Raw genomic sequence first — 56,612 nt, 5'->3', positions numbered from 1 at the left:
AGATTCACTTGCGGGGCAGAGAGTACTACGAAAAGCTCATGACTACTTATGGTAATCACGCTTATATCACCATGGCTAGACTAAACATTCCTAACCGTTTGCAAGAACTGCGTCACCAACTCGACAAAAGCTTGGCTGAACAAAGTACTTTTACTAGCACAACTAGACAAAGCAAGGTGACAACTAACCAAAAAACCATTGAACGAATTCAAACAGAACGTGCTTTTTTAGAGGAAGTACTCTCTCAGGGCAAAGAAGATGTCCCTCTCGCTGCAACTCTAACCTTGATGTTTGGTGACACCTCTGAGAACTTATACGCTGGCATGGATGAAACCTTTAGCCCCTACCAAGCCTCTATATTCACTTGGTATCATACCGCTAAAGAAGCATTTGAAAGAGGGTCTCGGTGGCATAACCTTGGGGGCATAGAAAATCAGCTCGATGGTGGACTATACCATTTTAAAGCTCGATTAAATCCTACCATTGAAGAATTTGCTGGTGAATTTAATATTCCAACAGGGATTTTATCTAAAGGTGCTATTTGGATGTATAACTTAAGAAAAGAGATGAGGAACAAACACTAATGGGTTTTGTAACACTGAATCAACAAGAGTTTGATGCATTTGCGCAAACTATTGAGCGACGTTATTTTGAACAATCATCAAGCATGAGTGAGTTGTTAACAAAAAGAGGTTACCAAACAGAATTGTTAGGCTACCAAGATGATCAAGGACAATTACAGGTTGCTGCACTTCTTTTTAGTGCACCTGTTTTTGGTGGAAAACATTGTGCTATTCACTACGGTCCCATCTACCATAATCCAGTATATCTTTCCCCTTTTTTAACAGCTTTAAAAGCCTATGCCAAAAAAGCAAAAGCCATCGAGCTTGTGGTTAAACCCTACACCAACTTTGATCGTTTGGATGACCACGGCAATCAAGAAAGTTTAGCAGATGACACTCTGATTAACCTCTTCAAAGAACTAGGCTTCCAGCACACAAAGCCTAAGTCAGGCTTTGGTGAATACGATTGGATTTACGTCAAAGACTTAACTGGGATTACCGAGTCAAATTTATTAGCTTCTTTTAGCAAAAAAGGAAAAGCCTTAGTTAAAAAAGCCAATACCTTTGGCATCAAGATAAAGGCTCTCAACCGAGATGAGCTTAATTTATTCAAAAAAGTAACTGCTTCTACCTCTGAGCGTCGCAACTATGACGATAAACCGCTCGAATATTACGAATATTTATTTGATAGCTTTAAAGAACAAGCAACATTTTTAGTCGCTACGCTAAACTTTAAAGATTATTATGCGAATTTGGAAAAAGACCAAAATCAACTGAAACAGAAATTAGATAAGCTAGAAGCTGACGTAATTCGTAACCCAAATTCAGAAAAGAAAAAAAATCAACTCAAAGAATTTTCAAGTCAATATCAAACCTTTGAAGTCCGAAAAAAAGAAGCAAGGACCTTTATTGAAAAGTATAATGACCAAGATGTCATTCTCGCTGGCTCTCTGTTTATTTTCACTCCACAAGAAGTGGTGTATTTCTTTAGCGGTTCTTATGTCGAGTTTAATAAATTTTATGCCCCTGCGGTATTGCAAGAGCATATCATGACTGAAGCCATCAAACGTGGCATAACCAGATACAACCTTTTGGGAATTTCTGGCTTCTTTGATGGTTCTGATGGGGTTCTAGGCTTTAAGCAAAATTTCAACGGCCATATCGAACGCCTTTGTGGCACCTTCACTTACCATCCCAATCCTCTTAAATACAAGCTCATCGAAGGAACTAAAAAATTACTCGGTCGCTATTAGCCCAGTCCTACCCAATAACAGGTATTTAGCTATTCAAAGCTAAATACCTGTTACTTTTTTTATGAAGCTTTTCTGTTGACATTGATACTAATTAGTAATATTATATTCTTGTAAACCTTCCTAATTTGTATTTGCTTTCAAAGGAGAATTCTTATGACAATTACTAATGGCTACAAACAATCTGATCGCGAAGAATCACTAGCAATCCTTAACCTTCCTAGCTTAGAAGAGAAGGCCAAGGAAATTATCCCAACTGGTGGATTTGGCTACATCACTGAAGGCTCTGAGTACGAATGGACACTACAGGAAAATACCAAAGCGTTTGATCACGTTCAAATTATTCCCCGTGTTTTGACATCTGTTTCGTCACCTTCAACAGAAACCACATTATTGGATATTCCACTGTCAATGCCAATTATCTCAGCTCCTACTGCTGCCCAAGGACTAGCTCACGCTCGAGGCGAATTAGCTACTGCTGAAGGCATGGCTGCTGCCGGCACCATCATGAGTCAAAGCACTTATGGTAATGCTACCATTGCTGATATTGCACAAGCAGGTCAAGGAGCACCACAATTCTTCCAACTTTACATGAGTAAAGACTGGAACATCAACAAAGCTTGGTTGGACGAAGCTGTCAAATCTGGCGTTAAGGCAATCGTTATGACTGTTGACTCTATGCTCGGTGGCTATAGAGAAGCTGATATTGTTAACAACTTCCAATTCCCGATTCCAATGGGGAATTTGGAAAAAGTAGCCGCTGGTGATAGCCAAGGGCAGGGCATTGCAGCGATTTATGCCGCAGCAGCCCAGGTGATTTTACCAGAAGATGTCAAAAAAGTAGCTGATTACACAGGACTTCCTGTGTTTGTCAAAGGCATTCAAAGTCCTGAAGACGCTGAAATAGCTATTCAAGCTGGCGCTGCGGGCATTTGGGTATCAAATCATGGTGGCCGTCAACTGAATGGTGGTCCAGCATCCTTTGATGTCTTAAGAGCAATCGCTGATAAGGTAAATAAACGTGTCCCTGTGGTCTTTGATAGTGGTGTTCGTCGTGGTTCTCATGTCTTCAAGGCATTGGCAAACGGTGCTGACATTATTGCTATTGGCCGACCTATTTTATACGGACTAGCACTAGGTGGGGCAAAAGGTACTCAAAGTGTTGTTGAACACCTAAATAAAGAGTTAAAAATTGTCATGCAATTAGCTGGCACTCAAACCATCGAAGAAATCAAACAAGCACCATTAATTCGACAAAATCCGATTAATGATTCCTTAGCAACTAAAGCATAAAAATATCATAGCCTCAGCGTTAGCAGTCAACGCTTGGGGCTTTTTTGATAGCTTTAAAGCACAAAAAAAACACGCTTAGCCAATGGCTAAGCGTGTTTCAAAAAAGATAGTTTGTTAAACGGAGCTTATTTCACAAAGTCTAATAAAGCAAGGAAGCTTTCTGCTTCTAGAGAAGCACCACCAACAAGAGCACCATCAACGTCTGGACAAGCCATGTAAGCATTAACGTTCTCAGGTTTTACAGAACCACCGTATTGTACACGTACTTTATCGGCAACTTCTTGACCAAAATCAGCAGCAACAACGTCACGAACAGCTTTACACATGTTTTGTGCGTCATCTTGAGTAGCTGATTTACCAGTTCCGATAGCCCAAATTGGCTCATATGCTAAAACAAGTGATGCAACTTGCTCAGCTGATAATCCAGCAAGAGCAGCTGAAACTTGAGCGCCAACAAATTCTACAGCCTTGCCAGCTTCATAAGTTTCAAGAGACTCACCACAACAAATAATTGGTGTTAAACCATTTGCAAAAATTGCTTTTGCTTTTTTGTTAATGTCTTCGTCTGTTTCGTGGAAGTAATCACGACGTTCTGAGTGACCAATAACGACATAATCTGTTCCCATTTCAGCTAAAACTTTTGGAGATGTTTCTCCAGTAAAGGCACCTGAATTTTCAAAATAACAGTTTTGAGCAGCAACTTTCAATTCTGAACCTTTTGCAGCTTCAATAGCTGTTACCAAATCAACTGCTGGTGCTGCTACTGCAACATCAACAAGATCATTTGAAGGTAATTTGCTTGCTACTGCCTCAACAAAAGCTTTTGCTTCTTGAGGGTTTTTGTTCATTTTCCAGTTACCGGCAATAATTGGTTTACGTGACATTTCACATACCTCTTCTTTCTTATTTACAACTACTATTTTAGCACATTTTAAATCTTATTAAAAGAAATTGACGGCATTTCAGGAATATTTTCACAAGAAGTGTCCATTTTTCTGAAAACGCTTTAATCAACTAAACCTCCTAACGACTAAGATGATTATCATTTAATATCAAAAAAGAGTCCCCTTAAAGGGGACTCTTCACAATTTTAGTTGTCTGACTTTAATTGTTATTCTGGGAACTTAATTAAAATTAAGCTTCGATTTCTGAAACGATACCTGAACCAACAGTACGTCCACCCTCACGGATAGAGAATGTAGTACCTTGTTCTACGGCGATTGGGTGGATCAATTCAACGTTGATAGCCACGTTATCACCAGGCATAACCATTTCTGTACCTGCTGGAAGTTCGATTGAACCTGTTACGTCAGTAGTACGGAAGTAGAATTGTGGGCGATAGTTGTTGAAGAATGGAGTGTGACGTCCACCTTCTTCTTTAGAAAGGATATATACTTCACCTTTAAATTTAGTGTGTGGGTTGATTGAACCTGGTTTAGCAACAACTTGTCCACGTTCGATTTCGTCACGTTGAACACCACGAAGAAGGATACCTACGTTGTCTCCTGCAAGACCTTCGTCAAGTTGTTTACGGAACATTTCAACACCAGTAACAACTGCTTTTTTGATTTCTTCTTTGATACCAACGATTTCGATTTCGTCGTTGACACGAACAGTACCACGGTCGATACGTCCTGAAGCAACAGTACCACGTCCTGTGATTGAGAACACGTCCTCAACTGGAAGAAGCAATGGTTTGTCAGTGTCACGTTCTGGTTCTGGGATGTATTCGTCAACTGTTGACATCAATTCCATGATGATATCTTCGTATTTTTCATCGCCTTCAAGAGCTTTAAGAGCTGAACCTTGGATAACTGGAAGGTCATCACCTGGGAAGTCGTATTCTGAAAGAAGGTCACGAATTTCCATTTCAACAAGTTCAAGCAATTCTTCATCGTCAACAAGGTCAACTTTGTTCATGAAGACGATAAGGTGTTTAACACCAACCTGACGTGAAAGAAGGATGTGCTCACGAGTTTGTGGCATTGGTCCATCAGTTGATGCAACTACAAGGATAGCTCCGTCCATTTGAGCGGCACCAGTGATCATGTTTTTAACATAGTCCGCGTGTCCTGGGGCATCGATGTGGGCATAGTGACGAGTTTCAGTTTCGTACTCAACGTGTGCAGTGTTGATTGTGATTCCGCGTTCGCGCTCTTCTGGAGCAGCGTCGATAGAAGCATAATCTTTAGGTTGGTTAACTGAAGTAGGTAAGCGACGAGCAAGTACTGTTGTAATTGCAGCTGTCAAAGTTGTTTTACCATGGTCAACGTGTCCAATTGTACCAATGTTAACGTGGGGTTTACTACGATCGTATTTTTCTTTTGCCATTTTGGGAAAAGCCTCCAATAAAATATATTTTATAGATAGACTGTAGGCAATACAGTCTAACTTTACCTTACTATTGTAGCAAATTCTAAGGATAATGCAAGCATTTTATGTTCTTGACAGATGTCTTATTTTGAGAAGACACCTAAGTTCTTGTCATTTTCCAACATAAAACTCTCTCAGACAGACGAGTAGCCTCTTTCACATCTCGAGTGAAAGAGGCTACCTGTGGGCTATTTGTTTTAAAATGGTCTCTAAAATGCCTATTAATAAGCAGAGTTTTCTAAAACTTCTTCACCATATCCTCCGGCTTGAGGCAGTGGTAAATTCGTTGAATTTGGAGCTCTTAATATTCTAACAGGTCTTGCTCCAGCTTCTTTTGCAGCATGGATATCATCATCGCTATCACCATAGTGGATGCGTGAGCCATTTTTCTTAATGTAATAAGATTTGTCATATCGATAAGGTTTAATCGCTTTACTGCCTGTATAGTTTACAGCAATCGGCTTGTCCAAAGAAAAATCTTTAGCTAAGGTCTTAGCTGTCTTATCAATTTCTCCTTTTTTGTACATTGAGCCTCTGGTGCGTCCTGTGATAAAGACAATCTTGTCGCCACGTTTTTGGTGCATGGCAATGAGCTTTTTGGCATATTCTTTAGGAATAGAGTCTCTATCTCCTCGCTTAGCAACAAAATCCCAGAACTTTTGCTTATGAAGATAGTCAGAAGACCCTGGTGTCATATAGTTTTTACCGTATTGAAAATATTGGCTACTAAACAAGAGCGTATCATCAATATCAAAACTCACTGTTATCGGTTCTTGACCTTCCAAACTTTTTTGAATGTCTTCGACAGTGATTAATGTTACCGATGCTTGATTTGAAAGAGCAGTAATTCCTTCTTGTGTGTAGGCTACTTTTGGTCCACCTGCTTCAACTGCTACTGTTGACATGCCAAATAAACCAACTACCAAGAGACTACTTGCTAATATTTTTTTCATGCTAAAACCTCCATAAAACCATTATATAATAGCATCTGATTTTGGTAAAGCGTTTTCAAATCGTAGATGCTATTTTTTGTTGAGACACCTCTCAAAAATTTCAATTAATATTTTGTATGTGTGCATACAAAAAATCTCCTTTCGGAGATGTTTATTGAAATTGATTGATATTAATCACGTTAGTCGCTTCTTTGCGAGCGTCTTTTCGATAGGAAAGCTCTGCTTCTTTCAAAATATCTTGTTTTTTCTCGTTAGCATCAATATTTAAGACAAACCCAATAGCTACTGACAAGACCAAGAGACTGTTCCCTCCTTGAGATAGGAAAGGAAAGGTAACACCTGTTGATGGAATCAATCCTGAAATCCCCCCAATGTTTACGAACACTTGCATCAACATCATCCCACCAACGCCTAATGCCATCATCGCATTAAACGGATTTTTAGCTTTAATGCCAACATTCATAATTCTTAAAATCAGGAAAAAGACAAGTGCTAAAATCAAGCCTGCTCCAATCATCCCCAACTCTTCGATTACAATCGAAAAAACAAAGTCAGTCTGCGCTTCTGGAAGATAGCCCCGCTTTTCAATCGAATTTCCCAAGCCTAATCCAAACCAACCGCCATTACTCATAGCATAATACGAATTGGCTAACTGATGCCCTGAATCCGTAAGGTCATGAAAGGGGTTAAAAAAGGCACTGAAGCGTTTTGCAACGTATCCAAAAACAGGCACTTTAGCTACTTTCTCAACACCTATCAGTGCAATAGAGCCCAAAAATAGGGAGGATAAACTTGTAATCAAAAACAAAATAGCTGAGAACCAACGATAGCCGATTCCGCTAATCGAAAACATCAAAATCCCTGTCAAAACAATGATAGCGGCATTGCCCAAGTCAGGCTGCATAGCCACTAACATCACCATTACTAACGAATAAACACGCCAATCTTTTAAATCAGACCACTGTCTAGGCCACCACATCCCTCGTGTCAAAGCTTGGTAGTCATAGGTTGCAATGCTTTCTTGGCGCTTCGAAAAAGTGTAAGCCAAGTACCAGACCATTATGATTTTGAGGTATTCTGCAGGCTGAATACTCAATTTTCCAATAAAAATCCAGCCGTGGGCACCCTTGGTGGCTACGGTGAAAAATCGTGCAATAAACAGCAGCACAATTTCTCCCAACATGACTAGCGTCAGCACTTGTGAGTTTTTCAAAAAGTTAAGTTTTAACTTGTAAATAAAACCAATCGCTACAAGACTCACCATCCAAAAAGCACCTTGGTTCATAACAGACAAAAACGGATTGGCATGATTTTGAATGAGACTCACACTAGTCGTTGAATACACCACAATTAAACCGATAACAGATAGAATAAGATAAGGCAATAAAATAGAATAATTTAGCAAATGCCTTTTGTGAATTTTCATAGTTTCCCCTATAGTTTTCTTGAATAATCTTTTAGCATTATATCACCTTTCTTTAGCAAAACAAAGCGAAAAAGCAACCCTAATGGGTTGCTTTTTTTGCCAATATTAACCAGAATTACGGAGTCCAGTTGCAATCCCATTAATCGTGGTATGGATCAACTTTTCGTAATCCTCATCAAGCTGGTCACTTCTGAGGCGTTTGATCAATTCGATTTGAATGTAGTTTAACACGTTAAAGTAAGGCAGACGGAAATCCAAACTGTATTTTAGCGATGGGTTGTCTTCTAATAACTCATCGTGTTGTTCAATGGCTAAAATAACATCTTTGGTCAGTTGCCACTCGTCTAAAATGGTGTGATAAACGTCTCTGACTTCTTGGCTTTCGGCTAACTGAGCATAGTGAAAAGCAATGTTCATGTTAGATTTGGAGAGAACCATATCAACGTTTGACAATAAGGAGTGGAAAAATGGCCACTTCTCATACATATGCTGTAGCTTAGCCAAATTACCCTCATCTTGATCAATAAAATGTTTAAAGGCTGAGCCAACACCATACCACCCTGGTAGCATGATTCGGTTTTGTGACCATGAAAAGACCCAAGGAATTGCTCGTAAACCTGTAATATCGGTGATTGTCTTACGAGCTGCTGGTCTGGAACCAATATTTAGACTAGACACTTCTTTTATCGGACTAGCCTCAAAAAAGTAATCATAAAAATAAGGATTCTCAAAAACCAATTGGCGATAAACCTGATTGCTGTCTTCCACAATGCCATCCATGATTTGTCTAAACCCGTCAATATCACCTGGATTAGTCAACATGCGGGTCACCATACGGTTAACCGAAGCTGAAATCAGCATTTCAAGATTGTAGTAAGCAACGTCTTTGTTGCCGTATTTATTTTCAATGATTTCACCCTGCTCCGTTAAACGAATACGGTCTTTAATTGAGCCAAATGGTTGGGAGCTAATAGCATCGTAAGATGGTCCGCCTCCACGACCAACCGTTCCTCCACGACCATGGAAAAAGGTGACTTTAACCCCATGTTGTTCCCCAATTTCGGTCAACTCGTTTTGAGCCTTGTATAAGGTCCATCCAGAAGCGAGATAACCACCATCTTTATTACTATCTGAGTAGCCCAGCATAATTTCTTGGTAATCATCGTTGGCTGAAATCCAACGCTTAACAATGTCGTAGCTCAAGTACTGGGTCATGATAGCTCTTGAATTATCCAAGTCCTCAATGGTTTCAAACAAGGGAACAATTTGAATTCTTGCCTTGTCTTGATCAACCAGTCCAACCTCTTTGAGCATAATTGCTAGCTCAAACATATCAGACACACTCTCGGTATGTGAGATAATATGCTGTTTAATAACTTCTTCACCCAACTTGTCTTTGAGATCACGCGCCGCTGCATAAATAGCCAGTTCTTTTTCTAAAAGCTCCGATTTTTCAACACGCGATGACGACAAGGTGCGTGGGTCCTCAGTCAATTCTTTTAGAAGGATTTGACATTTTTCTTCCTCTGATAGAGCGCTATAATCATCAACGATGTTAGCGCCTTTGAGCAACTCTGCAACACAAGCTTCTTGAACGCTTGAGTCTTGTCTCATATCGATACTGGCTAAAAAGAAACCAAAAATGTCAATAGCTTGGATAACCTCTGTAAGGTCACCTTCAACTAAGGCTTGGTCACCACTGTTTATTAGAGATGCTTCAATCAATTGGAGGTCGGCTTTTAGCTCAGCAGCCGTCTGATAAGGCGGAATCCGATTTTCTTCAATACCTGTTGCAACTTGATCAGCCTTTGACTCCACAAATTTTGCAATTACAGAAGCATTGCTCGTCGAGTGTGCATTAGCATAGTGATGTTTTTGCAGCAAGGATTTGACAGTTGGCTTTGCCGTTAGATTCAGCAAGGTTTGAACCAGACGAGATTGGATATAGTGAAATGCTTTTCGGTAGGGCTCGTTTTCCCGATAGATAGACTGATCACTTGATAAACTCGCTAATTTTTCAACAGCTTGGCTAGGCTTGGTGAGGGTCGATGAGAGCGAGAAAGTCCTATACAGGGCTGACATCTTTTCAATATAATAATTTAAAACAACTTCACTTTGGACAGTTGCTGATAAGCGCAGCGTTTCTGCCGTTACAAAAGGATTACCGTCACGGTCTCCACCAATCCACATTCCCATCGTAATTGGTTTGGTTTTTTCTAGCTGAAGTCCTTTTTCTTGAGCAAGTCGTTTATACTCGCCAGTCAGTTTTGTCACGGCTGGAATGAGCGAATCATTGTAATACTGCATGACGTTTGTAATCTCATTTTTCACCTTGAGTTTTTTCTCACGGATAATGTCTGTTTGCATGATAATGTCAATGTAGCGATAAAGTTCTGTCTTCCATTTATCTTTATTGACAACACCCGCTTTCACATCACGGTATTTACGAAGGAGATCATGAATTTTGGTGGTTAACTCTAACACTGTCTTGCGCTGTACTTGCGTTGGGTGTGCCGTCAAAACAGGAACAACCGTCACATTTTCTAAAATCGCCTTAGCATCATCTTTTTCAGCAACCGCATCAATTGTTAGAGCGAGTTTCCCCAGATAATCAGTATTAGTATTGTTTTGAACATTGATTTCATGCGCTAAGTCAACGTCTTCTGAAATATTAATCAAGAGCGGTAAAATAGTGAAATACCTTGAAATCACAATCATGTCCTCATTGCTAATACGTGCAATCAATTCTTCTAAAAGAACGTAATCTTGTTTTTCAGATAATTCAATAATGGTTTCAATCGTTTCAAAAGCCTCATCACCAATCATACGACGGGTAATGTCTTCAAGGATTTCCTTTAACAGGGCAACTTCTTCGGCAATAATCTCATGATTATTGCTACTCTCTAATTTTTTTAGTGACAAACTTTGGGCTCCTTCTCTGCTAGTTTCTCTTTTATCATACCATTTTTTACTCAAAATGTAAGTAAAACAATGGATAATGTCTGTTTTTAGAGGCACTTTGGCATGATTTTGAGCTGTTCTGTTTGCGTGAGGCTTTTGTATCAACTAATGTCTATTTTTTGTTATACTAATAACAACCACTTGCTTAAGGAGAAACCTATGGAATTAAAAAAACGTTCAGAATTTCCAGAAAACGAACTCTGGGACCTTACTGCACTCTACAAAGACAGGCAAGACTTTTTATTAGCTATTGAAAAAGCTTTGGATGATGTTGTACTGTTCAAACGCCAGTATGAAAACCACTTGGTAACGGTAGAGGACTTCACACAAGCCTTGATGGAAATCGAACAAATCTACATCCAGATGAGCCATATTGGAACTTACTCCTTCATGCCTCAAACCACGGATTTTTCTAGCGAAGAATTCGCTCAGATTGCTCAATCCGGCGAAGACTTTGTGACCAAAGCCAGTGTCACGCTTAGCTTTTTTGACACTGCTCTTGCTAGTGCTGACATCACCGTACTAAATGAACTCGAAAAAAATCCTTATTTCAGCGCTGCTATTCGCTTGGCTAAAATCCAAAAAAAACACCTGCTAAGTGCTGATGTTGAAAAAACTTTGACCAACCTACGCGAAGTACTGGCTGCACCTTATGACATTTACACAAAAATGCGAGCTGGTGATTTTGAGATGGAAGACTTTGAAGTTGATGGAAAAACCTATCAAAACAGTTTTGTGTCTTATGAAAACTTTTATCAAAATCATGATGATGCCGAAGTTCGCGAGAAAGCTTTTCGTTCTTTTTCAAAAGGCCTCAGAAAACATCAAAATACTGCTGCAGCTGCCTATCTCGCAAAAGTTAAGTCAGAAAAATTAATCGCTGACATGAAAGGTTACGCTTCTGTTTTTGATTACCTCCTCGCAGAGCAGGAAGTTGACCGTAGCATGTTTGATCGTCAAATTGATATGATTATGTCTGACTTTGCGCCTGTGGCTCAAGCCTTCTTGAAACACGTGGCCAAGGTTAACGGTTTAGAAAAAATGACCTTTGCTGACTGGAAGTTAGATCTTGATAGCGACCTTAACCCAGAAGTTAGCATTGACGGTGCTTATGACTTGGTCATGAAATCTTTGGCACCTCTCGGCAAAGAATACACCCAAGAAATTGAACGTTACCAAACCGAACGTTGGGTAGACTTTGCTGCCAATGCTAATAAGGATTCTGGAGGCTATGCTGCCGATCCTTACAAGGTTCACCCCTATGTCCTTATGAGTTGGACTGGTCGCATGTCTGATGTCTATACCTTAATTCATGAAATTGGTCATTCTGGTCAATTCATCTTCTCAGACAACCACCAAAGCATTTTCAATACCCACATGTCAACCTACTACGTCGAAGCGCCATCAACTTTTAACGAGCTCATGCTAAGCGATTACCTCGAAAAACAATTTGATGACCCTCGCCAAAAACGCTTTGCCCTAGCGCATCGTCTGACAGACACCTACTTCCATAATTTCATTACACACCTACTAGAAGCAGCCTTTCAGCGCAAGGTTTACACCCTCATTGAAGAAGGCGGAACCTTTGGGGCAGAACAATTAAACGCTATGATGAAAGACGTCCTAACAGAGTTTTGGGGAGATGCCGTAGAGATTGATGATGACGCCGCACTCACTTGGATGAGACAAGCCCATTACTACATGGGGCTATATAGCTATACCTACTCAGCAGGACTAGTCATCTCAACAGCAGGCTACCTCAACCTGAAGAACAATCCTAACGGAGCAGATGAGTGGTTGACCTTCCTCAAATCTGGTGGTAGCAAAACCCCACTAGAAACTGCCAAGTTAATTGGTGCCGACATCTCAACCAGCAAGCCACTTCAAGATACAATTGCCTTTTTGAGTGACACCGTTGACCGCATTATCGCTTATACAAAGGAGATAGCTAATGGCTAATACATATGATTTTACAGTCCAAAACCAAGATGGTAGTGATTGTTCCCTAAAAGACTTTTCAGGAAAGGTGCTCCTCATTGTCAATACTGCTACAGGTTGCGGGCTAACCCCACAATATGCTGGCTTACAAAACCTCTATGAAACATATCACTCTGAAGGCTTCGAAGTGCTTGATTTTCCTTGCAACCAATTTTTAGGACAAGCGCCTGGAGATAACGATGAAATCAACACCTTTTGTAGCCTTAATTACAAAACTACATTCCCTCGATTTGCCAAAATAAAGGTTAACGGCAAGGAAGCAGACCCACTGTTTGATTGGTTAAAACACCAAAAAAGCGGTCCTTTAGGCAAACGAATTGAGTGGAATTTTGCCAAATTTTTAATTGACAGACACGGTCATGTGGTAGAAAGATTTTCATCGAAAACACCTCCTGAGGAAATGACTACTGCTATCGAAAAACTTCTCAACACCTAATCCTTAAAAAAACGTTATCCTTTAAAGGATAACGTTTTTTATCTCATTTAAATCAGTTTAATGCCTTTTTTGCTCAATGGCTTTTTAAACAGCCCTAAAAAGAAAAAGAAGAAACACACTGTCGAAGCAGCATAAATCCCATGAAAAGGAAGACCTGATAAGACATATAGCACCCAAGGGATGTGATACACATAAACAATGCAACTATCCATCAAGACTCCGTAAAAAAGGGCACAAAAAGCTACTAAAATCGCTAGACTCAATACTCTAAACAAAACTTTCTCAAAAGACAAGAACCTAGCGAGAAGTCGCCAAATCAACAGAACAAGGGTTAAGGCCGTTATCTGCCAGGTAAGCCAAACCCCAAATCCTAAAAATATGGCAGATGTCACCATCGAAACTGTCATGACAACAAGCATTTCTGAAAGACTAGCATACAACACACCAATCATCAAAAAAGCCAAGAAAGGCTGAACAGTTGGAAATGGATGAAACAATAGTCGCAAAGCACAACAAAATACTGACAAAAGAATCATGCGACGCACTTTTTTAATAGACATAACACCTCAACATTAGTTTTTATCTATTATCACAAATTTTTGACGGCTTGACCAGTCTTAACCTCATCATCAGTCAGTATTACAAAAAGATGTGGGTCTTATGATAACGACTGACCTTTCACCAAAACAGCTATCAATAAAAACTGTAACTTTAACCCTTGTTCCTTATAAGGAGTGACTATAAGGTCAAATGCCTGAATGCCTTGGAAAAACGAACTTAGCCCTTCTGCTCAGCTTTTCCAAAAATAGTCTAAAATAGGTAGAAAACTAAGAAAAGAGTTAGGATATTTTGATTTTTTAAAGGTTTTAGGGTACAATATCAATAATGAGAAGAAGAATAAAACCCATTGTTGTCGCGGTCTTCTTTTTCTTGCTGGCTATACTATTATTGCTTGGAAACAGACACACCCAAAACCTCAGAGTTAACGAACTGAGACAGGCCAAGGACAATATCCCAATAACCACAACCAGTTCAAAGAAATCGACCGCTGACACCGCTGAAGACGACGACTTTATCTTAAATCCAATTATTGACGTGTCAGGCTGGCAATTGCCCAAAGACATCGACTATGATACCTTATCAAAGAACATATCAGGCGCTATTGTTCGTGTATTTGGAGGATCGCAAATTACCGCTCACAATAACGCCGCCTTCACGACTGGCCTTGATAAATCATTCAAAAAACACATCACGGAATTTCAAAAACGTGATGTCCCAGTTGCTGTTTATAGTTATGCTCTAGGACGCAATAGCAAGGAGATGCGAGCCGAAGCAAGGACTTTTTACAAACATGCTGCCCCATTCAAGCCAACCTATTATTGGATTGACGTTGAAGAGGTAACCATGAAAAACATGAATAAAGGGGTTAAGGCCTTTCGTGAAGAGCTTGAAAAATTAGGGGCTAAAAACATCGGCCTCTACATAGGGACCTACTTCATGGAGGAGCAAAACATTTCCACAGAAGGCTTTGATGCCGTATGGATACCAACATATGGTAGTGATTCCGGCTACTATGAGGCTGCTCCAGACACCACTTTAGATTATGATCTGCACCAGTATACCTCACAAGGTTATATTAATGGCTTTAATCACCCACTTGATTTAAACCAAATTGCCGTTACAAAAGATGCCAAAAAGACGTTTGAAAAACTGTTTGGCCCAATTAAAAAAAATAAGAGGAGATAGGCTACTAGCCCTCCTCTTTTTGAGCGTATCCCTTGACAAGGATAGTTATTCCTCTTATAATGATAGAAAATATAATATTTCACAAAGGAGTGCTTTGGCTGAGATCGCAGTTGCGAAATCCTAGGGACCTGATCTTGTTAATACAAGCGTAGGGATTGTGACCAGTAAAATCTATTGGAAAACAATACTCCTTTTGTGTAAAAAAAGGAGTTTTTTTATGTCGAGAAATACAAACATCAAGTATCTCATTGAGGCTGCTATTTTTGCCGCTCTTGCAATGGCTCTATCCTTTGTCCCAGATTTTGTGGGATGGTTCAGCCCTTCTTATGGTGCAATCCCACTTGTCTTATTCGCCCTTCGACGAGGAACTAAGTATGGTCTTCTTGCAGGCTTGATTTGGGGACTCTTGCACTTCGTTCTTGGAAAAGTCTACTACTTGAGCCTATCACAAGTGATGATTGAATATATTCTTGCATTTTTATCAATGGGCTTGGCAGGCATGTTCTCAAATGCTCTAGCTAACAGTTTGAAATTTCAAAGCAAATTATACGCTCTTTTCACAGCATTATCAGCCGCTCTTTTTGCAGTTGGTGTTCGGTACCTTTGGCATTTTATTGCTGGCGTTATTTTCTGGGGAAGCTACGCGCCTAAAGGCATGTCTGCTATTTGGTACTCATTTACCGTCAATGGTACAGCAGGGATTTTAACTTTCTTAGTAACCGCCCTTGCTTTGGCAATTATCTTGCCTGCTCAACCTCAATTTTTTACTCCTCGCGATTAATCTCACAAAAAAGTATTAACCCTATCATTAAAAAATGGTATAATATAATTATTATACTATTTTTTATATTGTTATAAGGAAAACTAATGGTTAAGAAAACAAAACTCAAAAAAACCTTGATTGAACAAATTTTAGATAAGGCTAACATCTCTTATCAAAGTCTTCGCATCAATGCTTTAGAGAGAGAACTACCAGATACCATCTCAGCATCGGATATTTATAAAACTCTCGCCTTATTTGGTGATAAAAAAAGCCCTATTATTGGTATCATTCCTTTGACAGAACATCTGTGCGAAAAACGTCTCGCCAAGGTTTCTGGGCATAAAAAAGTATCTATGATTCCGCAAAAAGAATTGCAGGGTGTCACAGGCTACGTGCACGGAGCTAATAATCCAGTTGGCATCCATCAAAAACACAAGTACCCTATTTACATCGATCAGTCTGCACGCAGCAAAAAAGACATCATTGTATCAGCTGGTGAAGTGGGGCGATCCATTAAAATTGATAGTCAAGAGCTAGCTGCTTTTGTCAATGCAGAATTTGCCGACATCATCAAATCCTAATGTGTTTTCCTACCAAGCGAATGCTTTTCTTATAATAAGGTTTGAATCATTTCAGACCTGTGCTCGATATTAGCACATGTAAATCATAGCTAAAATTCGTCTCTTTCCTTTTGGGGTCAACCTATAACTATATCAAAATGGGGAGGTAAAACCATATGAAATGTTATTTTATTAGACACGGAAAAACACTTTGGAATCAAGAAGGACGCTTCCAAGGCTCAACAGAAGATTCACCTTTACTTGATGACGCTAAAGAAGAGCTCCGCCAATTAGGCCAAGCACTAAGTCATATTCCGTTTGACGCTGTCTACTCTAGCGATCAAAAAAGAGCCGTTGACACGACTCAAATCATTGTTGACGAAGCTGGTATTGATGCTGACGTGATTTATACCGATAAACTAAGAGAATGGAAACTCGGCAAGTTAGAAGGGGCTAAAATCACGACTATGTCTGCCATCTACCCCACTCAAATCTCGGCGTTTCACCATAACCTCGCGAAATTCAACACTAGCCAATTTGATGCAGAATCAACCTATCAAACCACTCAGCGAGTGGCAGAGCTCATTCACTCACTCAAAGACAGTGACTATGAAAATGTCCTAATTGTCGGACACGGTGCTAACTTAACTGCCTCTATTCGTCACCTCTTGGGATTTGAACCAGCTCTATTTCGTTCTTTGGGCGGATTAGCCAATGCTAGTTTGACGATTTTGGAAACCATGGACTTTAATCACTTTGAGTGCCTCAAGTGGAATGACAAATCGTATCTAGAAGACACACATGTGTTATCTCACAAAACCTGAATTGTTGGGAGAGATAATCATAGCAAATGACCTTTAGGAATTAGACACAACAAGCAAGATGACTAAGCCATCTTGCTTGTTTTTTGTTCCAGTGACTACTGGCTAGAAAAATGCCGTTCACTCGGCGTCAAACATCACTTAGCGCGCGTATTTTAATCGCAGCACCTTTTCTTGCTGTTTATTTAAACGCAGTAAAATCACGACCTTATCAATACTCATATTGCTTTCTAAAAGGCGCTCTGCTGCCATCATTAAGCCATTGTTCATCCCCATTTGCAAGATTGGGTTTTTCTTATCGTTGCCATCAAAGATAAATTTATTATCTGGCAAATCAAAGAGAACCTTAACCGCTCCAAAGAGTTGCTCAAAGTTATCAATCGCAACATCGTAAACCGGTTTTGTGCCAGGTTTGAGCTTGCGACCTCGGTGATTAAACCACATCGAATGCCAGCCGCCATTAAAAGCACCCATAATATCATTATCGTAGGAGTCCCCCACATAAAGAGTGGTTTGAGGATTCATGTCAAATTGCTCAGCCGCTAAATTAAAGATTTCTTTTTCGGGTTTTTGAAAACCTGTCGCTTGGCTAACAATAACACGTTTGGGATCAACATAATCATATAGTCCTAATTTACGAACTTTTTTGAGCTGGTGCTCTGTTGGGCCATTGGTGATGATTCCCATTGGAACCTTCTTAGATTTCAAAAAGTCAAGGGTCATGCGCATTTCATCAAGCATCGTGATGTCTTGTAATTCTTTTTCATAGACTTCTTGGAAATTTGTCCCAGCTTTTTCATCAATCTCTGGATACCCAAATTCAAGTAAGGTTTCCTTGCAACGCCAAAAGCGAAAATACTCTGTTGTCCACTCCCCTGCCATCACTTTTGGAAAACCAACGTCCGAGTAATGACGAAAACGGATGTACGCTTGGTTCATCACCGACATGTCAAAGTCAGGAAAGCATTTCTCCATAGCCTTTCGATAGGGTGCTTGTTGGTCATAAATAGTATCGTCTACATCAAAAACAATAGCAGTAATCATGGGTCTCTTTTCTTTTCTATATTAATATCTTGTTCATTATACTATTTTATTCCTTGCTTTTCAATTTAAGGCAAGGCAGAGCTTATGAACGTTCGAATTTTACAACGAAATATAGGTGTATTCTATAGTCTTTTATGTTACAATATGAAGGAAAACTTTTGGGAGGAAAACATGTCAAATCAACACATTGAAGAATTAAACGACCAACAAATTGTTCGTCGTGAAAAAATGGCAGCCCTAGCTGCACAAGGGATTGATCCGTTTGGAAAACGTTTTGACCGCACAGCAAACTCTGCTGAACTCATTAAAACATATGCTGATAAATCAAAAGAAGAGCTCCATGACCTCAACGAAACTGCTATTGTCGCAGGACGCTTGATGACAAAACGTGGCAAAGGAAAGGTTGGCTTTGCCCACTTACAAGACCGCGAAGGGCAAATTCAAATTTACGTGCGTAAGGACTCTGTTGGAGATGACAATTACGACATTTTCAAAAAAGCTGACCTGGGTGATTTCATTGGTGTTGAAGGCGAAGTCATGCGTACTGATATGGGTGAGCTATCCATCAAAGCTACAAAATTGACTCATTTATCAAAATCACTACGCCCATTACCAGAAAAATTCCATGGCTTGACTGACATTGAAACCATCTACCGCAAACGTCACCTGGATTTGATTTCAAATCGCGACAGTTTTGACCGCTTTGTCACCCGTTCAAAAATCATTTCTGAAATTCGTCGTTACCTTGATGGATTAGACTTCTTAGAAGTTGAAACGCCTGTGCTTCACAATGAGGCTGGAGGTGCGGCGGCACGTCCATTTGTGACACACCATAACGCTCAAAATATTGACATGGTTCTTCGTATCGCAACAGAGTTGCACCTAAAACGACTTATTGTTGGTGGTATGGAGCGTGTTTATGAAATTGGACGCATTTTCCGTAATGAAGGAATGGACCCAACACATAATCCTGAGTTCACATCGATTGAAGTTTATCAAGCCTACGCAGACTATTTAGATATCATGAACCTAACTGAAGGTATTATCCAACATGCTGCTAAAGCTGTCAAAGGCGATGGTCCTATTGATTATCAAGGAACTCCTATCCACATCAATGAGCCATTCAAACGTGTGCACATGGTTGATGCCATCAAAGAGGTTACCGGAGTTGATTTTTGGCCAGAAATGACCCTCGAAGAGGCAATCGCTCTGGCAAACGAAAAACAGGTTCCACTTGAAAAGCATTTTACCAGTGTAGGACATGTCATTAATGCCTTCTTTGAGGAGTTTGTCGAAGAAACCTTGATTCAACCAACCTTTGTCTTTGGACATCCCGTTGAAGTGTCACCACTGGCTAAGAAAAATCCAGAAGATGGTCGCTTTACAGATCGTTTTGAGCTCTTCATTATGACCAAAGAATATGCTAATGCCTTTACCGAATTGAATGACCCTATCGATCAATTGTCTCGTTTTGAGGCTCAAGCCCAAGCAAAAGAGCTTGGAGATGACGAAGCAACTGGAATCGACTACGATTTTGTTGAGGCTCTTGAATACGGTATGCCTCCTACAGGTGGATTAGGCATTGGGATTGACCGTTTGTGTATGTTATTAACAAATACCACAACAATCCGCGATGTTCTTCTTTTCCCAACTATGAAACCATAATACCTCAGAGTCCGTGACAAATCATGGACTCTTTGTGTTATCATAATAATACCTTATCTAAGCTCAAAAGGAGAATCTCATGACAAAAGCTTATATTTCTTACCTCTCTGCTGGTATTTTTGCCTTGTATGGCTTACTAGCTCAAAAACCGATTTTCTTGGGCCTTGGCCTTATTCTAGTTATAATTGGGGTATCACAGCACCTAACCAATAAAAAATAGCATGCCCTGCAAGCCTCTTTCGAGACAGCTGTAGGGCATACTACTGTTTAGGTCCAGAAACCTTTTATTTTCTAAACGCATCCAGGATTGTTTTAAACTCTTCATTGGTCAAGGTAATCCCTTTGCCCATTTTGGTATGATCGGGACTCCAAGTACGGATATCCCACTTGGGATCTGCACCGTTAAAACTCACGCGATTGAGTTCTTTGGTCCACCCTTTGTCATTTTCTGACAAAGTCAGTAAGTGTTCTTCAATGCTAAATGTAAATTCTGCCATGTTTTTTCCTCCTTATCTATTTATTCGAAAAAAATTTCAAATCATTCCCAAAACAGCAAAAACTTTTCAAAATGATTCATTTGCGATAAAATACTGTCACTATCGATGCAACTAATTGTGAGGAGACTGGTTATGACAACATTTCTCAAACAACTAAAGTCACTGCTGGTTGATTTTATCGACCAGCATCCCCATAAAACAGCACCTGCGACCTCTGTCCAGCTCAAGGCTAATAAAATGATTAGCCTAATCAGAGAAGCCTGTGATAAAGGCTTAGCGGTTCATGTCATCTATCAAGGAAAACACGCTACAGGTATCATTCAAAAGTACGATAAGGATAAGGGGCAGCTCATCTTGAGACATGCCAAACAAAAACTAGCTGTTCTTATCCCTCTAACTGATATTGATAAAATCAGCCTTATTCCGTCCTCTGCTTGCCCATCCAATACCTCAAAAAAGCTCTAGATTCGTCTAGAGCTTTTTATTCTCTCTAGGCTCTGATTGTCTGACTGGTGCCATCTTTTTGGTACAAGTTGACTAACCCTTCTTTGCGTGCTCGAATCATATCTCCAGGTTTTACAGCCTGTGGCAGCGAAATGGTCAACAATTCCATCGGATTGGGAGCTCGGTCAATCTTATTACCTTGTGCATCGTGCAAGTCTTTAACAACTGCCTCAAAATGACGAAAGCCTGGGCCGTAAAATTCGATAAAATCTCCTTCGAGGATGACGTTACGCTGGCGAATCGTCGCTGTCATGGTTTGTTCATCAAAAGATACCACTTCGCCGACAAATTTATATTGAGGAATTTTACGACGTGCACCAAACAATTGTTCGTTTTCAGTAGGCGTTCCGTAGTAAAATCCTGTTGCTAGCTCTCTTTGAGCTACTTTCCACAACTCATCAATCAATTCATCCTTAATGGCATAAAAAGCCTCGGGGCTTTCCATATAAGCATCTACAGCCGCCTTATAGCAGTTGGTGACGGTTGATACGTAATGGATTGACTTCATTCGCCCTTCGATTTTTAGGCTGTCTACACCATTATCAACCAAATCAGGAATGTGCTCAATCATGCACATGTCGACAGAAGACATGGAGTAGGCCTCGGGAATTTCTCCTTTGAGGGAACGTCTTTCAGAACCAAACGGCATTTCGTAGAGGTCATATTTCCAGCGGCAGGACTGCGAGCAGCCCCCTCGGTTGGCATCTCGATGACTCATGTGATTTGATAAGACACAGCGTCCTGAGTACGAGATACACATTGCTCCGTGTACAAAAGCTTCTATTTCAACATTTGTGCGCTTTCTGATTTCTGCCAACTCAGCCATATTGACCTCACGCGCCAAAACCACGCGCGTCAGTCCCATCTGTTTCCAAAATTCAAAGGTTTCATAATTGGTCGAAGACGCCTGAGTTGACAAGTGAATCTCAAGTCCTGGTGCCTCGATCGAACAAATCATAATCAAGGCTGGATCAGAGACAATAACAGCATCTAAGCCCATGTCTCGGAGCTGACGAAACCACTCTCCAGCTCCAGCCTCATTCCCCTCATGAGTGACCATGTTAGCCGCAACATAGACCTTACTGCCACGAGCGTGTGCATAGTCGATTCCTTCTTGTAATTCTTCCACTGAAAAATTACCTGCCCGGCTTCTAAGCCCGTAGGCTTGGCCTCCAACAAATACTGCATCTGCGCCATAATCAATGGCGACTTTTAGTTTTTCAAGTGTGCCAGCAGGTGACAAAACCTCTGGGCGTTTTTTGTGATTTGACATATCTTATTCTTTCTATTTTCAAGATAGGCAGATGAAAAGCCTTCATCAAGGAGTAACTCCTAACACTCGGTTAAGTGCACTATCCTCTAAGATTACTTAACCGTTTTAGGGTCTAAATCGTAAAATCCAGTATCCAAGCCTCGGCCTTCTGGATGTAAGCGATGAAGCTGTTCGTCCAGTTCTTGAGCTTTTTCCATGCTGAATTGGCCTGTTTCTAGGAGTGTTTTAGCCTGTAAAAATAGACTAGCTATCGCAACAAAATTCTCTCCTGGGCAAAAAATACCATCTAATTTCCAATGGGTCAAGCCATGCTCATAAAGCTCTCCCAATTTGGTCATCATATCAATATCATTGTTAATGAAAATATGCGTCCCATGATTGTCCTCATAAATCGAATAATGGCTATCAGCATCTCCTGGTTCTGCCAAAAACAGACCTCTCTCACGGGTCACCTCATCATCTATCCCCGTAAAATGATAATAATTTTTTAGCAGTGGTCGCTTAGAATGGTGAATGACTGATGCGCCGTAAACCAATACCTCTGCTGGAAATTCCAAATTATCAGCTAGCGCAAATAATTCTTGAGAGGGGATTTCTCTAGCTAAGACACTCTCGACCGCACCATGTTGTCCCCAAAAATTCACTTGACGACTCGATGTCACAAAAACAGAGGTGTCATAAATCAGCTTAAAATGGTAGCCATCTCGTTGATTAATGTAAAAAACACCTGCGTCTCCTACAGCCAGGTAATCCACTGCGATCTCTTTCATGAGATCTAAAAAAGGTTTGATTTGGTCCATCATGCCCTGGTGCATGAGGGCATTGCAGGCTACGGTTAACTCTTTGCCTGCCTCATGTACCAAATGTGCAATCTGTCTCAACTCATCATCTGAAAATTGATGCGGCAGACGTAAGCCATACTTGGACTCACCAACATAAATACGATCTACACCTAAGGCTAATAATGCCTTGACTTGATTAATACTCTCAGCTGTCGCTGTTATCACTATTTTTTTCATATAAGAGATATTATACCAAATTTTTGACCTTTCAAGCAATACAGGACTAAAATTACTTATTGGCTTTTATCATTTTTTCAAAAAAACATGACAAAAAACCAGTTTTGTGTTAAAATAGCTTAGTATGCCATAGAAAGGAGAAGACCATGCCAAGACCTTTGAAAAAGCATGAGGAACTGAACCATCACGAACCTCATCAGGACACCTATCGTCAATTTCAAGATTTTAAAGATATCAGCAACCACAGCGCTAAGTTAAAAGAACTTATCTTTTTTGGTCGCATTGCTATCTTCAGTTTAGTTACCGTCTTGTTTGCATTTGTTCTTCTCGTCATGAATTTGACTCCCCTCTGGGCTTTCTTATTTGCAAGTGCTCTTAGTCTTGCAGTGACATCAATGATGACAAAAATAATCAAATCCTTCCTATCATAAAAAGAGCCAAATTTATCTTGGCTCTTTTTCTATTCTCTGATTAACGATTTAATGGTTGTCTGTTGGAACGTCTTGACTAACCACAATATCATTTTCGTCCAAAGTGATAATGATGTCATCTGCAGAATCAGTGGTTTGAGAAACTTCTGATAAATTCTCTTTGGTTTTTTGAACAACCTGATTTGCTTTGTCTTTAATCACTTGGAGCATCTGCTCAGGTGTCAATTCTCCTGCTTCAAATTGTTCCTTCACTTCGTTGAAGGTCTCAACTGCCAAATGACCATATTCACTAGTTTTTTCTTTTGCTTTTTGGTGATAAGCTTCAGGATTTTCGCGGTAGCCTTCATAGGCTGCTTCGGCACGGTTTTTTAATTCCTTACCTTTATCACTGTTTAAAAAATAAGCTGCAGCGGCACCAGAAACAGCACCAATAATAGCGGTTTTAAAGAATTTACTCATGCTTTTTTCTCCTTTTTGCTAAATAGTTTTGAAGCCATTTTTCCTACTAAGGCTACTTTTCCTGCTTTGCTGACACTGCTAGTTGCATTTGTCGCTTTGTGCCCTAAGTGTCTCGCTTGTAGGTTAAGGTCAGAAACACTTTCTGATAAATCAGCTACCGCAACAAAAAGAGGGTCTAGGGTTGCTACCTTGCCGTTAACATCTTCTACTAAAACATTAGCCTTAGCCAAAATTTCATTGGTGTGATAGAGAGTAACGTTAACATCTGTGGTGAGTAAGGTGATGGTTTTTTTCGTTTCATCAACCGTCTCAGAAACTTTTTTTAAGACCATGATCAAAAAAACAACCAAGGCAGCAAATGCTAGCGCCATAATAAGCAGTGAGATTCCAACTAAATCCATAAGTTTCTCCTTTTTCTATCCTTATTGTTGATAATAAGGAATTCCTTTTTGCTGACGTCTTTTGACAATAAAGACGACTCCGATTAGTATCAAAACTACTGACACGTACTGAGATACCCGTATTCCTAAAAACATGAGACTGTCTGTTCGCATTCCTTCGATGATGAGACGCCCAAATCCATACCAAATCAAGTAGAAAGAAAAGATTTCCCCATCAAGCAAGTATTTTGGTTTTCGACGAAGCACTAGGATAATCGCAAATCCCAACAAGTTCCACAACGATTCGTACAAAAACGTAGGGATACGGTAACTGCCTTCAATAAACATTTGTTGCTGTATAAAGTTAGGAAGATATGGCAAATGCTTTACAGCTTTTCCATAGGCTTCTTGGTTAATGAAATTGCCCCATCTGCCTATGGCTTGTGCAATCATAACACTAGGAGCTGCAATGTCTAAAAAGTGAATTGGGTTCAAAAAACGCTGGTAACAAAAGGCAAACAAAACTGCCGCACCTGCAATGAGTCCTCCATAGATAGCAATCCCCCCATTCCAGATGGCAAAAATCTCTGAAAAGTGTTGTGAATAGTAGGACCACTCAAATATCACATAGTATAGTCTCGCTCCTAAAATAGCTAGTGGAAAGGCAATTAAGATGAAATCAATCACGTCATCACTCGTTATTTTTTTTCTGGGCGCTTCTTTTGCTGCCAAATAAACCGCTAACACCAAACCTGTCATAATGCAAAGGGCATACCAGTGAATGCTGATTGGCCCTAGTTTCAAAGCTATTGGATCAATCATTTGCTTTCCTCGTTTTTGCTAATTAACTGGGTCAAGCGGTCTTCGAAGGTCTTTGTTGCATCAAAGCCCATTTGCTTGGCACGATGGTTCATAGCTGCAGATTCAATGACAACCGAGACGTTACGACCTGTTTTAACTGGAATACGAACGCGGGGCAAATTAACCCCTGAAAAGGTAATTTCTTCATTGCCGTTTCCTAAACGGTCAAAGATTTTATCAGCCTCAAAATTTTCTAGGTAGATTGCCAACTGAACTTGTGAAGAGTCCTTGACGGCACTTGCACCATAAAGGGACATCACATCAATAATCCCTACACCACGAATTTCAAGAAGGTGTCGCAGAATTTCTGCTGGCTCACCCCATAGGGTTTCTTCGTCTTTAGCATAGACATCTACACGGTCATCAGCAACCAAGCGATGCCCACGTTTTACCAACTCTAGAGCGGTCTCGCTCTTACCAATACCTGAGTCTCCTTGGATAAGCACACCCATCCCATAAATATCCATCAACACGCCGTGAACGCTTGTTCTTTCAGCTAATGAGGCATCTAAAAAGTAAGACATCTCTCCAGCTAATCTGCTGGTTGACACCCGACTGCTTAATAATGCAACGCCTTCTTCAGTAGCTGCTTGGATCATTTCTTCGGGAATTGTTAAATCTCTAGACACAATTACTGCTGGCGTGTCTTTTTTAAACATCTCTTTTAGCACAGAGTAGCGATTGTGAGAGGTCATTTGAATGAGGTATGACCACTCTTTCATGCCAAATAATTGAAGCCTCTCTGGAGCATAGTAATCAAAGTAACCAGTCATTTCAAGACCAGGTCGTGAAATATCTGACGTCGTTATTTCTTTTTCTAACAAGTCATCTGTTGCGTAAACAATATCCAGTTTGACTTTTTTTACCAACATCTTTACTGTAACTGCCATAATTTCTCCTTTTTGAATATTATAACATAAATGCATACAGACCCTAAGGCAAATACTCTTTTTTTTGACAGGATTATCCGTTAAAAAGGCTATTAAACATGCTTTTTTGATTGAGCCATACATGAAACAAGCCCTATCTCAGGAGATAGAGCTTGTTGAGTTTGTCTATTAATTGTGGTCAAATCAGGGAGTTAGCTTTCTTTAAAACGATTACCAAAACCAGTCCTCGTTATCGATAACCTCAGCGTCTTTACGACGCCTAGGGCCTCTACTTTTTTGATTTTGGATGAGATCTTCTTTAAACGGTAAAAAAATTGCTAAAAGAATATAGAGAATCACACCAAAACGGGTAAAATAGATGAGTAGTGCCGCTAGCACGCGTGCTAAAGGCAAATCCCAGTTGTATTTATCTGCGAGCCCTGCCACCACACCTGAAACCATCTTATTTTTATGTTGTTTATAAAATTTAGTTTCCATCGTATCTCCCTCCACTTTTATACTACTAGTTTATTCTTTTTTTTGCAAAAAAAATCAGCCGTAAGGCCGATTTTATCGTTGAGGTCAGGCTATTCTCAAATCCTTTGCACTAACTTTCCACGGCATTTGCCACAGGCAAACTTAGACAGAGTTATGCGGCGCTTACGCTGGTAACATTGGCCACATGCTTGGCAAACATAACGATAGGTGGGCTTATCGGGCGCTAGCTTAGGCGCAAAGCGCAAGCCATTAACCTGTTGCAATAATCTTTTAAAGTCCTTGTCTTTGTGCTGGTAACCACGCCCTTCAAAGTAAAGATGGTAATGGCAGAGCTCATGCCTAACAATTTGCCTAAAGACAGGTTCCCCGTACAACTCAAGAAGTTTGGGATTGAAATCAAGGTGCCCATCTGATGGGAAAAAACGTCCGCCCGTTGTTTTTAACCGGCTATTCCACTCTGCTTTGTGGTTAAAGGGTTTGCCAAAGTCTGCCAAGGACACGTCGTTCACATAGTCAGTGAGCATCACGAGGTGAGAGGAGGCTTAGGTTGACCTTGTGGCGGTCCAAGTCAATCTTAGAAACCCAAACCGTCACCAAATCACCGACAGCTAGTACTTGGCTAGGGTGATTGACAAAGGTCTTGCTCATTTCAGAAATGTGGATTAGACCATCCTCATGAACACCAATATCAACAAAGGCTCCAAAGTCAACAACGTTTCTGACCGTTCCTTCTAATTTTTGTCCGATAGCTAGGTCCTTTAAGTCCAAAATGTCTTGACGAAGGACTGGGGTTTCAAAATCATCACGCAAATCGCGTCCTGGTTTTAAGAGATCTGCAATGATGTCTGTCAAAGTTTCTTGCCCAAGGGCGAGATGTTCGGCCATCTCTTCTGGTTTGATGGCTTTTAACTTGGCTTTCGCTTGATCGTCCAAGGTTTTAATCCCCAGCAAGTCAAAAAGTTTTTTAACCGCTGGATAAGACTCTGGGTGAACTCCTGTATTATCAAGGATATTTTTTGCATTTGGAATGCGTAAAAATCCTGCCGCCTGCTCAAACGCTTTGGCGCCCAAGCGCGGCACTTTTTTAATCTCTGTGCGTGACTGGATGAGTCCGTTTTCTTCGCGGTATTTGACAATATTTTCTGAAATGGTTTTGTTCAATCCTGACACGTGGGCTAACAGAGATGGACTGGCTGTGTTAATATTGACACCAACCTTGTTAACTACTGTATCAACCACAAAATCAAGGTGCTCACTTAATTTTTTTTGACTGACATCGTGCTGATACTGACCGACACCAATTGATTTAGGGTCAATTTTCACTAATTCTGCCAAAGGGTCTTGCAACCTGCGGGCAATTGAAATAGCTGAGCGTTTTTCGACAGTTAAGTCAGGAAACTCATGGCGTGCAATCTCTGAAGCAGAATAAACAGAAGCACCGCTTTCGTTAACAATAACGTAAGATGTTTCTGGAAAATCTTTTAGCACCTCAGCAACAAAGGCTTCACTTTCCCGACTGGCTGTGCCATTACCAATAGCAATGATTTCAATCTCGTAACTCTTGATCAGCTGAGCTAACTCTTTTTTGGCTAGTTGAATTTTAGCCTGGCTAGCTGGAGCGACTGGATAAATGACTTGGGTCGCTAGTAACTTTCCTGTCTGATCGACCACTGCCAACTTAGCCCCCGTACGAAAGGCTGGGTCAAAACCAAGAACCATCTTTCCTTTAAGAGGGGATACCAATAATAGATTGCGGAGGTTTTCAGAAAAGAGCTTGATAGCGCCATCTTCGGCTGCCTCAGTGAGCTCTGTACGAATTCGGCGTTCCATAGCTGGGACAATTTTCTTTTTCACCGTTTGGTTGATGACCTCATCAATGTAGGGGTTGGTTTGTTTAAACCGCACACTGAAAAAGCGGAGCATTTTATCAATATGATGCTCAAAAGTGACCTTTAAGACACCTAGTTTTTCGCCACGGTTTAGTGCCAGCGTGCGATAGCCCTGCATTTTTGAAACGTTGTCTGAAAAATCGTAATAAATCTCAAAAGTCTGGCGTTCATCTAGGGACTGGTCCTTAACCGTTGACACGATACGACTATAGTTCCAAATTTCGTTATAAGTCCATGATCGTAGCTTAGCGTCTTCAGACATGGCTTCGACTAGGATATCGACAGCGCCTGCCAAGGCTTTTTGAGCCGTCTCAAATCCATCGGTGAGGTAGGTGGCCGCCTCGTTTTCTAAAGCAGGTGCATTTTGCAAAATCAGTCTAGCGAGCGGGAAGAGTCCTGCTTCTCTAGCAATAGTAGCCTTGGTACGTCGCTTTTCCTTATAAGGAAAATAAAGCTCTTCGAGTTCTGCTAGCTTTTCTGCCTTAGTGATGCTGTCTTTTAAAGCATCGGTTAATTTCCCTTGCTCAGCAATTTTAGCTAGAATGGTTTCCTTACGCTCATGCAACTGAGTGAGCGACTTGTCTTTATCAAGAATTGCCTTGATGGCAACCTCATCCAAATTACCAGTCACTTCTTTACGGTACCTGGCAATAAATGGGATGGTGTTCCCCTCAGCAGTCAGACTCAAGACCTGACGAACCTGCTTGAGGCTAATGCCTAAGTCTTCTGCAATTGTGTGATGATTTTTATTTTCCATAATAGCTTTATTATAGCATATTTGAATCCTAAGACACCAAAATATCACCAAACCATAAGCAACTTATTCCCATATGACTATTGTTCTATTGGTAAATATAATCGCCTTACAGGAATTTCAAAGCATTAATTTCAGTCCTGTGTCAGTTTATGAATAATTTCTTTGTGGTCAGGGTATGTTGCTAGTAATTCTTGGCGACTAAACAGTTTAAAATCCTCATAATCAAAACCTGGTGCCACCAAACACGATACCAAGGCATAACCTGAGGCAACCGTTGAGCCAAAAATCGTTCCTTTAGGCACACAATAATGTAGGCTTTGTCCTTTTGATATCTCTAGGCCCAAGTCATGTGTTTCATATCGACCATCATCTCTAATCATGTGTATGGTTAGCGGACTCCCTGCGTGAAAATACCAGATTTCATCTGCTGTCAAACGGTGAAAATGCGACAGATTGGTATCATCCAATAAAAAATAAATGCTGGTATAAAGAGCCCTTTCTTTTCCCTGATAGTGCCCGACATCCTGTGATTCTTCCACTTGTTTAAAGTAGCCTCCTTCCACATGAGGTTCTAACTCTAGTTGACTAATCCACTCTTGTTTAGATAACATCTGCAATCACGACTCCTTTTATTGTTAGTTTATTATAGCACAGCACTCACTGAACAACTAGGCTTCTTTTTCTTAAAGGTCAGAAAATACATGATCAAAAATGTTTTGTTTTTGGCTTTGTTTTAAAATGATAGTATAATGGAAGTATCTCTTATGAAAGAAGGCTTTTTTAAATGGCAATTACCCATAAAAAAAATGATCAGCTCGAAAAAATGATGGCTGGTTTTGCTGTCGTTCCTGATTTTGATAAACCTTTAGCAGTTTCTGCTGATGGTAAAACCACTAGTAATCAAGACACCGAGCCAAAAGCTCAAAAAACTCTGTAACACTCAGAGCATCATGACGGTTACCCCTTGCCCTGCTTCGACAGGGCACTCGTTTTTTATTAGAAAGGACAAGAGGACATGTCTCTTTTTTCAAACCTCCCACCCAGTGTGCTCCAGTGGTTTGCGATTTTCTTATCCATCATCATTGAAGCATTGCCTTTTGTTCTTTTAGGAACAATTTTATCTGGCTGTATTGAGGTATTTGTTACTCCGAATTTGGTTCACAAATACCTTCCTAAACATAAATTTCCACGTATCTTATTCGGAACCTTTATCGGTTTTATTTTTCCATCATGTGAATGTGGTATTATTCCTATCATCAACCGCTTTTTAGAGAAAAAGGTGCCCAGTTATACTGCTATTCCCTTTCTCACCACAGCGCCGATTATCAATCCCATTGTCCTATTAGCTACCTACTCCGCTTTTGGCAATTCGCTGCGTTTTTTACTCTTGCGCCTTCTGGGAGCTATCTTGGTGGCTATTGGTTTAGGAGTGATGCTGGCCTTTTTTGTTGACGATGACATCGTCAAAGACTCTGCCCAAAGCTTTCATATCCATGATTACTCAAAAGAAAGCTGGCCTAAAAAAATCTATCTTGCTCTGGTACACGCCATTGATGAATTTTTCGACACGGGTCGCTATCTGGTTTTTGGAACCTTGATTGCCTCTGCCATGCAGATTTATCTCCCTACCCGAGTGCTGACAGGTCTTGGGCATAGCCCACTGACTGCTATCCTTGTGATGATGCTGTTAGCCTTTGTTTTATCGCTTTGTAGTGAGGCGGATGCTTTTATCGGAGCATCGTTACTGTCTAGTTTTGGACTGGCTCCAGTCTTAGCTTTTCTTCTGATTGGACCTATGGTTGATATTAAAAACCTAATGATGATGTTAAAGGCCTTTAAGGGGCGATTTATCGTGCAATTTGTTGGTTTTTCTGTCATCATGATCACAGCTTACTGCTTACTTTTGGGGGTGCTCTAATGATTCGTTTTTTAATCCTAGCAGGTTATTTTGAACTTACCATGTACCTGCAATTATCTGGAAAGCTCAATCAATACATCAACATCAAATATTCCTACTTGGCTTATATTTCCATGGTTTTATCCTTTATCCTTGCCCTCGTGCAACTCTATACCTGGATGAAAAACATCTCCGTGCATAGCCACCTCACAGGAAGGCTAGCAAAACTGACCAGTCCAATGATCTTAGTCTTTCCTGTCTTGGTCGGTCTATTGGTTCCCACAGCAACACTAGACTCAACAACGGTCTCTGCTAAAGGCTACACGTTCCCACTTGCTGCCGGCGCATCAAAATCGGGGGTCAGCGACGATGGCACTACCATCCAATACCTAAAACCAGACACTAGTCTTTATTTCACCAAATCGTCTTATCAACGTGAAATGCAAAAAGAACTTAAAAAATACCTAGGGAAAAAACCAGTTATCATTACTACTGAAAACTATATGGAAGTGATGGAGCTGATTTACCTTTACCCTGATGTTTTTAGTGACAGAGACATTCAATACACAGGCTTTGTCTACAATGAGCCTGGTCATGATAACTACCAGTTCCTCTTTCGCTTTGGCATTATCCACTGTATCGCTGACTCTGGCGTCTACGGTTTACTGACCACAGGTGAGCAACAAACCTTTGAAAATAATACCTGGCTCACTGTAAAAGGCAAACTCCACACCCAGTACGATCACCATTTGGAACAACAATTACCCGTGCTACACATCGAAGACGTCAAACAAAGCCAAGAACCTGATAATCCTTATGTTTATCGAGTGTTTTAAACAATATATTTTGACTTAATAATTCATACTATAATCTTTTATCAATACGAGGTGCTTTCATGTCAATTAAAATCATTCCTGTTGTTGCAGCCGCAATCCACAAAAATGGTAACTATTTTTGTGCTCAGAGACCTCAAAATAAAACTTTAGGAGGGTACTGGGAATTTCCTGGAGGAAAATTGGAAGTCGGAGAATCGCCAGAAGAAGCTCTTATCAGAGAGATTCGCGAAGAGTTTAACGCAGATATTAGGATCACTAAATTTATCAATGAAGCGTCTTACAACTATGATTTTGGAACTGTGGTGATGAAAACTTTTGAAGCTGAATTGCTTTCTGAAACTCTAACAGCACTAGAGCACTCGGATACAATTTGGTTAGAACCAAAAGATTTTCACAAATTAAACTGGGCTCCCGTAGACATTCCTGCTGTAACTATTTTAAGCAAAAGCTAGAGATTCCTTGGAATCTCTAGCTTTTTTATATGGAAGTAATGTATTTGTATAATGAATAGTCAATAGGAGACTTTAACTTAAAGTACATTTGCACAACTTTTTGCTCATTCTTTTCTACTTCACTAGCACTGCCTTCAAGGTATTCTAAGTCACCTAAATAGTAGAACTCGCCACCTTCTTTTGTATTTTTAATTATAAAGAGTGGTAAGCGTAAGCCATTCTCATGGGAATGAATCATCATATCAACATCAGGTGATGACAACGTCCGTTTATTTTTTGAAAAGTAGCGAAGTGTTGACTCATTAATCAGTTGGTCATCATATTTGATACTATTACTGATTTCATCACTCTTGTGGTAAGTAATAAAAATAGGGCAAGTATTCGTGTCTTTATCAATTTTGTAACCACTTATATTTAAAGGTGGCTCGTCTTTTTTGATATTCAAAAGTTTTAACACATCGCGACGTGTGTATTTTTGACCAATCGTAAAAATTGTTGGATAATCTTTAGATTTTAATAATCCTGTCTCTATAACATCACAAAATAAATGCTTGACGTCTGGATTTTGCTTTAGTAGCATTGCCATCTGAGAATTCAGAATATAATAATCGCCTTCTTTTTTTACCAACGCTACTTCGCCAAATTTTTTCTTTTCTTGCATCTTCAAAAAGCTCAAATCAAGAACTCGCTCAACCGATTCTAAGAGAGATTGTTCCATACTCAAATTATGATTGCTTAACCACTCAATCCAATTTTGAATAGAATATTTCCCTTCATTTTCAACAAGTAACTTTAATAAGTGCAAATCATGTTGACGCTTTCCATTCAATAATTCAAAGGTAATAAAGCTTAGAAATCGATTTGCAGTCTCATCGAGCACAATCTTTTTATCCGAAAACTTATTGATAACATCACCATAATTCTTAAAATTAGCATTATTAAAAAAAACTTGAGGCTCTATACTTCCATTTTTAACAAAGTCATATAAATAAGGAATACGTCCAATTTTATTTCTCAACTCAATAAAATGGTCTCTAAGAATCTTTATATTTGCAAGGTTGTTGTTGGTGATTGCATCAAAAATTTGATGCTTAGCAACTTCTTCAAAATTAATAGTCGTCAATCCATTAAGAAGATTGCCTTCCCTAATTTCTCGACGATAATTATCTTTGTTCATTGATTTGTCTCCAAACAAAGCAACTGGGATTAGGTAATTATTTTTATAATTTCCGATAAAATCAATAATCGTCACGTACTCTTTTGATAGGTGTTTGCGTAGGCCACGACCTAATTGTTGTACAAAAATAATACTTGATTCTGTATTGCGAAGCATGACAACTTGATTAATACTAGGAATATCGATACCTTCATTGAAAATATCCACTGTCAATATATAATCTAGATGCCCATTTTCTAAATTTTTTATCGCATTTTCTCTAGTTTGATGGGAATCATCACCTGTCAAAGCTTGAGTTCGTAAACCTGCTTGATTTAATTTTAGTGATAACTCGTGTACCTCTTTTTTAGAAGAGCAAAAGATCAATCCATGAACGTTCTCACCACTATGCCCATAGTAGTTAATCTTAGATAAAATATGTTTAACCCTCTCATCAGAAGTCAGTTGAGAAAAACTAGTATCTTCTGCAATTAAATGACCATCAATCTCAAGATCTGTTACCCCAAAATAAATAAACGGACAAAGCAAATCATTATCTAAAGCTTCTTGTAGCCTAATCTCATAGGCAATATTGTAATCAAATAGTTCATAAATGTTTTGACCATCCGTCCTTTCTGGAGTAGCTGTCATCCCTAACAGAAATTTTGGCGTAAAATAATCCATAACCTTTCTATAAGTATCTGCACCAGCTTTATGAACTTCATCAATTAAAATATAATCAAAGTGATCTTTAGCAAACTTTTTCAGATGCTCATCGCGCGATATGGTTTGAATAGTTGCAAAAATATATTTTTTTTGGTCAATATTAAGTCCTGTTTTATAGATACATGCGTCACTATCAGAAAATTGTAATACTCTTTGAAAGCTTTCTAGTGCCTTAGATAGAATCTGCTCTCTATGTACGATAAAAAGTACTCTGTTGGGAGCCATTTGTTTAACATCCAATGCAGATAAATAGGTCTTTCCTGTCCCAGTAGCACTAATAACCAGTGCTCGTTTTTCTTTTTTATCTCGAACACTTTGTAAGCCTTCAAGGGCTTTTTTCTGCATAGCGTTGGGAACAATTTCTTTAGTATGAAATGTTACCTCTTCTTCTGCAATATCAATTTGTAAAATAGGTTTGCGATTGGCTTGATAACGGTTGATAACATCCTCTGTGAGAGGTATTGATAAGTTCCAAATTCTCTCAAACTCTTTTTTAGTTTGTTCTATGAAATCACCGTTTTCAGTTGAAGTGAGTTTTACATTCCACTCATAATTCTTTTTCAGTGCATTGCCAGTTAAATTGGAACTTCCTGCAATAACAACTTGTTTCTCCCCTTGCTCAAAAAGATAATATTTAGAGTGCAACTGCATATCCACAGGAGAAAGGCGAATTTGAACATTTTTTAATTTTAGTAACTCTTTCATTGCCAAAGGATCATTAAAATCAAGGTAAGGAGAAATCAGGATTTTCCCCTGATTTCCTTTTAGTGCCAAATCGAGTAATTGGCTTTTTATCAAAGCCAAGCCAGACTGTGTAACAAAAGCAACTGAAAAATAAAAAAATAAACTTTTACTTAATTCTTCTTGTAAATCGGTTAAAACAAAACGTTTTCGGGTACTATCATTAATTAATATTTGTGGTGAATACACTTGCTCCTGAAATCGTTCACTATCAATAAAACCAAATTGCAGTGAGTCCAAAAGGTGACTCTGAAATTGTGAACCAGTCATATCTATCTCCATATTCTTAAATTAATTCTATTATCCTATGGAATAAGATGGAATACAAGGATAAAATGAAAACAATTTACAAGTCACAAAAAAAAACGATATTGAGTTTTTAATCCTCAATACCGTTTTTTATCATAGATAAATAATTAACCTTCGACCATGCATTTCATGAGTTTAATCTTATCACACCAACTTCTTCATCTCATCAATACGTGCTACTGTGGCATCGTATTTGGCTTGGTAGTCGGCTTGTTTGTCTTTTTCTTTTTGGACGACTTCTGGTTTGGCATTGGCTACGAAACGTTCGTTGCCAAGTTTTTTACCAACCATTTCCAGCTCTTTAGCCCACTTGTTCAGCTCTTTGTCCAGACGAACCAATTCTTCTTGGACATTCAGAAGGTCTGCTAGTGGTAAGAAGATTTCTGCGCCTGTGATGATGCTCGTCATAGCTAGTTCTGGGGCAGAAATAGCAGAGCTAATTTCTAGATGCTCTGGGTTGGTGAAACGACGAATGTAGTTGGTATTTTCATTTAAGAAGGCTTCCAATTGTTCATCATTTGTCTTGATAAGGAGTGTGATTGGCTTAGATGGTGCAACGTTAACTTCTGCACGCGCGTTACGCACGGAACGAATCAATTCTTTGAGGCTTTCCACACCCTTGTGTGCAACTTTATTTTCAAAAGCAGGCTGAATCACAGGGTATTGAGCCGTCACGATTGTTCCTGTGGACAGTTGGCCAAAGATTTCTTCGGTCACAAATGGCATGATTGGGTGTAGAAGGCGTAAAATCTTATCCAAGGTGTAAAGAAGCACTGAGCGAGTGATGACCTTTTCATCCTCATTGTCGCTATAAAGCACCTCTTTGGTCAATTCCACATACCAGTTGGCAAATTCTTCCCAGATAAAGTTATAGAGAATGTGACCTGCCACACCAAATTCAAACTTATCAAAGTTTTCGGTCACCTTGCCAATGGTTTCATTAAGATTGTGTAAAATCCATCGATCTGTGACATTTCCAGATTGGTTAGCCACAACTTTTTCCACATGGGCTGTTGCTTCATCAAGGGTCAAACCTTCATTGTTCATGAGAATATAGCGTGAAATGTTCCAGATTTTGTTAATAAAGTTCCAAGAGGCATCCATTTTCTCATAGCTGAAACGCACGTCCTGACCTGGTGCTGAACCATTGGATAAGAACCAACGCAGTGCGTCCGCACCATACTTATCAATCACATCCATTGGATCAATACCGTTCCCAAGTGATTTAGACATTTTGCGACCTTCCTCATCACGAATAAGACCGTGGATAAGGACGTTTGCAAACGGCTGTTTCCCTGTGAATTCAAGGGATTGAAAAATCATTCGAGACACCCAGAAAAAGATAATGTCATAACCTGTCACGAGTGTTGAGGTTGGGAAGTAACGATTGAAATCTTCTGAATCAGCATCTGGCCAACCCATGGTTGAGAACGGCCATAAAGCAGAGCTAAACCAAGTGTCAAGCACGTCTTCGTCTTGTGTCCATCCATCTCCTACAGGCGCTTCTTCACCAACATAGATGTCGCCGTCAGCGTTGTACCAAGCTGGAATCTGGTGTCCCCACCATAATTGACGAGAAATTACCCAGTCGTGGACATTTTCCATCCATTGCAGGAAGGTGTCGTTAAAACGAGGTGGGTAAAAATCAACTTTGTTATCTGTCGCTTGATTGGCAATCGCATTTTTAGCCAATTCATCCATCTTGACAAACCACTGAGTGGATAGGCGTGGTTCCACCACGGCACCTGATCGCTCGGAGTGTCCTACGGAGTGCACTCGTTTTTCAATGTCGACAAGGGCACCAATTTCTTCTAATTTAGCAACCGTTGCCTTGCGGGCTTCAAAACGATCCATTCCAGCAAATTCACCAGCTAAATCGTTCATTGTCCCATCGTCATTCATCACATTGACCTGAGGCAAATTGTGACGTTGTCCCACAAGAAAGTCGTTAGGGTCATGGGCAGGAGTGATTTTAACGACACCTGTTCCAAATTCTGGGTCGGCATGCTCATCTGCAACAATTGGAATCAACTTATTCACAATTGGCAACACAACATTTTTTCCAATTAAGTCCTTGTAGCGAGGGTCTTCTGGGTTAACAGCCACCGCTACATCTCCAAACATGGTTTCGGGACGTGTTGTTGCGACTTGAAGCGCGCGTGAGCCGTCTTCTAACATGTAGTTCATGTGGTAAAAGGCACCGTCCACATCCTTGTGGATAACTTCAATATCAGAAAGGGCCGTTCTAGCTGCTGGGTCCCAGTTAATGATAAACTCCCCACGATAAATCCAACCTTTTTTATAAAGCTCTACAAAGACCTTGCGGACTGCTTTTGATAACCCGTCATCAAGAGTAAAACGCTCACGAGAATAATCAACAGAAATCCCCATCTTGCCCCATTGTTCTTTGATGGTTGATGCGTATTCGTCTTTCCATTCCCAAACTTTATCTAGGAACTTGTCACGCCCTAAATCATAACGAGTGATGTGTTGTTCACGCAAGCGCTCCTCAACCTTGGCTTGTGTGGCAATACCGGCGTGGTCCATTCCTGGCAACCACAAAGTGTCAAAGCCTTGCATGCGTTTTTGGCGAATGATAATATCTTGTAAAGTTGTGTCCCAGGCATGCCCAAGGTGTAATTTACCAGTCACGTTTGGTGGTGGAATAACGATCGAGTAAGGCTTAGCCTTTTTATCGCCTGATGGCTTAAAAACATCTGCATCTAACCATTTTTGATAGCGCCCAGCCTCAACCTCGGCTGGATTGTATTTTGGTGAAAGTTCTGTCATCTTAAATCTCCTTGATTTCTTTCATTTTTTGTAAAATAAGCTCTGCTGTTTCTACGGCAGTAAGTTTGGTGTTATTGATTTTATGGTAATGAGTGAGTGTTCTAGGTGGCTCTTTAGGATTAAATATTGCATAATCCATGGTGGAGCGAATATCCTGTTCTGACCATTCAATGTTGCGCTTAAAGGGTTTGTGCTTCAGCCGATTTTCCGTACAATTACGCTTGAGGCGTTCATTGATGTCTGTTTCTAGCTCTACAAAAAGAACCTCTCGGTTGTGGGAATGAAAAACAGCTTGGACCCTATCAAGAAAAGCCACATCGTCTGGGCTGTTAAAGTCAATCACAATAGTGAAAATCATTGAACGATTTGTCTGAGCAAAGGTCTCAAAAAAGTCAAATCGAAGACGTTCAATAAGAGCTCTGCTATCTGATGACCAAGGCATAAATCGTAAGACAAAATCAATAGAGTCATGATTATGAAATAAGGTCATGTCCGTCTGCTTTGCAATTTCCTGCCCAATGGTCATTTTACCCGAAGCTTGAGCACCAATAAGGACAAGGTTCATTGCTCTCTCCGCTCTTCCCACTCACTTCTCAATAGACCAAACCGTAGGTCATTACATCGTTTTCCCTGAATATCTCTACGGTCACGCAAGTTAGCTTCTAGGGTGAAGCCCAGTTTTTTAGCGACAGCCTGACTCTGCTTGTTATAGCCGTAACACCCCAATTCAATTTTATGCAAATTGAGAAACTTAAAGCCAACTTCGACAAGGGCTGCAGCCGCTTCTGGGACAATGCCTTGTCCCAAATAATTAGGATGAAGTAAATAGCCAATCTCCAACACATCATCGGCATGACGGTGGTTAAAATCAATAGATCCAATGACCTTATCTTCTCCTTTTAAGGTAATGCCGTAGCCAGATGGGAGGTTTTCTTTAGCCAAATTAGCAGGATAAATTTCTTTAACATAAGTGATTTGATCTGCTAGGCTTTTTACAGGTGGGAAAGCTGCTGGATAGCTCACTTGCGGGAGCTTAGCATATTCAAACATGTCTTTGGCATCTGTTAAGCGTCGCTGACGCAATAAAAGACGCTCTGTCTCGACATCTGGCAGGCAGTTGTTTGCCACTTGGTCTAGAATCTTCATAGGCTTTCTCCTTTGCCAATAAAAAAACGCCTCTGTCAATTGAGACAGGGACGAACTCATTTACATGTAATCCGCGGTACCACCACTGTTTCAGACTCAACTATAAAGTCTGCTACTTTTATTTATTTAACTGTAATCCTCAGCTACATCTCCTGACACCTGTGCGGATTTCTCATCGCCACCGCTTTCTGTAACAGACAAACTCAAGACACCTCTGATTGATAGTATTTTAACAAAATTAGCCGTATTAATCAATGACCAGCTCACTAGTTCTTGAAACGAATCCCATTTTCTTTTAGCTTTTTAACCGTTGCAGGACCAATGCCTTTTAGAGCTAGTAGGTCTTTTTCTGTCCATTGGGTGAAAGCTTCTAAGGAATGTAATCCTTCTGTATACAAGGTTTCAATCAAATCTGAGCGAATGCCTTGTAATTCTGGGTTGCTTGTAAATTCTTCTAACGACTGACTTTTAACAGCAACCACTTTATCTTTAGCTTTTTTGCCACTTTTTTCAACAAATTCTTGACCAGCTGAAATGGTTTTTTCAACGGCAGACCCGACCGTTTCGACAGCTGTGTCAAAAACTGCTGTTGCTTTTGCTAGCAACCCTTGACGTTTCATTGCTAATTTTAATGCTTTTTTTACGATTTTTAGTTTTGGCCATTGTGTTCTCCTTTGTTACTTAATAATGTCTCGCACCAAATAACTCATCAGGCACATCGTGAAAGGCTTTGCCTGATTTGTAATTGTCAAATTTTCCTAATAAAAATTGGTAGGCATCACGTTTGCTTTCGTATCGAATAAAGGCTTCTTTGGCCCTTTCATCGTCATCTTCTTGGGCAACCTTTTGACTGGTTGACATGGCCATTTGATTGACCTCGATTTGAGTCTTTACCCAATTTTCAAAATCTGTTAAAAACTCTTGTTCATAAGACATGTCTAGCTTCCTCTTTCTGCTATTTTCTCTACCATTATACCATAGGCTCGCACATCACGCTATTAGTGAAATAATAAGACTAGAAAAAGATAGGAAGCTATGTTAAAATAAACATAGGAAGCTATCTTTATTCCCTAGGAGATCACATGAAACAAGAACATATCGGTGTGCTGATCAAAATGGCTAGTTTAGCTTTTGACCGCACGGCTACTCAACTTTTGAGTGACTTTGAACTTACCCCGAGTCAATTTAAAATCTTAAAATACCTGAGCTTAAATAGCGATAAAACTGTCCGTCAAATTGATATTGAGACGTTTTTTAGAATGTCCAACCCAACTGTCACTGGCATTTTGCAGAATTTAGAAAAAAAAGGCATGGTCAAACGCAAGCACCATCCCAATGATAAACGCTGTAAACTAATCGTTCTGAGTGATAGCGCAGCCCTTCAGGCGAGTGACTATCTCAAAACCAGCCGTGAAATCGAAGACGTCTTTACCAAACAATTGACCGCTTCGCAAAAAGAAACCCTTAAAAACATGTTGATGACCCTTATTGAAGACAATCAAAAAGACAAGGAGACCAATCATGAAAGCCAATAAATTACAAACTGAACCCATCTCAAAATTGCTATTTGCCATGGCTATGCCTGCTATTATTGCTAATTTAGTAAACTCTTTATACAACATTGTTGACCAGATTTTTATCGGCCATAGTGTTGGCTATCTAGGAAATGCCGCAACCAGTGTGGCCTTTCCTTTAACAATTATTTGTTTAGCTTTTGGACTTACCTTTGGCCTAGGTGGTGCCTCAAACTTTAACCTTTCTCTCGGGAGAGGACAGATTGATAGAGCTAGCAAGGTTGTCGGCAATGCCATTACCTTATCTCTATCTGTCGGCTTAGTTATTGGTCTATTGATTATTGTCTTTATCAAGCCTTTATTAGTCTTATTTGGAGCGACCGATGCCACCATGGCTTATGCACAAGACTACACCTCAATCACCGCATTTGGCATTCCTTTTTTACTGTTTACCATGAGTGTTAACCCCTTGATTAGAGCTGACGGTAGTCCGACATATTCCATGATGGCTATTGTCTTGGGAGCTGTTTTAAACACTATTTTAGTGCCTATTTTCATTTTCCAATTCGGCTGGGGCATTAAGGGCGCTGCCGTTTCGACACTAATCAGTCAAATTGTATCTGCTATCTATATGGGTCTTTATTTCAGGCGTTTCAAATCTGTGCAGTTAAAAAAATCAGATTTTGCCATCCAGACTGACATTGTCAAATCTATCTTATCTATCGGGTCATCCTCTTTTATTTTTCAATCATCCATGCTAGTGATTCAAATTGTGACCAATAACATGCTAAGGAAATATGGAGCTGAATCAATTTACGGCAGTGACATCGCTATTGCGGTTGCGGGTATTGTGATGAAAATCAACTCCTTGTTTATCGCCGTAATTATCGGTCTTGTCCAAGGCGCTCAGCCCATCCTAGGATACAACTATGGTGCCAAAGACTTAGAGCGTGTCAGAGCCACAACGAAATTACTCTTGAAATCAGCCATTGTCATTTCTGTCATTGCCTTTTTAAGCTTTGAACTCTTTACAAAATCATTCTTGAATCTTTTTGGAACAGGTTCTGACCTTTATTTCCAATTTGGCATGAAATACGTAAGAGTCTTTCTCTTTTTCGTGATTTTAAACGGTGTTCAGATTGCTTCAACCACCTTTTTCCAATCTATTGGTAAAGCTAGTATCGGAGCCTTTCTGTCGCTAACCAAGCAAGTGATTTTCTTACTACCTCTTCTTTTTTTATTACCTTATTTCTTAGGTGTCGAAGGCGTGATGTTCGCAGGTCCTATCTCTGATTTGATAGCCTTTGTCACAGCACTCACTCTTCTCAGACGAGAGTTTAAGCGCATGCCACACGACCTACGCTCAGATGGGTACTAAACAGGTAATGTAAAACAGCGAAAATTTTTCTAGATATTTTTATCATAAAGGCTTGCGCATAATCGCAAGTTATAGTATTATAGAAAGGTAGCCGCTGTAGTTAAATGGTATAATAAAGCAATGGTAATGCTTCGTTCCGAGTTCGATTCTCGGTGGTGGCATCGATAATCTCTTACTTTCGTTTCAGTACGATAGTAAAAAACCTAAAAAAAGAGACTTGTAATTAGTCTCTTTTTTAGGTTAAACGTTATAATATTGCTAAATCATTATCTCTTAACAAAAAATCACCTCCAAAAATTTTCTCTGGAGGTGATTTTTTGTTTCAGCAGTTACTAACTATTATTCTTTAGGCTCCACTTCTTCTAAAGTTATTAGGTTAACAACTTTTGTTCCCTTATCACTTATAACCGAAACTTTATTTTTGGAGTTATAAGAAATCTTATCATATGCAACCCAATATTTTTCTCCAATTATAGATAATTTTGCGAGATATTCTTCTCCTGTTAAACCATGACGCTCCCCCTCACTCTTCATTTGAATTTCGAATTCATCTTCTTCTAATTCTTCTTCTGGCTCTTCATCAGTAGCATAATTATTATCCACTAATTCTCCATTTTGCTGTTGAGTATCTTGAGCATCATTCCCCCATCCTTCTACCTTAGGGGCTTCTGATGGGTGTTTCATATAGTACTTTATGGTAGCAAATAACTCAGATAGTGTGTAACCTTCTGGTGCAGACCAATTTTTATCAAACCAACTAAGTGGAACGTTATGATAATGGTCTAAATGAGGAATAATCAAATAGCCATTAGTGTACCTAACCGTATGAACCATGTTTGCTTTAATTAAGTCAACAGGAACAATTTTTTGTGGTTGAACTGTTTCAAAAATCTCTTGAGCTGATAATTCTTTAGCATCAGCAGTTTTATCCAAATCCTCAGCACTCAACAAATGTGTCTCTTGGTGAGATGAGGGCTGCTCTGGCTCAGGTTTCTTACCAGCTAAAAACGCCTCGGCTTCTTTAAGTTCTTTAGCTGATAATTCTTTCTTTGGAATCCAGTGCTCATGCCCCATGTGAGGAGTAATAAAGCCATCACCAGTATCCTTAATAATATCTTTAGCATCAAAGATATAGCCATCTGAGGTCGCATATTGGCCTGCTTTTTTCGCTTCGGCAACTTCTTGGGCAGAGTAAACAATTTTAGAATTCGGTTTACCCACACGTTCAGACAGTGGGGTCACTGAGTGATCAGACTCATCATCAGAATGAGGTTCTGTGTCATGGTGGTGGTGGAGATGGTCGTGATGGTGAGCGGACTCATCAGGCTTCAACTCTCCACCTGTTCCAAGAGGATTTGTTATGGGAATGATGCGTGCAATTTCTTGCTCTAAAGCATTCATCTGGGCATAAGGAATGTAATGATAGTGGTTGCCATGTGGCACCATTACCCCTGAGTCAGTCCTTTTAACAATTGTGGTGGGATCAAACACAAGCCCATCAGCCTCAACATGGCGATTAGCCAAAGGCATGCCAGATAACTGTTCCAACAAAGTTTTAATGGTCTTGGGATTTTCCTTGTTTTCAGGTTGCTTATGGTGTGGCTGTGCTATAGGCACATATCCTGATTGGGAAAGGTTAGTGACTCCTGGTTGTGGGACCTTTGGTAGCTGTACGTGATGAGAAGGACTTGATTTTTGATTCCAGTAAGCTTGTGCCTGTGCTAACTCACTAGCAGATAAATCTGATTTGGGAATAAAATGAAAATGATTCCCATGGGGCACAATAAAACCATCACCAGTGTCTTCGATCACATCAGTCGGACTAAAGACATACCCATCATCTGTTGTGTAACGATTTCCACTTTTGTGACTGACGTGTGATGTGTGATTATGGTTTTTGGCATGCTTGTGAGCTGCTTGTGCTGTTCCTTTTTCTTTTTGCTCAGCAATTTGTGCTTTAGTTCGCACATTTTCTCGCTTACTGCCTTCTTTTAAATAAAGGTAATACTTGCCATCGACTTTGATAATATAGCCATCTTTAACGTCGTTAACGACATCTTGCTTACTAAACACATAATTGGGATCAGACATGATCAATTCTTCGCTGATGAGAGAATTAAATGGCACTTTACCATTATAGTAATGGTAGTGATCGCCATGAGAGGTGACATAGCCATCATCAGTAATCTTGACAACAATCTGCTCTGCTGAAATTCCCTCTTCTTCATTGATTTGCTCTTGGGTTTTAGACTTTGTTAGGGCAGATTTTTGCGCCTTTTTCGAACCATCAATGTAGTCAACCTTATCATTTGGTGTCTGTGTTGCTTGATAATGTCCGAGTTGGTAAGCCCCTAAACTCAGTAAAATCGCACCAGTAGCAACCGAACCAATCCAATATTTCTTTTTCATATATCCTCCTATTTTTCGTTTCGCAATTCGTTATAGAGTGTGTTTAAATTCATTTCAATATTTTCTAAATAAGTGTGATTATTTGCAGGATCTGCTTCGAGCGGGCTGAGAATTTTCAACTTTGCTCCAGTGGATTTTGCTACTGTTTTAGCCATTTTTTGCGAAGCATTACTTTCGACAAAAATCGTATCCACCTGGTGGTCTTTGATAAACTCTCTGATTTCGATTAATTGACGTGGCTGAGGCTCTTGTTCTGGAGAGATTCCTGCGATACCCAGTTGTGTCAGTCCAAAACGTTTAGCCAAGTAAGAAAATGCGGTGTGCTGGGTGACAAAAGTCTTTTGCTTAACACTCGCAAATCGTTTGATGTAGTCATCGGTAATCTTTTGAGCTTTTTTCTGGAAGAGCTCGGCATTTTTTTCGTAGCTCTTTTTATGGCTAGGGTCAGCCGCCACTAAAAAATCTTTGATGTGTTCGACTTCTTTTGCTGCCAACTGGGGATCTGTCCAAGTGTGCGGGTCATATAGCGTCGCAGGATCAATGCCCTCACCTGCCTCCATCTCCTCTAGCCCTTTGACCTTATCAAGAGTCATTCCTTCAGATGCCTCCAACACTTTTTCCTTGGAGTGTTTAAGGTTCTCTTTAATATCGCCTGCCCAGGCTTCTAAGATGTGCGAATGAAAGATAAAGACATCCGCATCATAGATAGCCGCAACATCGTTAGGCGACGGCTCAAAAGAATGGATGCCATTACCAGATTGAATCATCTTGACATCATTTAATTCTCCAGAAACCGCCTTTGTCATGGCGTATATGGGATAAAAACTCGTGACAATTCTTAATCCCTTATCTTTTTGCACCGCTGATTTTTGACAACCCGTCAAACCAACGGCAAATACAATTAACATCATGGTTACTGATAGGTAGGAAAACCACTTTTTCATAATCTGTTGACTCCTTAATCATATTGTCGATGTGGTTAATTTACTTAACTGGTTAAGTAAATGTTATCACTCTTCTTTTTATCTGTCAAGAAAATATTGTAAAAAAAGTGCCAAGCAATCACAATAGACACTATTAACTTGAAATTTGGCTGTGTTTATGATATGATTTCTCAGATTGTCTATCCATGATAACATTAACGCAACGGGCATCCTCAGACTTGCCTTTTTGCCTTATCACCATATAAATCCCCGAAAAATACTATTTATTTATAGAAGGAAAATACCACATGACTGACATTATGACGGATTTCGTCAACAAAGGCTGTCAAAAAAGTAACTTTATTGTCGGCCCTTGTTCCATAGAATCTTATGAGCAAATTAGAACGGCTGCCGCTAGTGCTAAAGAGCTCGGCTACAAGTACTTCAGAGGAGGAGCTTATAAGCCTAGAACTTCCTCATCTTCATTTCAAGGATTGGGACTTACGGGCATCAAATACCTTCATGACGTTTGCCAAGAGTTTCAACTGACATCAGTCAGTGAAATCATGTCTGAAAAGCAACTCGACGAAGCTTATGACTACTTGGATCTCATCCAAGTAGGAGCTAGAAACATGCAAAATTTTGAACTGCTAAAAACCTTAGCCTCTGTTGAAAAGCCTATCTTATTTAAGAGAGGTCTCATGGCTACTATCGAAGAATACCTAGGAGCCCTATCCTACCTCCAAGAAAAAGGCAAGCGTAACATTATTTTATGCGAAAGAGGAATTCGAGGCTACGATGTTGAAACCAGAAATATGTTGGATATCATGGCTGTTCCCATTATCCAGCAAAAAGTAGATTTGCCGATTATTGTAGATGTGTCTCATTCAACAGGTAGGCGTGACCTGCTACTGCCTGCGGCTAAGGTAGCCAAGGCAGTCGGTGCAAACGGCATTATGATGGAGGTGCATCCGACACCAGATTTGGCTTTATCAGATGCAGCACAACAAATCGACTACCAGCAGTTAGCCGTATTAGGTCAAGAATTGTGGCGTCATGAGGGTTAAATCATCTGGAACTATCCTTACTCGTCAGACTTGTTTTTAATGAGGTAACATACCATGACCAAAACATTACAGATTCATTCACGTGTTAAAGATTATAACATCCTCTTTACAGATGCTATTTTTGAAACAATAAGTACCCTAGTAGCCCGTCGAAATGGAGCTAAGCCTTTTATCATCACAGATGGTAACGTCTACCACTTGTATCAACCGCTATTTGAGCGTCTCAAAACACACTTTCAAGGCTACGTGCATGTTTGTGCTCCTGGAGGTCACTCCAAATCACTAGAAGAAGCTAGTGCGATTTATGAGTTGCTGCTAGCAGAAAACATCACCAAAAATGACCTTATTATCACAATCGGAGGAGGTGTTATTGGGGACTTGGGCGGGTTCGTAGCAGCTACTTTTTATAGAGGAATCCCCTATATCCAAATTCCAACGACCTTATTAAGTCAGGTAGATAGTAGTATCGGTGGTAAGGTTGGGGTTCACTTCAAGGGGTTTACCAATATGATTGGCAGCATCTATCCTCCTGAAGCGATTATTGTTTCAACAGACTTTCTAAAAACCCTGCCCCAACGAGAATTTGCTTGTGGCATGAGCGAAATCATCAAAATTGCCTTTATCCACGATCGCCAATTATTTGGGGCATTAACGACGTATCATAACCATCCTTCTACTCGCATGCTTCAGGACATCATTTACCAAGCGATTGCAAATAAAAAAAACATTGTTGAACAGGATGAATTTGAAGGGCATCAACGCTTATCCCTAAACTTTGGTCATACTCTAGGACATGCCATCGAAGCCTTGAACGATCACGAGACCTACCTTCATGGTGAAGCGATTGCTATTGGAATGCTTTTTGATGCAAAACTAGCCCTCAAACAAGAGTTTCTCCCACTCGAGGATTATCATGCCTTAAAAACACTCTTACAGGCCTATCAACTGCCTACCCAGTTGACAACTAGTTCCAAACAAGCAGAAGAACTCTTTGAGATTTTAAAAACAGACAAAAAAAATAAGGGAGAGCACATCATCTTTATCCTTCCGAACCAAAACTCCTTTACCACATTTCCCGTTTTAAAAAGTGACCGCACCTTTTCTCAAACACTCAAAGACTTATTAAGCCAAAAAGGTTAAGAAAGCTATGAAGCTTTCTTAACCTTTTTTTATTTGTTTATCTCTAATCTAGGATGATTTGCAAGTATTTGCACTGAGTGATTGCTGTTAAATGATGGACTTGTTCTGGCATCAGACTAATGACACCACCTGCTGAAAGCTGTGTGTCTTGAGCTTCCTGTGTGATGCCTAACTGCCCCTCTAAGACAAGAATCAGCTTTGCCTTGGGGCTTGATTCATTACTAATGGTTTCACCTTGGTCCATAGCGTACAAAGTCACTGATTGGTCAAGACCAAGTTTGCCACTCAATGAACGGCTGGCTATTTGTTGGTCATGATAACGGATCAAATCGAGTAGGTTTTCTATCATTTATGCCTCCGGTTTGACAACAATTAGCAACATCTGAAAAGCTTCTTTAGCGAACAAACTGTGTGGGATATCTGCTGGCATAACAATCGTCTCTCCTGCACCGACTTGATAACAATCGTCTCCGATAGTAATCTCAGCAACACCACTGAGGATATTAACCATCGCATCTCCCGGTGACGCGTGACGTCCTATTTCTTGACCTTTATCCAAGGAAAAAACTGTTATTCCTAAATCGTTTCGTTGGACAAGAGTCTTGCTCAACATTTGGTCTTCTTCAACTGGAACCTCTGATTTAAGGTCTACAACCTTACTAGGGGTAAGTTTATCAATATATGTCATAAGAATTCTCCCTAATTTTTATATCTTTATTTTACACTGACAGATGGCTACACTGAAACCTTTGTACCAAATCTATCGTGGTTATCCCTTTATTGCATGCTATTTCTAGCACATGGCAGTTGGCGTTTCTTACTTAGTCCTGACAAAAAAGTGGTGTCTGACTTCTTTTTAGTCACTCTGCCTACTGTCATGCCTCTCTTCAACAACTAAGCACCGTCATTTGAAAGTAAAAACAGTTTTTATCGGTCACGATTTTAGTGAATCGTCTTCAAATAAAAGCTTGCGAATATGGTCGACTGGCATATCCTCTCCAGTTATTAACTTAAAGGCCTCTGCTCCTTGATAAAGCACCATACCTAATCCATTGATAACCTTTTTAGCCCCATGTTTTCGAGCAAAGCGTAAGAGCTTGGTTTCAGCTGGTGCATAGACCACATCAAAAACCACCAGGTCTGGATGGATGACTTCAGAGTCGTTAATCAAACTTTGATCTTCAAAAGGTTTCATGCCAATTCCAGTTGCATCGATATAAATGCTTGACTCTAAAATAGAGGTTTTAAAGGCGTCTTCGTCTGCTAAATCATGCACACTAGCTATAGCTAAGGTCCGAGTGTTTATCTTTGCTGCCGTTTGCTCTGCATTAGCGTAAAATTCATCTTTGGAATTGAAAATACGAATCTCCTTGGCACCATCCAGAGCAAGCTGAATCGCAATTGCTGTCCCAGCTCCTCCAGCACCTGTTAGGGTGATGATACGATTAGCTACCGTAATGCCTTCTGCAGCGAGCGATGCAACAGCCCCTGTCCCATCAGTCATGTGCCCAACTAAAAAGCCACTGCCATCTTGATTAACGACCGTATTAACAGCACCAACAAGCTCTGCAGCCGGGGATAAGGCGTCTAAATAAGGAATAATAGCTTGTTTGTTGGGCATTGAAATATTTGATCCTCGAATGCCCAAAGCACGAATCCCTTGTACAGCATCAGCTAAGGCTTCAGTTCCCACCTCAAACGCTAGATAAGCATAATCCAGTCCCAACTTTGCGTAAGCTTCATTATGCATTTTAGGAGACAAGCTGTGCCTAATTGGCATTGCTAACAATGAAACCAATAAAGTATGACCTGATAAACGTTCTGACATCGCTATTCCTTCCTCTCTCAACACCCCTCTCATTATCTTCAAAGCAATGATTACCACGCGCATCGTAGAATAAGGGCAGCTTTTTCTATTATGATACCATGAAATGTATCCCCAAACAAGTCAACCTTAACTCAAAAGTACCTGATTCAAGCCTTTAACAAAGCATTGACAATTTATTTATTTTGATTAGCAAAGAAAAAATCAACGAGACAAAAAAAGAGAGCCTATGCTCTCAAAATGCCAATATTCTCTATATAATAAAGTAAAAAACATATGCGATATTTTAAACTAGCGTGACAATTCCAATATCCCCTGATGTGTAAACTCTGTATCAATATGATGAGCAATTTCAATAATAGTAACGGGTAAGTCAAAAATCAACTGTCGAATCTTTTTAGCGTTTTCTGCATCAAGTGGCGCAGTAATTTCATCAGCTAAAAACACATCTTTTTTGCGAATAAGGCTTCTGGCAATTTCTATGCGTACTTTCTGACCGCCAGAAATATTTTCGCCGTTATTGATTCCGTTTCATTGATGGCTTCACCTGATAAAAGAAGAGTCTTCGTCAGCTTATCGCGTAAGGCTAGCATGATGCTTTTACAAGCTATCTCATATACCACATTCGCACCAAATTCTAATCCATAAAATATCACATAGGTCAACAATCCCACAATAAACAGTTGCCAAAGAGAACCTAAATCTGATACCGTATCAATTACAGTAACTCTCCCTACAACTACGGATTGCAGAATACTAGAAAATCCACCTAAAATAAATGCAACAAGTATATAGTAGCGAATTTTTCCTAAATAAGAGAATAATTTCATAAAAACACCACCTAAATGAAATAACAACCAAACTTTTAATGATTTTACCCTACATCACTGAATAAATCTATTGGTTAGGATAATATCACCTAACAAATTTTTGATAATAAAAATTTATAGATTAGTACTCGTTGTGCTAGTTAATTCTCGCCAAACAAAAAACTTTGCGTATCATAAACTCAAAACAACCACGAAATGAGGGAATGATATGCAAAGCCAAGTTTATTATCCCGCAACCCCCAAACAAACACAAGTCATTTTTTCAAAAATCTTTAGCAGAGTCATCACTTTATATCATCGTTTTGTCCCAACTGAAGTTAGAAATAGACGAAATATACACTTACAAAAGCAGCCTGATGCGGTTTTTATTGCTAGCTATCTCTGGGCAATTCAAGAAGGGTGTCGAACTGCGAGTGCTATTTACCGTTCTATTCGCCACAATCTCTTCCCTGACAATTTCCCGGAGCGCTCTCAATTTTGCCGTATCTGCCAAAACCTTGCTCAAAGCCTTCAACGTATGCGCTATTTTATGATCTTGGACCTGTGTCAAACTTGCTCTTTCGGCTTGATTGACAGTTTTCCTTGTCCTTTGTGCCATCCCATTCGCAACCTGAGAGCATCATTGTTATCAGAAGTGGTTGATATTGGCTATAACGCTACTAAGAAGATTCACTACTACGGGCTTAAGTTTTCGGTACTTGTGAGCGATAGTGGATTTCTTATAGATTATGTAGTAACTCCAGCTTCTGTTTCAGATGGCACGGTTGCTTTTGAATGACTTTAGAATAGTCCTCTCTCTGTGATTTATGGAGATAAGCAAGTGAAATCGCATTTATCTCAATATGGCATTAAGTTGATATCTCAACTAAGGAAAAACATGATTGATTACTCGTGGTTTGATAATTACAGAATCAGCCGTTTGTGGAAGCCTATAGAGACCGTATTTTCGAGTTTAGAGTTGTTTGGAATCGAGTGTTTACGTTGCCGCAATCTGCGGGCACTCAAATTTAGGACAGAGGCGATATTACTTAATTATTCTCTTATGCTTGAAAGCAACTATAATGAGTTTGGCGTGAGTTTGAAATATTCCCATTCGTATGTTTAATTAGCTAGCACAACGAGTAGATTAGTATAAATTATTCACTATCTTTATAGAAAAACTTTCTATAAAGACGAGAAAGTATTAAAATAAGCACCCAAGAAGTACTAAGGATAGTAATTAACAATCTTCCAAAATTTAGTTCAGTCTTAATAATATAAATATGCAGAAGTGGCGCTAATCCCATACACGAATATAGTACAAAACTAAAAAAACTTATTTCTCCGATTCCTGCAAAAAAATGCTTCATGTTTTTACGCAAATACATAGCCATTCCCCCTACCGTCTGCCCATTCAGCGCTATACGCAACTGCTTCACCTAGCGAGAAACCAGAAACAGTTAATGCAATATCTAAATCCCCACTTGCTAAATGGCTAGCAGCGCTTCCCACAAGTTTAATAATCATACCACGTAACGTTCTTGTCATTGCATCTTTATTAGCTTTAATCACTTTTCTAATTGCAGCTACTGAGAAAATCGTAGCTCCTCCTGTATAGATAGCAAACCCGACATCAAAGACTTTAGCAAGAGTCCCTCTGCTGTTCCAACAGTTACGACCAACGCCACCACCGTCAGTATACACCATTTCCTCCTGTTCAAGAGCTACATAATTATTTGGTAATACTAATTCCATAAGAATTCTCCTTTCTCAGTCTTATTGCAATTTATAGATTGGCTTAGAATAAAACTCAAAATCTGTTGTAATAGTATCATCATGGATAGTCGTTCCACAACTTTTTACAATGAGTGGACCAAATGTTTGCGCTTTAACCAACTGTAAATGTTGAGGAAATTTATCTATCCTCATAATCTATATTTTCTACTTTAATACCATAATTTTTTTTGCAGATGACCTGTCTCAAAACTAGTTTTTTATTATCCTTTAACTCTAAAGACAAAATGCTTGAAAAAGTTCTTAAAAGAAAGGATTATTAGTCTTTCTTTCGTTGTAGTTTCACTACAGCCTCGGTCCTTGCGGTATGAGGAAACATGTCAACCGACTGAATATAGGACACATCATAAACTTTTACCAAGGAGGCCAAATCACGTGCCAAAGTCGAGGTATTACAAGAAACATAAACCATTTTGGGTGGCTGATATTTCAAAATCATAGCTAGTAGTTTATCATCTAGCCCTGTACGAGGTGGGTCTACAATCATAGCATCCGCTCGGTAGCCTTGTCCATACCATTTAGGAATAATGTCTTCTGCCTTACCAACTTCGTAATAAGTATTGCTAAACCCCATCTGAGAGGCATTTTTTTGAGCATCTGCAATGGCTTCTGGTATAATATCCATGCCACGAACCGACTTCACCTTTCCTGCAAAGGCAAAGCCAATTGAACCAACACCACAATAAGCATCAATGATGTGATCATCAGAGGTGACTTCAAGTGCCTTGACCACCTCTTGATACAAAACTTCCGTCTGCTTAGGATTCAACTGGTAAAATGCTCTTGGAGATAGGGCAAAGCCATAATCAAGCACTTCTTCTTGGATAGTGTCTTCTCCCCAGATAATCTCTGTTTGCGTACCATATATATCACTACTTTTAGAAGTATTAATATTAAGGGCTACTGTCTTGATCTGTGGGAACGTTTCAGTTAATTCTAAAACAAGCTTTGTTAACCTTACTGACTTACTACTGATAAAAATGATTTGCACTTGACTACTAGCTTGGGCTTTACGCACCATGACTGTTCTAACACCATCAATTTTACGCTCATTATAAATAGGTATTTTATGCTTGTCCAAGAGGTTCGTAATCGTATTAATCACTTTTTGAGTGTCCCTATCTTGAACTAAACAATCATCAATAGCAACCAATCGGTGGCTTCCCTCAGCAAATAAGCCAGACTGGACACCCCCTCCAAATGACCTGGTTTGAAACTGAAGCTTAGCCCGATAATGCTGTGGACTCTTCATGCCTAAGGTGTGTCGAATGTCAAACTCTTCATACCCAGCAGGCTTGAATTTTTTCAATGCCTGTTTAATAATATCATCCTTGAAGTAGAGTTGCTTAGGATAGGCTAAGTGCATGATTTGGCAACCACCGCATGCTTCATAAATAGGACAAGCTGGAGTGACGCGATTCTTAGATGGCTTATTTATTTTAATCAGTTTTGCCTCCACAAAGTTACGCTTAACAGCAGTTACCTGACAAAAGACATCCTCTCCCTTTAAAGCTCCTGGAACAAATACCAAGGTTTTTTGATAAAACCCGATACCTTCACCATTAATACCCATTCTTTTGATTTTTAGCGGAATGTTTTGTTTTACTTTAACAGTCATTATTTTTAAATACTACTCCTAGTTCTTTAAATAGTTCAAGTGTTTTTTGCCCAATGCCAGAAATGGCAAGAATCTCCTCTGATGTCCATGTGGATAAATCTGCTAACGTGTAAATGCCCTTAGCATTTAACAAGGTCACCTTGGTTGGCGCAAGATCTGTCTCTTCTAACAAAATATTCCTTTCAACTGCCTCTAAAAAACCATTAAAGTAATGTTGGATATAATAGTGGGCTGTCATTAGTAGAGGAATCATATTAAAGAAGCCAATCAATACACTATCCATACTATTATACTCGTACACTTCACAGTTTGCCGACTTCAAAACCAGCTCAAAAGGAAACGCATCTTGTGCCATAACATCTCTAAACTCAGGGACCTTTTCACACAGTTTTTTCAAAATTTTATCAGCAAATGCTTGATGACCTGCTAAAATTGCTCCAATCATCACAGGAACTGCCATTAAAAAATCCTCTTGATAGGAAGCTTTACTGGCATAAAAAAGCTGTGCTTCCTCAAAATCTGACATCATAACATAAAGAGCTGAAATCTCATACCTGGTTCCTAAATGATCATTGACATCATAATGATAGATTTCTGACAGATGCTCCAAAGCCTTACGGTACAAACCACTTTGTTTATATAGTAAGGCTAAATCCATTTTTTGAGATAAGTATGGTCTTTCTTGGGGATTAGACCAACCTTTTGGCTGAGAAGCCATCCAAGCTTTACGCCCTTGCTTTTCAATCTCTTCCAAATCCTTAATCATTTCAAAAGTTTTATGGCTTAAGGCTTGCTCAAATAAAAACTGATTAGAGCCTCCTATGCTTTCTAGCAGCTGCTCAATATCCGCAGCAACATCCATATCGTCATCATCTAAAAAATCATCCCAATGTTCTTGACGATAACCGTCCAAACTAACAACTTTATCTCGCTCGTCCTTGCCATCCATCATTTGTGCCCCTTTTCAGTAATTCTTTCTTCTATTCTACCATTTTTGTTATAATGATTAGTATGAAAATTAAAAAAATCGAAAAGAAAAAGCGACTTTACCTTATTGAACTTGATAGCGACGACAAACTTTATGTCACCGAAGATACCATTGTCAAATTTATGCTAAGCAAAGATAAGACAATATCCGAACAAGAATTAGAAGACATCAGAACTTTTGCTCAGTTCTCACATGGTAAAAATTTAGCCCTTTACTTCATCTCGTTTCAGCAACGCAGCGAAAAACAGGTTAAAGATTACTTAATTAAACATGACATTGATGCTGACATTATCCCTGATGTTATCAACAACCTCATTGAGGACAAGTGGATCGACGACAGCAAATATGTCGAAGCCTATATTCGCCAAAATCATTTAAATGGTGACAAAGGGCCTCTCGTTCTCAAACAAAAATTACTTCAAAAAGGGATTGCCCAACACCATATTGACTTACAACTTGAGCAGGCTGATTTTTCAGAACTCGCTGAAAAAATTGGTGCTAAAATCCATGACAAATACCTAGGAAAATTACCGCCCAAAGCATTAAAAGATAAAATTACTCAAGGATTACTCACCAAAGGGTTTTCCTATGACCTTGCTAAACGTGTCACTAATCCCATGAGCTTTGAAATGGCAACTGACGACAATGATGACCTGCTTGACCATGAATTTGACAAGCAGTATCGTAAATATAGTCGTAACCACGATGGCTATACTCTTAAACAAAAACTCTACCAAGCCCTCTATCGCAAAGGTTATGGCAGCGATGAAATTAACAGAAAATTAAGGGATTCTTTATAAGACTGTTTTTAATAAGTGATTTATTTTACCAAATGTGATAAAATATACTAGATAAGTTTAATTGTAGAAAGTTGGTAAGGCATGAAATTACCTAAAGAAGGCGACTTTATTACAATTCAAAGTTATAAGCATGATGGTAGATTACACCGAACTTGGCGTGATACTATGGTACTAAAAACAACAGAGAATGCCCTCATTGGAGTAAATGATCACACACTTGTAACAGAAAGTGATGGGAGACGGTGGGTTACAAGAGAACCAGCCATTGTTTATTTTCATAAAAAATACTGGTTTAACATTATTGCAATGATTCGAGATAATGGTATTTCTTATTATTGCAATCTGGCAAGCCCATATTTGATGGATGCTGAGGCACTCAAATACATTGACTATGATTTAGATGTGAAAGTTTTTGCAGATGGTGAAAAACGACTCCTTGATGTGGATGAGTATGAACTTCACAAACAAGAAATGCAATATTCAGCTGATATTGATTTCATTCTAAAAGAAAATGTTAAAATATTAGTTGACTGGATCAACAAAGAAAAAGGTCCTTTTTCTAAAGCATATGTTGATATTTGGTACAAACGTTATCTTGAACTAAAGAATCGTTAATAATCGCCTGGCACTCCAATGGAGTGCTTTATTAGTAGAAAGGAATAAATTATGGCATTTCAAAAAACAAAAGGCCGTTACGCTAGTTTCGGCATCGCAACTAGTCTCCCACCAGAATTAATAGATACCTTCTGGGAGATTATTGATCATTACTTAAAAGGGGTTTTTCCACTCAATAGCATCCTAACTTTTAAAATCATTAAAAATAATAATTACTTGTCCTATGAATACTTTGATCGCAAAGCAGGTACTCGTATTGTCTTTGACTATAAAGCTAGATTTGACCCCTTCTATCCCGAAACAGTTTATATTGTTGATAACTCAGGTATTGAAACCATTTTATTACCACATGAACTTAATTAAACTTCTGGACTAAAAAAGCATCTTATC

At 39.6% G+C, this 56,612-nt stretch carries 57 protein-coding genes, 1 tRNA gene, 4 pseudogenes and 1 riboswitch (1 of these 63 running past the window's edge); of the genes and pseudogenes, 26 read left to right on the top strand and 36 right to left on the bottom strand.

Going from position 1 to position 56,612, the window contains the following annotated elements:
* The 3 genes from AKK44_RS02985 to AKK44_RS02975 form a co-directional block, all read left to right on the top strand.
* A protein-coding gene (locus tag AKK44_RS02985; protein WP_054278455.1) for an aminoacyltransferase crosses the window boundary here: on the top strand, nt 1-584 show its final stretch. The gene continues 631 nt to the left of window position 1, outside the view; only the last 584 of its 1,215 coding nucleotides appear in the window; the start codon falls outside the window, past its left edge; it ends in the stop codon at nt 582-584.
* A complete protein-coding gene (locus AKK44_RS02980; RefSeq protein ID WP_054278454.1) occupies nt 584-1,816 on the top strand; it encodes an aminoacyltransferase in 1,233 nt (410 codons plus the stop codon). The genes AKK44_RS02985 and AKK44_RS02980 overlap by 1 nt, the downstream gene beginning before the upstream one ends.
* Nucleotides 1,817-1,969: 153 nt before the next feature.
* Complete coding sequence (locus AKK44_RS02975; protein WP_054278453.1) at nt 1,970-3,106, top strand: lactate oxidase; 1,137 nt, start codon at nt 1,970-1,972, stop codon at nt 3,104-3,106.
* A gap of 125 nt (nt 3,107-3,231) precedes the next feature.
* Here the strand turns inward: AKK44_RS02975 and tpiA are convergent, their stop codons facing one another.
* The 5 genes from tpiA to ppc form a co-directional block, all read right to left on the bottom strand.
* Nucleotides 3,232-3,990, bottom strand: a complete 759-nt coding sequence (gene tpiA / locus AKK44_RS02970) for a triose-phosphate isomerase (protein ID WP_054278452.1) — start codon at nt 3,988-3,990, stop codon at nt 3,232-3,234.
* Between the two features lie 250 nt (nt 3,991-4,240).
* Entirely contained in the window at nt 4,241-5,437 is a 1,197-nt protein-coding gene (gene tuf / locus AKK44_RS02965; RefSeq protein WP_037595142.1) for an elongation factor Tu, read from the bottom strand.
* Between the two features lie 263 nt (nt 5,438-5,700).
* Complete coding sequence (aphA, locus tag AKK44_RS02960; RefSeq protein WP_054278451.1) at nt 5,701-6,432, bottom strand: acid phosphatase AphA; 732 nt, start codon at nt 6,430-6,432, stop codon at nt 5,701-5,703.
* A gap of 151 nt (nt 6,433-6,583) precedes the next feature.
* Nucleotides 6,584-7,858 (bottom strand): cell division peptidoglycan polymerase FtsW, encoded by a 1,275-nt coding sequence (ftsW, locus tag AKK44_RS02955; RefSeq protein ID WP_054278450.1) that lies wholly within the window; start codon nt 7,856-7,858, stop codon nt 6,584-6,586.
* 105 nt (nt 7,859-7,963) lie between these two features.
* Nucleotides 7,964-10,780, bottom strand: coding sequence for a phosphoenolpyruvate carboxylase (gene ppc, locus AKK44_RS02950; RefSeq protein ID WP_054278585.1), 2,817 nt, complete (start codon nt 10,778-10,780; stop codon nt 7,964-7,966).
* A gap of 198 nt (nt 10,781-10,978) precedes the next feature.
* On the opposite strand from ppc, the gene pepF reads away from it, so the two are divergent.
* Together pepF and AKK44_RS02940 are read left to right on the top strand one after the other, a co-directional pair.
* The gene (gene pepF, locus AKK44_RS02945; RefSeq protein WP_054278449.1) at nt 10,979-12,778 is read left to right on the top strand and encodes an oligoendopeptidase F; all 1,800 of its coding nucleotides are present in this window, start codon (nt 10,979-10,981) and stop codon (nt 12,776-12,778) included.
* Nucleotides 12,771-13,253 (top strand): glutathione peroxidase, encoded by a 483-nt coding sequence (locus AKK44_RS02940; RefSeq protein ID WP_054278448.1) that lies wholly within the window; start codon nt 12,771-12,773, stop codon nt 13,251-13,253. Before pepF ends, AKK44_RS02940 begins: the two co-directional genes overlap by 8 nt.
* A gap of 47 nt (nt 13,254-13,300) precedes the next feature.
* Here AKK44_RS02940 and AKK44_RS02935 read toward each other — a convergent pair whose 3' ends face one another.
* Nucleotides 13,301-13,813: a hypothetical protein gene (locus AKK44_RS02935; RefSeq protein WP_054278447.1), complete on the bottom strand. Its 513-nt coding sequence runs from the start codon at nt 13,811-13,813 to the stop codon at nt 13,301-13,303.
* Nucleotides 13,814-14,138: 325 nt separating this feature from the next.
* Between AKK44_RS02935 and AKK44_RS02930 the strand changes: the two genes are divergently transcribed.
* The 4 genes from AKK44_RS02930 to AKK44_RS02915 all read left to right on the top strand — a co-directional run bounded on the left by AKK44_RS02930 (nt 14,139) and on the right by AKK44_RS02915 (nt 17,146).
* Complete coding sequence (locus AKK44_RS02930; protein WP_054278446.1) at nt 14,139-14,999, top strand: glycoside hydrolase family 25 protein; 861 nt, start codon at nt 14,139-14,141, stop codon at nt 14,997-14,999.
* Nucleotides 15,000-15,074: 75 nt separating this feature from the next.
* A riboswitch (TPP riboswitch) is annotated at nt 15,075-15,171 on the top strand.
* Between the two features lie 45 nt (nt 15,172-15,216).
* Nucleotides 15,217-15,780: an energy-coupled thiamine transporter ThiT gene (thiT, locus tag AKK44_RS02925; protein WP_054278445.1), complete on the top strand. Its 564-nt coding sequence runs from the start codon at nt 15,217-15,219 to the stop codon at nt 15,778-15,780.
* A gap of 86 nt (nt 15,781-15,866) precedes the next feature.
* On the top strand, nt 15,867-16,343 hold the full coding sequence (locus tag AKK44_RS02920) for a YbaK/EbsC family protein (protein WP_054278444.1): 477 nt from the start codon (nt 15,867-15,869) through the stop codon (nt 16,341-16,343).
* Nucleotides 16,344-16,498: 155 nt separating this feature from the next.
* Nucleotides 16,499-17,146 (top strand): histidine phosphatase family protein, encoded by a 648-nt coding sequence (locus AKK44_RS02915; protein ID WP_054278443.1) that lies wholly within the window; start codon nt 16,499-16,501, stop codon nt 17,144-17,146.
* Nucleotides 17,147-17,284: 138 nt separating this feature from the next.
* Here AKK44_RS02915 and AKK44_RS02910 read toward each other — a convergent pair whose 3' ends face one another.
* Entirely contained in the window at nt 17,285-18,187 is a 903-nt protein-coding gene (locus AKK44_RS02910) for an HAD family hydrolase (protein ID WP_054278442.1), read from the bottom strand.
* A gap of 171 nt (nt 18,188-18,358) precedes the next feature.
* Between AKK44_RS02910 and lysS the strand changes: the two genes are divergently transcribed.
* Nucleotides 18,359-19,852: a lysine--tRNA ligase gene (gene lysS / locus AKK44_RS02905; RefSeq protein WP_054278584.1), complete on the top strand. Its 1,494-nt coding sequence runs from the start codon at nt 18,359-18,361 to the stop codon at nt 19,850-19,852.
* 79 nt (nt 19,853-19,931) lie between these two features.
* Nucleotides 19,932-20,072 (top strand): hypothetical protein, encoded by a 141-nt coding sequence (locus tag AKK44_RS09085; protein WP_169750799.1) that lies wholly within the window; start codon nt 19,932-19,934, stop codon nt 20,070-20,072.
* 64 nt (nt 20,073-20,136) lie between these two features.
* On the opposite strand, the gene AKK44_RS02900 is transcribed toward AKK44_RS09085, so the two are convergent.
* On the bottom strand, nt 20,137-20,349 hold the full coding sequence (locus AKK44_RS02900; protein WP_037594586.1) for a YdbC family protein: 213 nt from the start codon (nt 20,347-20,349) through the stop codon (nt 20,137-20,139).
* Nucleotides 20,350-20,481: 132 nt separating this feature from the next.
* Between AKK44_RS02900 and AKK44_RS02895 the strand changes: the two genes are divergently transcribed.
* Entirely contained in the window at nt 20,482-20,814 is a 333-nt protein-coding gene (locus AKK44_RS02895; protein ID WP_037594584.1) for a hypothetical protein, read from the top strand.
* A 25-nt stretch (nt 20,815-20,839) separates the two neighbouring features.
* On the opposite strand, the gene AKK44_RS02890 is transcribed toward AKK44_RS02895, so the two are convergent.
* Entirely contained in the window at nt 20,840-22,126 is a 1,287-nt protein-coding gene (locus tag AKK44_RS02890; protein ID WP_054278441.1) for a peptidase U32 family protein, read from the bottom strand.
* Nucleotides 22,127-22,218: 92 nt separating this feature from the next.
* Entirely contained in the window at nt 22,219-23,145 is a 927-nt protein-coding gene (locus tag AKK44_RS02885) for a peptidase U32 family protein (RefSeq protein ID WP_054278440.1), read from the bottom strand.
* Nucleotides 23,146-23,291: 146 nt separating this feature from the next.
* Here AKK44_RS02885 and AKK44_RS02880 point away from each other — a divergent pair, with 146 nt between their 5' ends.
* Nucleotides 23,292-23,576, top strand: coding sequence for a DUF3270 domain-containing protein (locus AKK44_RS02880; RefSeq protein ID WP_037594579.1), 285 nt, complete (start codon nt 23,292-23,294; stop codon nt 23,574-23,576).
* A gap of 48 nt (nt 23,577-23,624) precedes the next feature.
* On the opposite strand, the gene AKK44_RS02875 is transcribed toward AKK44_RS02880, so the two are convergent.
* The 8 genes from AKK44_RS02875 to AKK44_RS02840 form a co-directional block, all read right to left on the bottom strand.
* Nucleotides 23,625-24,035, bottom strand: coding sequence for a YtxH domain-containing protein (locus AKK44_RS02875; RefSeq protein WP_037594577.1), 411 nt, complete (start codon nt 24,033-24,035; stop codon nt 23,625-23,627).
* Nucleotides 24,032-24,436 carry a DUF948 domain-containing protein gene (locus tag AKK44_RS02870; protein WP_037594575.1) on the bottom strand — a complete coding sequence of 135 codons (405 nt, stop codon included), beginning with the start codon at nt 24,434-24,436 and terminating at the stop codon, nt 24,032-24,034. The genes AKK44_RS02875 and AKK44_RS02870 overlap by 4 nt, the downstream gene beginning before the upstream one ends.
* A gap of 21 nt (nt 24,437-24,457) precedes the next feature.
* Nucleotides 24,458-25,237 (bottom strand): prolipoprotein diacylglyceryl transferase, encoded by a 780-nt coding sequence (gene lgt / locus AKK44_RS02865; RefSeq protein ID WP_054278439.1) that lies wholly within the window; start codon nt 25,235-25,237, stop codon nt 24,458-24,460.
* Entirely contained in the window at nt 25,234-26,166 is a 933-nt protein-coding gene (gene hprK, locus AKK44_RS02860) for an HPr(Ser) kinase/phosphatase (RefSeq protein ID WP_054278438.1), read from the bottom strand. Before hprK ends, lgt begins: the two co-directional genes overlap by 4 nt.
* A 210-nt stretch (nt 26,167-26,376) precedes the next feature.
* The gene (locus AKK44_RS02855) at nt 26,377-26,643 is read right to left on the bottom strand and encodes a PspC domain-containing protein (protein WP_037594567.1); all 267 of its coding nucleotides are present in this window, start codon (nt 26,641-26,643) and stop codon (nt 26,377-26,379) included.
* Nucleotides 26,644-26,738: 95 nt separating this feature from the next.
* Nucleotides 26,739-27,170 carry a SprT family protein gene (locus tag AKK44_RS02850; protein WP_054278437.1) on the bottom strand — a complete coding sequence of 144 codons (432 nt, stop codon included), beginning with the start codon at nt 27,168-27,170 and terminating at the stop codon, nt 26,739-26,741.
* Nucleotides 27,157-29,289, bottom strand: coding sequence for a Tex family protein (locus AKK44_RS02845; RefSeq protein ID WP_054278436.1), 2,133 nt, complete (start codon nt 29,287-29,289; stop codon nt 27,157-27,159). Before AKK44_RS02845 ends, AKK44_RS02850 begins: the two co-directional genes overlap by 14 nt.
* Before the next feature lie 131 nt (nt 29,290-29,420).
* Nucleotides 29,421-29,900 (bottom strand): cupin domain-containing protein, encoded by a 480-nt coding sequence (locus AKK44_RS02840; RefSeq protein WP_054278435.1) that lies wholly within the window; start codon nt 29,898-29,900, stop codon nt 29,421-29,423.
* Between the two features lie 173 nt (nt 29,901-30,073).
* Here AKK44_RS02840 and AKK44_RS09080 point away from each other — a divergent pair, with 173 nt between their 5' ends.
* The 4 genes from AKK44_RS09080 (at nt 30,074) to AKK44_RS02820 (ending at nt 32,474) form a co-directional block, all read left to right on the top strand.
* On the top strand, nt 30,074-30,226 hold the full coding sequence (locus AKK44_RS09080; protein WP_037594558.1) for an SPJ_0845 family protein: 153 nt from the start codon (nt 30,074-30,076) through the stop codon (nt 30,224-30,226).
* Nucleotides 30,227-30,304: 78 nt separating this feature from the next.
* Nucleotides 30,305-31,207: a permease gene (locus AKK44_RS02830; protein WP_054278434.1), complete on the top strand. Its 903-nt coding sequence runs from the start codon at nt 30,305-30,307 to the stop codon at nt 31,205-31,207.
* Nucleotides 31,207-32,022: a TIGR03943 family putative permease subunit gene (locus AKK44_RS02825; RefSeq protein WP_054278433.1), complete on the top strand. Its 816-nt coding sequence runs from the start codon at nt 31,207-31,209 to the stop codon at nt 32,020-32,022. The genes AKK44_RS02830 and AKK44_RS02825 overlap by 1 nt, the downstream gene beginning before the upstream one ends.
* Before the next feature lie 59 nt (nt 32,023-32,081).
* On the top strand, nt 32,082-32,474 hold the full coding sequence (locus AKK44_RS02820; RefSeq protein WP_054278432.1) for a (deoxy)nucleoside triphosphate pyrophosphohydrolase: 393 nt from the start codon (nt 32,082-32,084) through the stop codon (nt 32,472-32,474).
* Between the two features lie 25 nt (nt 32,475-32,499).
* Here the strand turns inward: AKK44_RS02820 and AKK44_RS02815 are convergent, their stop codons facing one another.
* The 7 genes from AKK44_RS02815 to AKK44_RS02790 form a co-directional block, all read right to left on the bottom strand.
* Nucleotides 32,500-35,367: a DUF3427 domain-containing protein gene (locus AKK44_RS02815; RefSeq protein WP_054278431.1), complete on the bottom strand. Its 2,868-nt coding sequence runs from the start codon at nt 35,365-35,367 to the stop codon at nt 32,500-32,502.
* Between the two features lie 183 nt (nt 35,368-35,550).
* Nucleotides 35,551-38,196 (bottom strand): valine--tRNA ligase, encoded by a 2,646-nt coding sequence (locus AKK44_RS02810; protein ID WP_054278430.1) that lies wholly within the window; start codon nt 38,194-38,196, stop codon nt 35,551-35,553.
* A gap of 1 nt (nt 38,197) precedes the next feature.
* Nucleotides 38,198-38,761, bottom strand: coding sequence for a nucleoside/nucleotide kinase family protein (locus AKK44_RS02805; protein WP_054278429.1), 564 nt, complete (start codon nt 38,759-38,761; stop codon nt 38,198-38,200).
* Nucleotides 38,758-39,342 (bottom strand): GNAT family N-acetyltransferase, encoded by a 585-nt coding sequence (locus tag AKK44_RS02800; protein ID WP_054278428.1) that lies wholly within the window; start codon nt 39,340-39,342, stop codon nt 38,758-38,760. The genes AKK44_RS02805 and AKK44_RS02800 overlap by 4 nt, the downstream gene beginning before the upstream one ends.
* Before the next feature lie 126 nt (nt 39,343-39,468).
* Entirely contained in the window at nt 39,469-39,609 is a 141-nt protein-coding gene (locus tag AKK44_RS09000; RefSeq protein WP_160217413.1) for a hypothetical protein, read from the bottom strand.
* Complete coding sequence (locus tag AKK44_RS02795; RefSeq protein ID WP_054278427.1) at nt 39,609-39,962, bottom strand: helix-hairpin-helix domain-containing protein; 354 nt, start codon at nt 39,960-39,962, stop codon at nt 39,609-39,611. The genes AKK44_RS09000 and AKK44_RS02795 overlap by 1 nt, the downstream gene beginning before the upstream one ends.
* 61 nt (nt 39,963-40,023) lie before the next feature.
* Entirely contained in the window at nt 40,024-40,278 is a 255-nt protein-coding gene (locus AKK44_RS02790; RefSeq protein WP_054278426.1) for a DUF1912 family protein, read from the bottom strand.
* A 146-nt stretch (nt 40,279-40,424) separates the two neighbouring features.
* Between AKK44_RS02790 and AKK44_RS02785 the strand changes: the two genes are divergently transcribed.
* The 3 genes from AKK44_RS02785 (at nt 40,425) to AKK44_RS02775 (ending at nt 42,395) form a co-directional block, all read left to right on the top strand.
* Nucleotides 40,425-40,877, top strand: coding sequence for a MarR family winged helix-turn-helix transcriptional regulator (locus tag AKK44_RS02785; RefSeq protein WP_054278425.1), 453 nt, complete (start codon nt 40,425-40,427; stop codon nt 40,875-40,877).
* Complete coding sequence (locus AKK44_RS02780; RefSeq protein WP_054278424.1) at nt 40,864-42,234, top strand: MATE family efflux transporter; 1,371 nt, start codon at nt 40,864-40,866, stop codon at nt 42,232-42,234. The genes AKK44_RS02785 and AKK44_RS02780 overlap by 14 nt, the downstream gene beginning before the upstream one ends.
* A 90-nt stretch (nt 42,235-42,324) precedes the next feature.
* Nucleotides 42,325-42,395: transfer RNA gene (locus tag AKK44_RS02775), tRNA-Thr, on the top strand.
* Between the two features lie 178 nt (nt 42,396-42,573).
* Here the strand turns inward: AKK44_RS02775 and AKK44_RS09435 are convergent.
* The 3 genes and pseudogenes from AKK44_RS09435 to AKK44_RS02765 all read right to left on the bottom strand — a co-directional run.
* Nucleotides 42,574-43,728: pseudogene (locus AKK44_RS09435) on the bottom strand (pneumococcal-type histidine triad protein); the annotation flags it as partial.
* A 117-nt stretch (nt 43,729-43,845) separates the two neighbouring features.
* A pseudogene (locus AKK44_RS09430) lies at nt 43,846-44,643 on the bottom strand (pneumococcal-type histidine triad protein); the annotation flags it as partial.
* 8 nt (nt 44,644-44,651) lie between these two features.
* Nucleotides 44,652-45,587 (bottom strand): metal ABC transporter solute-binding protein, Zn/Mn family, encoded by a 936-nt coding sequence (locus tag AKK44_RS02765; protein ID WP_054278422.1) that lies wholly within the window; start codon nt 45,585-45,587, stop codon nt 44,652-44,654.
* Nucleotides 45,588-45,874: 287 nt separating this feature from the next.
* On the opposite strand from AKK44_RS02765, the gene AKK44_RS02760 reads away from it, so the two are divergent.
* Nucleotides 45,875-46,633, top strand: a complete 759-nt coding sequence (locus tag AKK44_RS02760) for a bifunctional 3-deoxy-7-phosphoheptulonate synthase/chorismate mutase (protein WP_054278421.1) — start codon at nt 45,875-45,877, stop codon at nt 46,631-46,633.
* A 54-nt stretch (nt 46,634-46,687) separates the two neighbouring features.
* On the top strand, nt 46,688-47,773 hold the full coding sequence (aroB, locus tag AKK44_RS02755) for a 3-dehydroquinate synthase (RefSeq protein WP_054278420.1): 1,086 nt from the start codon (nt 46,688-46,690) through the stop codon (nt 47,771-47,773).
* 43 nt (nt 47,774-47,816) lie between these two features.
* On the opposite strand, the gene AKK44_RS02750 is transcribed toward aroB, so the two are convergent.
* From AKK44_RS02750 to AKK44_RS02735, 5 genes and pseudogenes are all read right to left on the bottom strand, one after another.
* Complete coding sequence (locus AKK44_RS02750) at nt 47,817-48,122, bottom strand: cupin domain-containing protein (RefSeq protein ID WP_054278419.1); 306 nt, start codon at nt 48,120-48,122, stop codon at nt 47,817-47,819.
* Nucleotides 48,123-48,461, bottom strand: coding sequence for a cupin domain-containing protein (locus tag AKK44_RS02745; RefSeq protein WP_054278418.1), 339 nt, complete (start codon nt 48,459-48,461; stop codon nt 48,123-48,125).
* Between the two features lie 246 nt (nt 48,462-48,707).
* Complete coding sequence (locus AKK44_RS02740) at nt 48,708-49,601, bottom strand: shikimate dehydrogenase (RefSeq protein WP_054278417.1); 894 nt, start codon at nt 49,599-49,601, stop codon at nt 48,708-48,710.
* A gap of 288 nt (nt 49,602-49,889) precedes the next feature.
* A pseudogene (locus AKK44_RS08620) lies at nt 49,890-50,123 on the bottom strand (ATP-binding cassette domain-containing protein); the annotation flags it as partial.
* Nucleotides 50,078-50,428 carry a hypothetical protein gene (locus AKK44_RS02735; protein ID WP_054278416.1) on the bottom strand — a complete coding sequence of 117 codons (351 nt, stop codon included), beginning with the start codon at nt 50,426-50,428 and terminating at the stop codon, nt 50,078-50,080. The gene AKK44_RS02735 and the pseudogene AKK44_RS08620, both read right to left, overlap by 46 nt.
* Before the next feature lie 208 nt (nt 50,429-50,636).
* Here AKK44_RS02735 and AKK44_RS09425 point away from each other — a divergent pair.
* Nucleotides 50,637-51,533: pseudogene (locus AKK44_RS09425) on the top strand (IS982 family transposase).
* Nucleotides 51,534-51,781: 248 nt separating this feature from the next.
* Here AKK44_RS09425 and AKK44_RS02720 read toward each other — a convergent pair.
* The 3 genes from AKK44_RS02720 to AKK44_RS02710 all read right to left on the bottom strand — a co-directional run bounded on the left by AKK44_RS02720 (nt 51,782) and on the right by AKK44_RS02710 (nt 54,771).
* The gene (locus AKK44_RS02720; RefSeq protein ID WP_054278415.1) at nt 51,782-52,162 is read right to left on the bottom strand and encodes a hypothetical protein; all 381 of its coding nucleotides are present in this window, start codon (nt 52,160-52,162) and stop codon (nt 51,782-51,784) included.
* A gap of 298 nt (nt 52,163-52,460) precedes the next feature.
* Nucleotides 52,461-53,819 (bottom strand): 23S rRNA (uracil(1939)-C(5))-methyltransferase RlmD, encoded by a 1,359-nt coding sequence (gene rlmD / locus AKK44_RS02715; RefSeq protein ID WP_054278414.1) that lies wholly within the window; start codon nt 53,817-53,819, stop codon nt 52,461-52,463.
* Nucleotides 53,809-54,771: a helix-hairpin-helix domain-containing protein gene (locus AKK44_RS02710; RefSeq protein ID WP_152911052.1), complete on the bottom strand. Its 963-nt coding sequence runs from the start codon at nt 54,769-54,771 to the stop codon at nt 53,809-53,811. The genes rlmD and AKK44_RS02710 overlap by 11 nt, the downstream gene beginning before the upstream one ends.
* A gap of 59 nt (nt 54,772-54,830) precedes the next feature.
* Between AKK44_RS02710 and recX the strand changes: the two genes are divergently transcribed.
* The 3 genes from recX to AKK44_RS02695 all read left to right on the top strand — a co-directional run bounded on the left by recX (nt 54,831) and on the right by AKK44_RS02695 (nt 56,585).
* Nucleotides 54,831-55,607, top strand: coding sequence for a recombination regulator RecX (gene recX / locus AKK44_RS02705; RefSeq protein ID WP_054278412.1), 777 nt, complete (start codon nt 54,831-54,833; stop codon nt 55,605-55,607).
* A gap of 81 nt (nt 55,608-55,688) precedes the next feature.
* Nucleotides 55,689-56,222: a nucleoside tri-diphosphate phosphatase gene (ntdP, locus tag AKK44_RS02700; protein WP_037594257.1), complete on the top strand. Its 534-nt coding sequence runs from the start codon at nt 55,689-55,691 to the stop codon at nt 56,220-56,222.
* Nucleotides 56,223-56,273: 51 nt separating this feature from the next.
* Nucleotides 56,274-56,585, top strand: a complete 312-nt coding sequence (locus AKK44_RS02695; protein ID WP_037594260.1) for a DUF960 domain-containing protein — start codon at nt 56,274-56,276, stop codon at nt 56,583-56,585.
* Nucleotides 56,586-56,612: the final 27 nt, after the last annotated feature.

The sequence above is a fragment of the Streptococcus phocae genome, assembly GCF_001302265.1.
GTDB lineage: Bacteria > Bacillota > Bacilli > Lactobacillales > Streptococcaceae > Streptococcus > Streptococcus phocae.
The sequence above is the reverse complement of the archived record's forward strand: the minus strand, read 5'-3'. Positions and strand labels throughout refer to the sequence as shown.

What these genes read in the sequence shown, in the direction of transcription:
- AKK44_RS02810 (WP_054278430.1), bottom strand. Translation starts at nt 38,196, where the DNA reads ATGACAGAACTTTCACCAAAATACAATCCAGCCGAGGTTGAGGCTGGG.
- AKK44_RS02870 (WP_037594575.1), bottom strand. Translation starts at nt 24,436, where the DNA reads ATGGATTTAGTTGGAATCTCACTGCTTATTATGGCGCTAGCATTTGCT.
- AKK44_RS02750 (WP_054278419.1), bottom strand. Translation starts at nt 48,122, where the DNA reads ATGATAGAAAACCTACTCGATTTGATCCGTTATCATGACCAACAAATA.
- AKK44_RS02710 (WP_152911052.1), bottom strand. Translation starts at nt 54,771, where the DNA reads ATGATGGATGGCAAGGACGAGCGAGATAAAGTTGTTAGTTTGGACGGT.
- AKK44_RS02805 (WP_054278429.1), bottom strand. Translation starts at nt 38,761, where the DNA reads ATGAACCTTGTCCTTATTGGTGCTCAAGCTTCGGGTAAAATGACCATT.
- AKK44_RS02815 (WP_054278431.1), bottom strand. Translation starts at nt 35,367, where the DNA reads ATGACTGGTTCACAATTTCAGAGTCACCTTTTGGACTCACTGCAATTT.
- AKK44_RS02935 (WP_054278447.1), bottom strand. Translation starts at nt 13,813, where the DNA reads ATGTCTATTAAAAAAGTGCGTCGCATGATTCTTTTGTCAGTATTTTGT.
- AKK44_RS02940 (WP_054278448.1), top strand. Translation starts at nt 12,771, where the DNA reads ATGGCTAATACATATGATTTTACAGTCCAAAACCAAGATGGTAGTGAT.
- AKK44_RS02910 (WP_054278442.1), bottom strand. Translation starts at nt 18,187, where the DNA reads ATGATTACTGCTATTGTTTTTGATGTAGACGATACTATTTATGACCAA.
- AKK44_RS02825 (WP_054278433.1), top strand. Translation starts at nt 31,207, where the DNA reads ATGATTCGTTTTTTAATCCTAGCAGGTTATTTTGAACTTACCATGTAC.
- AKK44_RS02875 (WP_037594577.1), bottom strand. Translation starts at nt 24,035, where the DNA reads ATGAGTAAATTCTTTAAAACCGCTATTATTGGTGCTGTTTCTGGTGCC.
- lgt (WP_054278439.1), bottom strand. Translation starts at nt 25,237, where the DNA reads ATGATTGATCCAATAGCTTTGAAACTAGGGCCAATCAGCATTCACTGG.
- AKK44_RS02760 (WP_054278421.1), top strand. Translation starts at nt 45,875, where the DNA reads ATGACTGACATTATGACGGATTTCGTCAACAAAGGCTGTCAAAAAAGT.
- AKK44_RS02820 (WP_054278432.1), top strand. Translation starts at nt 32,082, where the DNA reads ATGTCAATTAAAATCATTCCTGTTGTTGCAGCCGCAATCCACAAAAAT.
- AKK44_RS09085 (WP_169750799.1), top strand. Translation starts at nt 19,932, where the DNA reads ATGACAAAAGCTTATATTTCTTACCTCTCTGCTGGTATTTTTGCCTTG.
- AKK44_RS02845 (WP_054278436.1), bottom strand. Translation starts at nt 29,289, where the DNA reads ATGGAAAATAAAAATCATCACACAATTGCAGAAGACTTAGGCATTAGC.
- AKK44_RS02890 (WP_054278441.1), bottom strand. Translation starts at nt 22,126, where the DNA reads ATGTCAAATCACAAAAAACGCCCAGAGGTTTTGTCACCTGCTGGCACA.
- pepF (WP_054278449.1), top strand. Translation starts at nt 10,979, where the DNA reads ATGGAATTAAAAAAACGTTCAGAATTTCCAGAAAACGAACTCTGGGAC.
- thiT (WP_054278445.1), top strand. Translation starts at nt 15,217, where the DNA reads ATGTCGAGAAATACAAACATCAAGTATCTCATTGAGGCTGCTATTTTT.
- AKK44_RS02790 (WP_054278426.1), bottom strand. Translation starts at nt 40,278, where the DNA reads ATGTCTTATGAACAAGAGTTTTTAACAGATTTTGAAAATTGGGTAAAG.
- AKK44_RS02895 (WP_037594584.1), top strand. Translation starts at nt 20,482, where the DNA reads ATGACAACATTTCTCAAACAACTAAAGTCACTGCTGGTTGATTTTATC.
- AKK44_RS02735 (WP_054278416.1), bottom strand. Translation starts at nt 50,428, where the DNA reads ATGAAATTATTCTCTTATTTAGGAAAAATTCGCTACTATATACTTGTT.
- AKK44_RS02795 (WP_054278427.1), bottom strand. Translation starts at nt 39,962, where the DNA reads ATGAAACGTCAAGGGTTGCTAGCAAAAGCAACAGCAGTTTTTGACACA.
- AKK44_RS02785 (WP_054278425.1), top strand. Translation starts at nt 40,425, where the DNA reads ATGAAACAAGAACATATCGGTGTGCTGATCAAAATGGCTAGTTTAGCT.
- tuf (WP_037595142.1), bottom strand. Translation starts at nt 5,437, where the DNA reads ATGGCAAAAGAAAAATACGATCGTAGTAAACCCCACGTTAACATTGGT.
- AKK44_RS02915 (WP_054278443.1), top strand. Translation starts at nt 16,499, where the DNA reads ATGAAATGTTATTTTATTAGACACGGAAAAACACTTTGGAATCAAGAA.
- AKK44_RS02830 (WP_054278434.1), top strand. Translation starts at nt 30,305, where the DNA reads ATGTCTCTTTTTTCAAACCTCCCACCCAGTGTGCTCCAGTGGTTTGCG.
- AKK44_RS02980 (WP_054278454.1), top strand. Translation starts at nt 584, where the DNA reads ATGGGTTTTGTAACACTGAATCAACAAGAGTTTGATGCATTTGCGCAA.
- aphA (WP_054278451.1), bottom strand. Translation starts at nt 6,432, where the DNA reads ATGAAAAAAATATTAGCAAGTAGTCTCTTGGTAGTTGGTTTATTTGGC.
- AKK44_RS02885 (WP_054278440.1), bottom strand. Translation starts at nt 23,145, where the DNA reads ATGAAAAAAATAGTGATAACAGCGACAGCTGAGAGTATTAATCAAGTC.
- AKK44_RS02975 (WP_054278453.1), top strand. Translation starts at nt 1,970, where the DNA reads ATGACAATTACTAATGGCTACAAACAATCTGATCGCGAAGAATCACTA.
- AKK44_RS02740 (WP_054278417.1), bottom strand. Translation starts at nt 49,601, where the DNA reads ATGTCAGAACGTTTATCAGGTCATACTTTATTGGTTTCATTGTTAGCA.
- AKK44_RS09080 (WP_037594558.1), top strand. Translation starts at nt 30,074, where the DNA reads ATGGCAATTACCCATAAAAAAAATGATCAGCTCGAAAAAATGATGGCT.
- recX (WP_054278412.1), top strand. Translation starts at nt 54,831, where the DNA reads ATGAAAATTAAAAAAATCGAAAAGAAAAAGCGACTTTACCTTATTGAA.
- ntdP (WP_037594257.1), top strand. Translation starts at nt 55,689, where the DNA reads ATGAAATTACCTAAAGAAGGCGACTTTATTACAATTCAAAGTTATAAG.
- AKK44_RS02880 (WP_037594579.1), top strand. Translation starts at nt 23,292, where the DNA reads ATGCCAAGACCTTTGAAAAAGCATGAGGAACTGAACCATCACGAACCT.
- hprK (WP_054278438.1), bottom strand. Translation starts at nt 26,166, where the DNA reads ATGGCAGTTACAGTAAAGATGTTGGTAAAAAAAGTCAAACTGGATATT.
- lysS (WP_054278584.1), top strand. Translation starts at nt 18,359, where the DNA reads ATGTCAAATCAACACATTGAAGAATTAAACGACCAACAAATTGTTCGT.
- AKK44_RS02780 (WP_054278424.1), top strand. Translation starts at nt 40,864, where the DNA reads ATGAAAGCCAATAAATTACAAACTGAACCCATCTCAAAATTGCTATTT.
- AKK44_RS02920 (WP_054278444.1), top strand. Translation starts at nt 15,867, where the DNA reads ATGGTTAAGAAAACAAAACTCAAAAAAACCTTGATTGAACAAATTTTA.
- AKK44_RS02930 (WP_054278446.1), top strand. Translation starts at nt 14,139, where the DNA reads ATGAGAAGAAGAATAAAACCCATTGTTGTCGCGGTCTTCTTTTTCTTG.
- ftsW (WP_054278450.1), bottom strand. Translation starts at nt 7,858, where the DNA reads ATGAAAATTCACAAAAGGCATTTGCTAAATTATTCTATTTTATTGCCT.
- AKK44_RS02800 (WP_054278428.1), bottom strand. Translation starts at nt 39,342, where the DNA reads ATGAAGATTCTAGACCAAGTGGCAAACAACTGCCTGCCAGATGTCGAG.
- aroB (WP_054278420.1), top strand. Translation starts at nt 46,688, where the DNA reads ATGACCAAAACATTACAGATTCATTCACGTGTTAAAGATTATAACATC.
- AKK44_RS02900 (WP_037594586.1), bottom strand. Translation starts at nt 20,349, where the DNA reads ATGGCAGAATTTACATTTAGCATTGAAGAACACTTACTGACTTTGTCA.
- AKK44_RS02745 (WP_054278418.1), bottom strand. Translation starts at nt 48,461, where the DNA reads ATGACATATATTGATAAACTTACCCCTAGTAAGGTTGTAGACCTTAAA.
- AKK44_RS02765 (WP_054278422.1), bottom strand. Translation starts at nt 45,587, where the DNA reads ATGAAAAAGTGGTTTTCCTACCTATCAGTAACCATGATGTTAATTGTA.
- AKK44_RS02695 (WP_037594260.1), top strand. Translation starts at nt 56,274, where the DNA reads ATGGCATTTCAAAAAACAAAAGGCCGTTACGCTAGTTTCGGCATCGCA.
- AKK44_RS02840 (WP_054278435.1), bottom strand. Translation starts at nt 29,900, where the DNA reads ATGTTATCTAAACAAGAGTGGATTAGTCAACTAGAGTTAGAACCTCAT.
- rlmD (WP_054278414.1), bottom strand. Translation starts at nt 53,819, where the DNA reads ATGACTGTTAAAGTAAAACAAAACATTCCGCTAAAAATCAAAAGAATG.
- AKK44_RS02855 (WP_037594567.1), bottom strand. Translation starts at nt 26,643, where the DNA reads ATGGAAACTAAATTTTATAAACAACATAAAAATAAGATGGTTTCAGGT.
- AKK44_RS02720 (WP_054278415.1), bottom strand. Translation starts at nt 52,162, where the DNA reads ATGGAATTAGTATTACCAAATAATTATGTAGCTCTTGAACAGGAGGAA.
- tpiA (WP_054278452.1), bottom strand. Translation starts at nt 3,990, where the DNA reads ATGTCACGTAAACCAATTATTGCCGGTAACTGGAAAATGAACAAAAAC.